Annotated in this window: 50 protein-coding genes, 2 tRNA genes and 2 pseudogenes (1 of these 54 running past the window's edge); 24 read left to right on the top strand and 30 right to left on the bottom strand. The window is 69.6% G+C overall.

What is annotated here, in order from left to right; all coding sequences use genetic code 11:
• The 5 genes from FPZ47_RS03060 to FPZ47_RS03040 form a co-directional block, all read left to right on the top strand.
• Window positions 1-53: transfer RNA gene (locus FPZ47_RS03060), tRNA-Gln, on the top strand; it begins 19 nt to the left of the window's first position.
• Window positions 54-184: 131 nt separating this feature from the next.
• Window positions 185-1,675 (top strand): bifunctional UDP-N-acetylglucosamine diphosphorylase/glucosamine-1-phosphate N-acetyltransferase GlmU, encoded by a 1,491-nt coding sequence (glmU, locus tag FPZ47_RS03055; protein ID WP_144945859.1) that lies wholly within the window; start codon window positions 185-187, stop codon window positions 1,673-1,675.
• Between the two features lie 163 nt (window positions 1,676-1,838).
• Complete coding sequence (locus tag FPZ47_RS03050; RefSeq protein WP_144945862.1) at window positions 1,839-2,819, top strand: ribose-phosphate diphosphokinase; 981 nt, start codon at window positions 1,839-1,841, stop codon at window positions 2,817-2,819.
• Complete coding sequence (gene arsC, locus FPZ47_RS03045; protein WP_144945865.1) at window positions 2,820-3,176, top strand: arsenate reductase (glutaredoxin); 357 nt, start codon at window positions 2,820-2,822, stop codon at window positions 3,174-3,176. It abuts the gene before it with no gap.
• Window positions 3,173-3,823: an LpqN/LpqT family lipoprotein gene (locus tag FPZ47_RS03040; protein WP_144945868.1), complete on the top strand. Its 651-nt coding sequence runs from the start codon at window positions 3,173-3,175 to the stop codon at window positions 3,821-3,823. Before arsC ends, FPZ47_RS03040 begins: the two co-directional genes overlap by 4 nt.
• Window positions 3,824-3,894: 71 nt before the next feature.
• Here FPZ47_RS03040 and FPZ47_RS03035 read toward each other — a convergent pair.
• Window positions 3,895-4,005: pseudogene (locus tag FPZ47_RS03035) on the bottom strand (LuxR C-terminal-related transcriptional regulator); the annotation flags it as partial.
• Window positions 4,006-4,378: 373 nt separating this feature from the next.
• Between FPZ47_RS03035 and FPZ47_RS03025 the strand changes: the two are divergent.
• From FPZ47_RS03025 to pth, 3 genes are all read left to right on the top strand, one after another.
• Window positions 4,379-5,248: an oxidoreductase gene (locus FPZ47_RS03025; protein ID WP_144945871.1), complete on the top strand. Its 870-nt coding sequence runs from the start codon at window positions 4,379-4,381 to the stop codon at window positions 5,246-5,248.
• Window positions 5,249-5,388: 140 nt separating this feature from the next.
• Window positions 5,389-6,027: a 50S ribosomal protein L25/general stress protein Ctc gene (locus FPZ47_RS03020; protein ID WP_144945874.1), complete on the top strand. Its 639-nt coding sequence runs from the start codon at window positions 5,389-5,391 to the stop codon at window positions 6,025-6,027.
• A gap of 12 nt (window positions 6,028-6,039) precedes the next feature.
• Window positions 6,040-6,615, top strand: coding sequence for an aminoacyl-tRNA hydrolase (pth, locus tag FPZ47_RS03015; protein WP_144945877.1), 576 nt, complete (start codon window positions 6,040-6,042; stop codon window positions 6,613-6,615).
• A gap of 73 nt (window positions 6,616-6,688) precedes the next feature.
• On the opposite strand, the gene FPZ47_RS03010 is transcribed toward pth, so the two are convergent.
• The 5 genes from FPZ47_RS03010 to FPZ47_RS02990 form a co-directional block, all read right to left on the bottom strand.
• Window positions 6,689-8,323 carry a fatty acyl-AMP ligase gene (locus FPZ47_RS03010; protein ID WP_144945881.1) on the bottom strand — a complete coding sequence of 545 codons (1,635 nt, stop codon included), beginning with the start codon at window positions 8,321-8,323 and terminating at the stop codon, window positions 6,689-6,691.
• Window positions 8,324-8,600: 277 nt separating this feature from the next.
• Entirely contained in the window at window positions 8,601-9,551 is a 951-nt protein-coding gene (locus tag FPZ47_RS03005) for a 4-(cytidine 5'-diphospho)-2-C-methyl-D-erythritol kinase (RefSeq protein WP_210419822.1), read from the bottom strand.
• Between the two features lie 83 nt (window positions 9,552-9,634).
• Window positions 9,635-10,588 (bottom strand): 16S rRNA (adenine(1518)-N(6)/adenine(1519)-N(6))-dimethyltransferase RsmA, encoded by a 954-nt coding sequence (rsmA, locus tag FPZ47_RS03000; RefSeq protein ID WP_144946020.1) that lies wholly within the window; start codon window positions 10,586-10,588, stop codon window positions 9,635-9,637.
• Complete coding sequence (locus tag FPZ47_RS02995) at window positions 10,561-11,688, bottom strand: resuscitation-promoting factor (RefSeq protein WP_210419821.1); 1,128 nt, start codon at window positions 11,686-11,688, stop codon at window positions 10,561-10,563. Before FPZ47_RS02995 ends, rsmA begins: the two co-directional genes overlap by 28 nt.
• A gap of 164 nt (window positions 11,689-11,852) precedes the next feature.
• Window positions 11,853-12,728: a TatD family hydrolase gene (locus tag FPZ47_RS02990; protein ID WP_144945887.1), complete on the bottom strand. Its 876-nt coding sequence runs from the start codon at window positions 12,726-12,728 to the stop codon at window positions 11,853-11,855.
• 19 nt (window positions 12,729-12,747) lie between these two features.
• Here FPZ47_RS02990 and metG point away from each other — a divergent pair, with 19 nt between their 5' ends.
• On the top strand, window positions 12,748-14,304 hold the full coding sequence (metG, locus tag FPZ47_RS02985; protein ID WP_144945890.1) for a methionine--tRNA ligase: 1,557 nt from the start codon (window positions 12,748-12,750) through the stop codon (window positions 14,302-14,304).
• A 7-nt stretch (window positions 14,305-14,311) separates the two neighbouring features.
• Here the strand turns inward: metG and FPZ47_RS02980 are convergent, their stop codons facing one another.
• From FPZ47_RS02980 to FPZ47_RS30140, 4 genes are all read right to left on the bottom strand, one after another.
• The gene (locus tag FPZ47_RS02980; RefSeq protein ID WP_144945893.1) at window positions 14,312-15,007 is read right to left on the bottom strand and encodes a TetR/AcrR family transcriptional regulator; all 696 of its coding nucleotides are present in this window, start codon (window positions 15,005-15,007) and stop codon (window positions 14,312-14,314) included.
• Between the two features lie 133 nt (window positions 15,008-15,140).
• Window positions 15,141-15,818: a TetR/AcrR family transcriptional regulator gene (locus FPZ47_RS02975; RefSeq protein WP_144945896.1), complete on the bottom strand. Its 678-nt coding sequence runs from the start codon at window positions 15,816-15,818 to the stop codon at window positions 15,141-15,143.
• Between the two features lie 695 nt (window positions 15,819-16,513).
• Window positions 16,514-18,196 (bottom strand): hypothetical protein, encoded by a 1,683-nt coding sequence (locus FPZ47_RS02970; protein WP_425461721.1) that lies wholly within the window; start codon window positions 18,194-18,196, stop codon window positions 16,514-16,516.
• Between the two features lie 8 nt (window positions 18,197-18,204).
• Window positions 18,205-18,327, bottom strand: coding sequence for a hypothetical protein (locus FPZ47_RS30140; RefSeq protein ID WP_281291718.1), 123 nt, complete (start codon window positions 18,325-18,327; stop codon window positions 18,205-18,207).
• A 277-nt stretch (window positions 18,328-18,604) separates the two neighbouring features.
• Between FPZ47_RS30140 and FPZ47_RS02965 the strand changes: the two genes are divergently transcribed.
• Both FPZ47_RS02965 and FPZ47_RS02960 read left to right on the top strand, forming a co-directional pair.
• Entirely contained in the window at window positions 18,605-19,864 is a 1,260-nt protein-coding gene (locus FPZ47_RS02965; protein ID WP_210419820.1) for an aminodeoxychorismate synthase component I, read from the top strand.
• Between the two features lie 122 nt (window positions 19,865-19,986).
• Entirely contained in the window at window positions 19,987-21,075 is a 1,089-nt protein-coding gene (locus tag FPZ47_RS02960) for a hypothetical protein (RefSeq protein ID WP_144945902.1), read from the top strand.
• 7 nt (window positions 21,076-21,082) lie between these two features.
• Here FPZ47_RS02960 and rsmI read toward each other — a convergent pair whose 3' ends face one another.
• Window positions 21,083-21,919: a 16S rRNA (cytidine(1402)-2'-O)-methyltransferase gene (rsmI, locus tag FPZ47_RS02955; RefSeq protein ID WP_144945904.1), complete on the bottom strand. Its 837-nt coding sequence runs from the start codon at window positions 21,917-21,919 to the stop codon at window positions 21,083-21,085.
• Window positions 21,920-21,944: 25 nt separating this feature from the next.
• Here rsmI and FPZ47_RS02950 point away from each other — a divergent pair, with 25 nt between their 5' ends.
• A complete protein-coding gene (locus FPZ47_RS02950) occupies window positions 21,945-23,501 on the top strand; it encodes a dolichyl-phosphate-mannose--protein mannosyltransferase (protein ID WP_144945907.1) in 1,557 nt (518 codons plus the stop codon).
• 101 nt (window positions 23,502-23,602) lie between these two features.
• Here FPZ47_RS02950 and arcA read toward each other — a convergent pair whose 3' ends face one another.
• A complete protein-coding gene (gene arcA, locus FPZ47_RS02945) occupies window positions 23,603-24,814 on the bottom strand; it encodes an arginine deiminase (protein ID WP_144945910.1) in 1,212 nt (403 codons plus the stop codon).
• Between the two features lie 85 nt (window positions 24,815-24,899).
• Between arcA and FPZ47_RS02940 the strand changes: the two genes are divergently transcribed.
• Window positions 24,900-25,517, top strand: coding sequence for an alpha-ketoglutarate-dependent dioxygenase AlkB (locus FPZ47_RS02940; protein ID WP_144945913.1), 618 nt, complete (start codon window positions 24,900-24,902; stop codon window positions 25,515-25,517).
• Between the two features lie 5 nt (window positions 25,518-25,522).
• On the opposite strand, the gene FPZ47_RS02935 is transcribed toward FPZ47_RS02940, so the two are convergent.
• The 3 genes from FPZ47_RS02935 to FPZ47_RS02925 are packed head-to-tail and all read right to left on the bottom strand — an operon-like array spanning window position 25,523 to window position 27,901.
• On the bottom strand, window positions 25,523-26,179 hold the full coding sequence (locus tag FPZ47_RS02935) for a DUF5642 family protein (RefSeq protein WP_144945916.1): 657 nt from the start codon (window positions 26,177-26,179) through the stop codon (window positions 25,523-25,525).
• A gap of 27 nt (window positions 26,180-26,206) precedes the next feature.
• Window positions 26,207-26,902 carry a DUF5642 family protein gene (locus FPZ47_RS02930; protein ID WP_144945919.1) on the bottom strand — a complete coding sequence of 232 codons (696 nt, stop codon included), beginning with the start codon at window positions 26,900-26,902 and terminating at the stop codon, window positions 26,207-26,209.
• A gap of 48 nt (window positions 26,903-26,950) precedes the next feature.
• Entirely contained in the window at window positions 26,951-27,901 is a 951-nt protein-coding gene (locus FPZ47_RS02925) for a GNAT family N-acetyltransferase (protein ID WP_144946026.1), read from the bottom strand.
• A 1,142-nt stretch (window positions 27,902-29,043) separates the two neighbouring features.
• Between FPZ47_RS02925 and FPZ47_RS02920 the strand changes: the two genes are divergently transcribed.
• Complete coding sequence (locus FPZ47_RS02920; RefSeq protein ID WP_144945925.1) at window positions 29,044-29,793, top strand: hypothetical protein; 750 nt, start codon at window positions 29,044-29,046, stop codon at window positions 29,791-29,793.
• 68 nt (window positions 29,794-29,861) lie between these two features.
• Here FPZ47_RS02920 and FPZ47_RS02915 read toward each other — a convergent pair whose 3' ends face one another.
• From FPZ47_RS02915 to FPZ47_RS02905, 3 genes are read right to left on the bottom strand one after another with little or no spacing between them, the layout of a single operon-like run.
• Window positions 29,862-31,805, bottom strand: coding sequence for a putative bifunctional diguanylate cyclase/phosphodiesterase (locus tag FPZ47_RS02915; protein ID WP_144945928.1), 1,944 nt, complete (start codon window positions 31,803-31,805; stop codon window positions 29,862-29,864).
• A gap of 30 nt (window positions 31,806-31,835) precedes the next feature.
• A complete protein-coding gene (locus FPZ47_RS02910) occupies window positions 31,836-33,965 on the bottom strand; it encodes an Rv1355c family protein (RefSeq protein WP_425461723.1) in 2,130 nt (709 codons plus the stop codon).
• Window positions 33,962-35,329: a cytochrome P450 gene (locus tag FPZ47_RS02905; protein ID WP_144945933.1), complete on the bottom strand. Its 1,368-nt coding sequence runs from the start codon at window positions 35,327-35,329 to the stop codon at window positions 33,962-33,964. The genes FPZ47_RS02910 and FPZ47_RS02905 overlap by 4 nt, the downstream gene beginning before the upstream one ends.
• Window positions 35,330-35,757: 428 nt before the next feature.
• Between FPZ47_RS02905 and FPZ47_RS02900 the strand changes: the two genes are divergently transcribed.
• Window positions 35,758-36,534, top strand: a complete 777-nt coding sequence (locus FPZ47_RS02900) for a TetR/AcrR family transcriptional regulator (protein ID WP_246133202.1) — start codon at window positions 35,758-35,760, stop codon at window positions 36,532-36,534.
• Window positions 36,535-36,585: 51 nt separating this feature from the next.
• On the opposite strand, the gene FPZ47_RS02895 is transcribed toward FPZ47_RS02900, so the two are convergent.
• From FPZ47_RS02895 to FPZ47_RS02865, 7 genes are all read right to left on the bottom strand, one after another.
• The gene (locus FPZ47_RS02895; protein WP_168209344.1) at window positions 36,586-36,987 is read right to left on the bottom strand and encodes a PAS domain S-box protein; all 402 of its coding nucleotides are present in this window, start codon (window positions 36,985-36,987) and stop codon (window positions 36,586-36,588) included.
• A 316-nt stretch (window positions 36,988-37,303) separates the two neighbouring features.
• Window positions 37,304-38,392 (bottom strand): phosphotransferase family protein, encoded by a 1,089-nt coding sequence (locus FPZ47_RS02890; protein WP_144945938.1) that lies wholly within the window; start codon window positions 38,390-38,392, stop codon window positions 37,304-37,306.
• Between the two features lie 467 nt (window positions 38,393-38,859).
• Window positions 38,860-38,932 (bottom strand) — tRNA-Ala (locus FPZ47_RS02885).
• A gap of 50 nt (window positions 38,933-38,982) precedes the next feature.
• Window positions 38,983-40,068 carry a divisome protein SepX/GlpR gene (gene sepX, locus FPZ47_RS02880; protein WP_168209342.1) on the bottom strand — a complete coding sequence of 362 codons (1,086 nt, stop codon included), beginning with the start codon at window positions 40,066-40,068 and terminating at the stop codon, window positions 38,983-38,985.
• Between the two features lie 219 nt (window positions 40,069-40,287).
• Window positions 40,288-40,947: a GNAT family N-acetyltransferase gene (locus FPZ47_RS02875; protein WP_144945944.1), complete on the bottom strand. Its 660-nt coding sequence runs from the start codon at window positions 40,945-40,947 to the stop codon at window positions 40,288-40,290.
• Between the two features lie 8 nt (window positions 40,948-40,955).
• Window positions 40,956-42,242 carry a molybdotransferase-like divisome protein Glp gene (glp, locus tag FPZ47_RS02870; protein WP_144945947.1) on the bottom strand — a complete coding sequence of 429 codons (1,287 nt, stop codon included), beginning with the start codon at window positions 42,240-42,242 and terminating at the stop codon, window positions 40,956-40,958.
• Window positions 42,243-42,332: 90 nt separating this feature from the next.
• Window positions 42,333-43,244, bottom strand: a complete 912-nt coding sequence (locus FPZ47_RS02865) for a UTP--glucose-1-phosphate uridylyltransferase (RefSeq protein WP_144945950.1) — start codon at window positions 43,242-43,244, stop codon at window positions 42,333-42,335.
• Window positions 43,245-43,321: 77 nt separating this feature from the next.
• Between FPZ47_RS02865 and FPZ47_RS02860 the strand changes: the two genes are divergently transcribed.
• From FPZ47_RS02860 to mscL, 4 genes are all read left to right on the top strand, one after another.
• Window positions 43,322-43,918, top strand: a complete 597-nt coding sequence (locus FPZ47_RS02860) for a 5-formyltetrahydrofolate cyclo-ligase (RefSeq protein WP_144945953.1) — start codon at window positions 43,322-43,324, stop codon at window positions 43,916-43,918.
• An 88-nt stretch (window positions 43,919-44,006) separates the two neighbouring features.
• The gene (locus FPZ47_RS02855) at window positions 44,007-44,384 is read left to right on the top strand and encodes an FmdB family zinc ribbon protein (protein WP_144945956.1); all 378 of its coding nucleotides are present in this window, start codon (window positions 44,007-44,009) and stop codon (window positions 44,382-44,384) included.
• A 70-nt stretch (window positions 44,385-44,454) separates the two neighbouring features.
• Entirely contained in the window at window positions 44,455-45,132 is a 678-nt protein-coding gene (locus tag FPZ47_RS02850; protein WP_144945959.1) for an SAF domain-containing protein, read from the top strand.
• Between the two features lie 68 nt (window positions 45,133-45,200).
• Window positions 45,201-45,662 (top strand): large-conductance mechanosensitive channel protein MscL, encoded by a 462-nt coding sequence (mscL, locus tag FPZ47_RS02845; protein ID WP_144945962.1) that lies wholly within the window; start codon window positions 45,201-45,203, stop codon window positions 45,660-45,662.
• 20 nt (window positions 45,663-45,682) lie between these two features.
• On the opposite strand, the gene FPZ47_RS02840 is transcribed toward mscL, so the two are convergent.
• The 5 genes from FPZ47_RS02840 to rpmF form a co-directional block, all read right to left on the bottom strand.
• Window positions 45,683-46,237 (bottom strand): MogA/MoaB family molybdenum cofactor biosynthesis protein, encoded by a 555-nt coding sequence (locus FPZ47_RS02840; protein ID WP_144945965.1) that lies wholly within the window; start codon window positions 46,235-46,237, stop codon window positions 45,683-45,685.
• A complete protein-coding gene (locus FPZ47_RS02835) occupies window positions 46,237-47,679 on the bottom strand; it encodes a S1C family serine protease (protein WP_144945967.1) in 1,443 nt (480 codons plus the stop codon). Before FPZ47_RS02835 ends, FPZ47_RS02840 begins: the two co-directional genes overlap by 1 nt.
• A 78-nt stretch (window positions 47,680-47,757) precedes the next feature.
• Window positions 47,758-49,314 carry a HAMP domain-containing sensor histidine kinase gene (locus FPZ47_RS02830; protein ID WP_144945970.1) on the bottom strand — a complete coding sequence of 519 codons (1,557 nt, stop codon included), beginning with the start codon at window positions 49,312-49,314 and terminating at the stop codon, window positions 47,758-47,760.
• Between the two features lie 16 nt (window positions 49,315-49,330).
• Entirely contained in the window at window positions 49,331-50,020 is a 690-nt protein-coding gene (gene mprA / locus FPZ47_RS02825) for a two-component system response regulator MprA (protein ID WP_168209341.1), read from the bottom strand.
• Between the two features lie 63 nt (window positions 50,021-50,083).
• Complete coding sequence (gene rpmF, locus FPZ47_RS02820; RefSeq protein ID WP_144945976.1) at window positions 50,084-50,257, bottom strand: 50S ribosomal protein L32; 174 nt, start codon at window positions 50,255-50,257, stop codon at window positions 50,084-50,086.
• A 265-nt stretch (window positions 50,258-50,522) separates the two neighbouring features.
• Here rpmF and FPZ47_RS02815 point away from each other — a divergent pair, with 265 nt between their 5' ends.
• From FPZ47_RS02815 to FPZ47_RS02795, 5 genes and pseudogenes are all read left to right on the top strand, one after another.
• Window positions 50,523-52,214 carry an acyclic terpene utilization AtuA family protein gene (locus tag FPZ47_RS02815; protein ID WP_144946032.1) on the top strand — a complete coding sequence of 564 codons (1,692 nt, stop codon included), beginning with the start codon at window positions 50,523-50,525 and terminating at the stop codon, window positions 52,212-52,214.
• Complete coding sequence (locus FPZ47_RS02810; RefSeq protein ID WP_144945979.1) at window positions 52,211-53,371, top strand: acyl-CoA dehydrogenase family protein; 1,161 nt, start codon at window positions 52,211-52,213, stop codon at window positions 53,369-53,371. The genes FPZ47_RS02815 and FPZ47_RS02810 overlap by 4 nt, the downstream gene beginning before the upstream one ends.
• 55 nt (window positions 53,372-53,426) lie before the next feature.
• Window positions 53,427-55,016: an acyl-CoA carboxylase subunit beta gene (locus FPZ47_RS02805; RefSeq protein ID WP_144946035.1), complete on the top strand. Its 1,590-nt coding sequence runs from the start codon at window positions 53,427-53,429 to the stop codon at window positions 55,014-55,016.
• A 5-nt stretch (window positions 55,017-55,021) separates the two neighbouring features.
• Complete coding sequence (locus FPZ47_RS02800; protein ID WP_144945982.1) at window positions 55,022-57,022, top strand: acetyl/propionyl/methylcrotonyl-CoA carboxylase subunit alpha; 2,001 nt, start codon at window positions 55,022-55,024, stop codon at window positions 57,020-57,022.
• Window positions 57,019-57,372, top strand: a pseudogene (locus FPZ47_RS02795) (acyl-CoA dehydrogenase family protein); the annotation flags it as partial. The gene FPZ47_RS02800 and the pseudogene FPZ47_RS02795, both read left to right, overlap by 4 nt.
• Window positions 57,373-57,671 lie beyond the last annotated feature (299 nt).

Here is a 57,671-nt window from a genome sequence, read left to right as displayed (position 1 = left end):
CAGCACCTCTGATTTTGGTTCAGATAGTTCAGGTTCGAGTCCTGGCGACGGAGCCCCGAATAGGCCCCGCTCTTTGCTTCGAGCGTGCAGGAAATGCCACGCTTGACGGCGTGTCGGGGTACGGACACGCTCCCCCGCGGGCGGCGAGTACCCCGCTCGTGCGCCGAGGGTTGTAGGAGGGTCGATGTCGTTGCGTGGTGAGACCGCGGTCCTGGTCCTGGCGGCCGGAGCCGGCAGCCGCATGCGGTCGGACACCCCGAAGGTGCTGCACACGATCGCCGGGCGCAGCATGCTGTCGCATTCGCTGCACGCGATCGCCAAGCTGGCGCCGCGGCATCTGGTCGTGGTGCTGGGCCCCGACCACCAGCGCATCGAACCCCAGGTGGCCGCGCTGGCCGACAGCGTCGGGCGCCCGATCGACGTGGCGCTGCAGGACCGGCCGCTGGGCACCGGGCATGCGACGCTGTGCGGCCTGGCCGCGCTGCCCGACGACTACGCCGGCATCGTCGTCGTCACTCCCGGCGACACGCCGCTGCTGGACGCCGACACCCTGGCCGACCTGGTCGCCGCGCACGGCGCGGCCGGGCGCGAGCACGGGGCCGCGGTCACGGTGCTGACCACCACACTGGGCGATCCCAGCGGCTACGGGCGGATCCTGCGCACCCAGGACAACGAGGTGACGGCGATCGTGGAACACGCCGACGCGACCCCCTCGCAGCGGGAGATCCACGAGGTCAACGCGGGCGTCTACGCCTTCGACATCGGGGCGTTGCGCTGGGCGCTGAGCCGGCTGAGCTCCGACAACGCCCAGCAGGAGCTCTACCTCACCGACGCCATCGCCATCCTGCGCCGCGACGGTCGGGCCGTGCATGCCCGGCACGTCGACGACAGCGCGCTGGTGGCCGGGGTGAACAACCGCGTCCAGCTCGCCGAACTGGGCGCCGAGCTCAACCGCCGGATCGTCGCCAGCCACCAGCTGGCCGGCGTGACCATCGTCGATCCCGCCACCACGTGGATCGACGTCGACGTGACGATCGGCCGCGACACCGTCATCCAGCCCGGAACCCAGTTGCTCGGCGGCACCCGGGTGGGCGGTCGCTGCGTGGTCGGCCCGGACACCACGCTGACCGACGTGAGCGTCGGTGACGGCGCGTCGGTGGTGCGCACCCACGGCACGAAGTCCTCGATCGGTGACGGCGCATCGGTCGGGCCCTTCACCTACCTGCGGCCCGGCACCGTGCTGGGCGCGGACGGCAAGCTCGGCGCGTTCGTCGAAACCAAGAACGCCACCATCGGCGCCGGCACCAAGGTCCCGCACCTGACCTACGTCGGCGACGCCGACATCGGCGAGCACAGCAACATCGGCGCGTCCAGCGTGTTCGTCAACTACGACGGCGAGTCCAAACGGCGCACCACGATCGGCTCGCACGTGCGCACCGGTTCGGACACCATGTTCGTGGCCCCGGTGACCGTCGGCGACGGGGCCTACACCGGCGCCGGCACGGTGGTGCGCGAAGACGTCCCGCCCGGGGCGCTGGCGGTCTCGGCGGGACCGCAGCGCAACATCGAAGGCTGGGTACGCCGCAAGCGGCCGGGCAGCGCGGCCGCGCGGGCCGCCACGCAGGCCTCGGAGGCGGCGGCCAAGCCGGACAGTCGGGCCGCCCGGCCTGAATAGACCCAGCCCGAATAGACCCAGCCCGAATAGACCCAGCCCGAATAGACCCAGCCCGAATAGACACGGTGAGTTCGTTTCCTGGCAACCCGTCCGCACGTCGCTACCCGTCGCTACGTACGATGGGGCTTCTTCCAATTCGATCCCGAACGGCGGGGGCAGCACCGTGAGCCACGACTGGACCGATAACCGCAAGAACCTGATGCTCTTTTCCGGCCGTGCGCATCCCGAGCTGGCCGAGCAGGTAGCCAAAGAACTCGACGTCCACGTCACCGCTCAGGTCGCGCGGGAGTTCGCCAACGGCGAGATCTTCGTGCGATTCAACGAGTCGGTGCGCGGCTGCGATGCGTTCGTCCTGCAGTCGTGCCCGATGCCGGTGAACACCTGGCTGATGGAACAGCTGATCATGATCGACGCGCTCAAGCGGGGCAGCGCCAAGCGGATCACCGCGGTCATGCCGTTCTACCCGTACGCCCGGCAGGACAAGAAGCACCGCGGCCGCGAGCCGATCTCGGCGCGGCTGGTCGCCGACCTGCTCAAGACCGCTGGCGCCGACCGGATCGTGACCGTCGACCTGCACACCGACCAGATTCAGGGCTTCTTCGACGGACCCGTCGACCACATGCGCGGCCAGCACCTGCTGACCGCCTACATCAAGGACAACTATCCCGGCGGCGACATGGTGGTGGTCTCCCCCGACTCGGGCCGGGTGCGCATCGCCGAAAAGTGGGCCGACGCGCTGGGCGGGGCTCCGCTCGCGTTCATCCACAAGACCCGCGACCCGCGGGTGCCCAACCAGGTGGTGTCCAACCGCGTGGTCGGCGAGGTGGACGGGCGCACCTGCGTGCTGATCGACGACATGATCGACACCGGCGGCACGGTCGCCGGCGCGGTGAAGCTGCTGCACGACGACGGCGCCACCGACGTGATCATCGCGGCGACCCACGGCGTGCTCTCGGACCCGGCCGCCGCACGGCTGGCCGGGTGCGGCGCCCGGGAGGTGATCGTCACGAACACGCTCCCGATCGATGAGAGCAAGCGTTTCCCGCAGCTGACCGTGCTGTCGATCGCGCCGCTGCTGGCCAGCACCATCCGCGCCGTCTTCGAGAATGGCTCGGTCACGGGGCTTTTCGACGGGGACGCCTAGATGGGTGTCGGGGCGAACAAGACCGTCGTCTACCACAACCCGCGGTGCGGCACGTCCCGCAAGACGGTGGATTTGCTGGCGGACCACGGTGTCGAGCCGACGATAGTCGAGTACCTGAAGAACCCGCCGTCGCGCGACGAGTTGGCGACGATGATCCGCGACGCGGGCATCGACGTGCGCACCGCGGTACGCAGGCGCGAATCGCTGTATGCCGAACTCGGCCTCGCCGACGCGACCGACGACCAGCTGCTCGACGCCATGGCCGAACACCCCATCCTGATCGAGCGACCGTTCGTCGTCACTCCGAAGGGCACGCGGCTGGCCCGGCCGGCCGACGCGGTCCGCGAGATTCTGTGAGAGCACGGGCGATCCGGCTTCTGGCGGTGGTCGCCTTGGCGCCGGCCGCGGCGGCCTGCGCACCGAAGCCCCCCGATTTCCGCTCGATCCTGTCGACGACCCCGACCACCAGTGTGACCACGACGACCGCAAAACCCGTCCCACTGTCGCGGTATCTGCAGAGCATCGGCGTCACCGGAGAGCAGGTGGCACCCGGATCCCTGCCGGACCTGACGGTGACGATCCCCACGCCGCCGGGCTGGTCGTCGTTCACCAGCCCGAACATCACGCCGGAGACGGTGATGCTGTCCAAGGGCGGTAAGTTCCCGACCGCGCGGCTGGTGGTGTTTCGGCTGCGCGGCGATTTCGACGCGGCGCAGGTGATCAAGCACGGCAACGACGACGCGCAGCTTTTTGAGAACTTCAAGCAGCTCGACGCCTCGGGGGCGCCCTACAACGGCTTTCCGTCGTCGATGATCCAGGGCAGCTACGACCTCGACGGCATGCGGTTGCACAGCTTGAACCGCATCGTCATCGCCACCGGCTCCCCGCCCGCCGATCAGCGCTACCTGGTGCAGCTGACGATCACCAGCCTGGCCGACCGGGCGGTCGCGGAGTCGTCCGGCGTCGAGGCGATCATCCACGGGTTCGTCGTCGCGGCGAAGTGATCTTCACCGCGAAACTGCAACTGGCTGCGCGTTCCTCGAGTATCGCCGCCGGTGGTTGCACTCTCGCGGCCTCAGCTGTGGCGGCCGGCTTCCTGGACCAGCTGGACACGCCAGGTCACTCCGAGTTTGGCGTAGACATGGGTGAGATGGGTCTGCACGGTGCGCGGCGAGATGAACATCCGCCGGTTGGCTCGGCGAGCGCGACGGCATCGTGCAGGTCGGTGTCGGCCTGCTGCGGCTCGCCCTGGGCGAGGGCGACGCGGGCGCGCGGTCAGCGCCAGCATCTGGTGACAACCGGGTGCGACAGCGACGGTGTCGTCCGCCCAGCGTCGAGCGGCCACCGGATCGCCACAGCCCAGGGCCGCGTCGGCCATTCGGCACCACGCATCTGGTGAGCAACTCCTTCAACGGATACGTGTGCCGCCACGCCGAGTCGCAGGCCTGCTTGGCCGCGGCGGCGTCGCCCGCCGCCAGCGCGGCCCCGGCTTCCAGTGCTGCCTCGGCCGACTCGCGTGCCCCTGGAGTTCGACCCGCGCACTAGTAGACACTGAGGGCATGACCAACTGGACCGCCGCAGACCTGCCGTCGTTCACCGGCCGCACCGTGATCGTCACCGGCGCCAACAGCGGGCTGGGTGCGGTCACGGCCCGCGAGCTGGCCCGCACCGGCGCCGAGGTCGTCATGGCCGTGCGCAACACCGCCAAGGGCGAGGCCGCCGCACGCCCGATAGTCGGCCGGCTCGAGGTGCGCCCGCTCGACCTGCAGGATCTGTCGTCGGTTCGCCGGTTCGCCGACGGGGTCGACAAAGTCGACGTCCTGATCAACAACGCCGGGATCATGGCCGCACCCTATGCACTGACCGTCGACGGCTTCGAGAGCCAGATCGGCACCAACCACCTCGGCCATTTCGCGCTGACCAACCTGCTGCTGCCCAAGCTCACCGACCGCGTGGTCACCGTCTCCTCGATGGCGCACTGGCCGGGCCGCATCGACCTCGACGACCTCAGCTGGGAGAACCGGCGGTATTCGGCATGGCTGGCCTACAGCCAGTCGAAGCTGGCCAACCTGCTGTTCACCAGCGAATTGCAGCGACGCCTCGGCTCGGCGGGGTCGCCGCTGCGCGCCCTGGCGGCCCACCCCGGCTACTCGCACACCAACCTGCAGGGGGCCACCGGACGTAAGCTGGGCGACGCGCTCATGTCGGCCGCCACGCGGGTGGTGGCCACCGACGCCGACTTCGGCGCCCGGCAGACCCTATACGCGGCGTCTCAGGATCTGCCGGGCGACACGTTCGTCGGCCCCCGGTTCGGCTACCTCGGCCGCACGCAACCGGTCGGGCGCAGCCGCAGGGCGCGCGACGCGGCCACAGCCGCCGCGCTGTGGGACCTGTCCGAGCAGCTCACCGGCGTCAAATTTCCGCTCTGAGTCGCAGATGCGCTACCCTGGCCGGGCGTCACGGCGAGGGTGGCTGGCCGACCAGCCCCGTTATCGACGGAGACCGACTCATCAGTCGCGACCCTGGCCGTGCCCCCCAACCGGGTAACGAGCACACAGGAGCGATCATCATGGCGAAGGCACCGGCCAACAAACTGGCGGTCACGCAGCGGACCGAGACAGGTAAGGGCGCGTCCCGCCGAGCCCGCCGGCAAGGCAGGATCCCGGCCGTTCTCTACGGTCACGGCACCGACCCGCAGCACTTGGAGCTGCCCGGGCACGACTACGCGGCCGTGCTGCGCCACGCGGGCACCAACGCCGTCCTCACCCTCGACATCGAGGGCAAAGAGCAGCTGGCGCTGACCAAGGCGCTCGACGTCCACCCCATCCGCCGCACCATTCAGCACGCGGACCTGGTGGTCGTGCGTCGCGGCGAGAAAGTCGTCGTCGAGGTCAACGTCGAGGTCGAGGGCAATGCCGCGCCCGGCACGCTGGTCCGGCACGAAGCCAACAGCGTCGAGGTCGAGGCCGACGTGTCGTCGATCCCCGAGCAGCTGACCGTGTCCGTCGAGGACGCCGAGCCCGGTACCCAGATCACCGCCGGGCAGATCCCGCTGCCGGCCGGCGTCAACCTGATCTCCGACCCCGAGTTGCTGGTGGCCAACGTGGTGAACGCGCCGACCGCCGAGGAGCTGGAGGGCGAAGGCGGCGGCGAGGTCCCCGAGCCCGAGGTGGCCGCGGCCGAGGTCCCCGAAGAGGCCGGCGAGTAGGCGGCCCGGGACGTGGCCGAACCGCTACTCGTGGTCGGCCTGGGCAACCCCGGAGACAACTACGCGCGCACCCGGCACAACGTCGGGTTCCTGGTTGCCGACCTGCTGGCCGCGCGACTGGGCTCGAAGTTCAAGGCGCACAAGCGTTCCGGCGCGGAAGTGGTCAGCGGCCGGCTGGGCGGGCATTCGGTGTTGCTGGCCAAGCCGCGCTGTTACATGAACGAGTCCGGCCGCCAGGTCGGGCCGTTGGCGAAGTTCTACTCGGTGGCCCCGGCCGACGTCGTCGTCATCCACGACGACCTCGACCTGGACTTCGGCCGCATCCGGCTCAAGATCGGCGGCGGCGAGGGCGGCCACAACGGGCTGCGCTCGGTGGCGGCCGCGCTGGGGAGCAAGGAGTTTCAGCGCGTGCGCGTCGGGATCGGCCGGCCACCCGGGCGCAAAGATCCCGCGGCGTTCGTGCTGGAAAGCTTCACCAGCGCCGAACGCGCCGAGGTCCCCACGATCTGCGAGCAGGCCGCCGACGCGACCGAGCTGCTCGTCGAGCTGGGACTGGAGGCGGCCCAAAACCAGGTCCACGCCTGGTAATTCCCCGGGCGAGCAGACGCAAAAGCACCGCGACACGCCGATCGCGCGGTGATTTTGTGTCTGCTCGGCCGGACTAGGTGACCAGCGTGACCGACGTGGACCGGCGCAGCTTGCCCGACGGGGTCTTCGGGATGGTGCCCGGCCCCAGCACCACGACGTTGCGCGGCCGGACGTCGACCTCGGCCACCACCTCGTGGGCGACCTGGTGCTCGATGCGGCGCACCTCGGCCGGGTCCTGCCACGCGTTGGACTCGACGGCGACGGCGAACGTCTCGCGGGAGTGGCCGGCGTCCAGGCGCACCGCGACGGCGCAGCCGGGCCGCACCCCGTCGACGCGGCAGGCAGCGCGCTCGATGTCGGTGGGGTAAATGTTGCGGCCCGCCATGATGATGACGTCCTTGACGCGGCCGCACACCACGACGTGGCCCTCGTCGGTGAGATAGCCGAGGTCGCCGGTGTCGTACCAGCCTTGTTCGTCCTGGGCCGGGATGAACCCGCCCATGGTCAGGTAGCCGGGCGTCAGCGACGCACCACGCAGCTCGATGACACCGACGCCGCGCGGGGGCAGCACGTTGCCGTCGTCGTCGACGATGCGGGCCTCGAGGTCCTTCAGCAGGGGGCCGAGCGTGGCCAGCCGGCGGGTGTTGCCCTTGCTGGCGGGCACGGCCCGGCGCAGCGCGGCCAGCAGGTCGGCGTCGACCTCGTCGACGACCAGGCCGGCGTTGCACTCCGAGAACGACACGGCCAGAGTCGTCTCGGCCATGCCGTAAGCCGGCAGGATCGCCGAGGACCTCAGGCCGAACGGCCGGCCCGCGTCCAGCAGGTCCTCGACGTCGGCCGGCTCGACCGGCTCGGCACCGGACAGCGCAAAACGCAGGGTCGACAGGTCGAAGTCGCCGGGCCTGGCGTTGCGGCGCAACCGCTTCGCGAGCAGGGCGTAGGCGAAGTTGGGCGCCGCGGTCATGGTGCCCTGGTACTTGTCGATGAGCTTGGCCCACAGCAGCGTGTCGCGCAGGAAGTCCATCGGCGTGACCTTGACCAGTTCCGCGCCGAAGTACATCGGGATCGTCAGGAAGCCGACCATGCCCATGTCGTGGAAGCAGGGCAGCCAGCTGACCATGACGTCCTTGTCGACGTCGTACTGGGCGCCGATGAACATCGCCTCGGCGTTGGAGTAGATGTTGCGGTGGGTGATCTGCACGGCCTTGGGCGACCCGGTCGAACCGGACGTCAGCTGCATCAGCGCCAGGTCGTCCTCGCCGACGTCGACGGGGTCGGCGGGGTCCGACGCCAGCAGGTCGGCGACGGTGAGGACCTGGACACCTCTCTCCTCGAGCACCGGGATGGCCACCAGGAAGGGCTCGGAGACGATGACGGCCTTGGCCTCGATCATGCCGATGACGGTCATCGTGTCCTGGGCCCACACGGCCAGGTCGGTGCGCGGCGTGGGCTGGTGCAGCATGGTCATGCTGGCCCCGCGCATCCACAGGCCCTGCGCCGTGGGGGCGATTTCCACGGGGAAGCCGGCGAGCACACCGACCGCGTCGCCGAGGCCGATGCCGGCCGCGGCCAGGCCGCCCGCGATGCGACGCGCCCGCTCGTGGACCTCACCCCAGGTGTGCCGGACGGGTTCGTAGGGCTCGCCGGTGACCATGCCCGTCGTGGCGGTGCGGGCGTTCCGGTACATCTTCTCGGTAAACCTGCTCACAGAAGCCTCCTCGGTTCCGGCGCCGGACCCACGGCCCGGAATTTCATGTTCCGCCCGCCGGACGCCACGTGGTAACAGGCGCGCGAGCACAGTTGGAAAGCGGATCGGTCTCGAATCGGTGACCGGTCGAGGATCCCACGTGCGATCGCAGCCCGCCCGCCGAAGCGTCGGGCGGGCGACCGGGTGGAGGGGTTCTGCTTACCGCTGTTCGTCACCGCGAATCATCTTAAACTCCTCTTAAGTAACCTCCAAACTCTTGCGGTATTTCGGTTTGATTTCACACCTCGGTGGGCGCCGGCACCACGCGCGCGCCGGGCACCGGGCCGCTGGCGACGCGCACGGTGCGGCAGACGCCCGCCCCCGCCAGCTGGGCGCCGACGTCCACCGCCGAGCCCGCCGAGGCACACAGGAACGCGCACGTCGGGCCGGAGCCGGACACGATGCCCGCCAGGGCGCCGGCCTCCACGCCGGCGCGCAGGGCACGCCGCAGGGCCGGCTGCAGACTCACCGCGGCCGCCTGCATCTCGTTGCCCAGCAGCGGCGCCAGCCCGGCGGGATCGCCCGCGGCCAGCGCGGCCAGCACCGGGCCGGGCTCGGCCAGCCGGGGCGGGTCCCCGACGTCCCTGAGCCGGTCGAGCTCGGCGAACACCGCCGGAGTCGACAGCCCGCCGTCGGCGAACCCCAGCACCCAATGGAAGGTGTTCCGGGACAGCACGGTGGCCAACTCCTCGCCGCGGCCCGTGCCCAGCGCGGTGCCGCCGTGCAGCGCGAACGGCACGTCACTGCCCAGCTGGGCGGCCAGCATGCGCAGGTCGCGGCGGGGCACGCCCAACTCCCACAGCGAGTTCATGGCGACCAGCACCGCCGCCGCGTCCGCGCTGCCGCCGGCCATGCCCCCGGCCACCGGAATGGTCTTGTCGATCAGGATCGAGACGTCCGGGGCCCGGCCCACGTGTTCGGCCATCAGCTCGGCGGCCCGCCAGGCGAGGTTGCGCTCGTCGGCGGGCAGCGTGTCGGCGCCCTCGCCGACGAGCTCGAGCGACAGCACGTCGGCGTTGCGGACCGTCACCTCGTCGACCAGCGAGACCGCCTGGAACACCGTCGTCAGCTCGTGATAGCCGTCCGCACGGCGATCGCCGACGGCCAGGTACGGGTTGACCTTGCCGGGCACCCGCACGGTGACCGAACCGGTCGGCACCCACTGCGCCGCGGTGTTGCCGTCAGACATCGTCGGTCACGTCACCCACCGCAGCAGACTATCGCTGCCACCGCCCAACCACACGCGGCGGCGCCGCCCGGCGACATCGCGGTTCAGCCGGCGGGGGCCGGCCCGGGAACCTGCGGCACCGCGGCCCGCGGACCGCCGCCCGGGGTGCCGCCGGAGCCGCCGGAGCGCTGCAACAGTCGCACGAAATCCTCGACGGACAACGTCTCCCCGCGGCGCGCGGGATCGATGCTCGCGGCCAGCAGGCGGTTCGCCGACTCGTTGCCCGAGCCCGCCCACACGGCGAACGCATTGCGGGACGTCTTGCGCCGCTGGGCGAAGGCGATGTCCACCAGCTCGAAGACCCGCTGCCGCAACGCCGCGTCGGTCGGCCACGGCGGGTCGGGGTACCGATCGATGCGGATCAGTCCGGAGTAGACGCGGGGAATCGGCCAGAACACGGTCGGCGACACCGTGCCGCAGCGGCGTACCCGACCGAAGAAACGAACCTTGACGCTGGGCACGCCGTAGTCCTTGCCGCCCGGTTCGGCGGCCAGCCGTTCGGCCACCTCGGCCTGCACCATCACCGTCAGGACCTGAATGGACGGGAATTCGGCGAGCAGATGCAGCAACGCGGGAACCGCGACGTTGTAGGGCAGATTGGCCACCACCGCGGTGGGCTCGGCGGGCAGCTGGGCCCGGTCGAGGGTCAGGACGTCGCGGTTGACCACAGTGAGCCGGTGAATCTCGCTGTGCGAGTGCTCGGTCACCGTCTGGGGCAGCCGGGCGGCCAGCACGGGGTCGATCTCCACGGCCGTGACGGTGGCGCCGCGGTCGAGCAGGGCCAGCGTGAGCGACCCGAGGCCCGGGCCGATCTCCAGGACATGGTCGGACCGGCCGACTCCGGAGGCCGCGACCACCCGCCGCACCGTGTTGGCGTCGTGAACGAAGTTCTGGCCTAGGGACTTCCGGGGCCGAAACTCGAGTTCTCTGGCCAGCCGTCTGATCTCGGTGCGCCCGAGCAGCCGAATGGTCAGCGCGCACCCGCCCGGCCGCTGCATACCGGCCAAGCGCCCCAGCCCTGACGCTGCCGCGTCACCTCGGCGACGGCGATCTGCTCTTCCCGGGTGGCGAGGTCGGCGCGGGGGGCGAACCGCAGTCCGCCGCTGCGTTCCCAGGTGCCCTGGTCGAACTGCACGCCCCCGTAATACCCGTTGCCGCTGTTGATCGCCCAGTTGCCGCCGGCCTCGCAGCCCGCGATCGCGTCCCAGACGGATCCGTGGCTGACCGGCGGCACCTCGGTGCCGGGCCTGGTGCCCACCCGCACCACGGCCTCCCGCGCCGGCGTTATCACGGTGTTGGCGACGGGCAGCCGGCCCGTCTCGACACCGTTGACCGTGGCCACCGCGAACGTCACGTCCTGCGTGCCCGGGCTGCCCGGGTCCTCGACCACCTCACGGCTCATGTTCATGTCCGGGTCCTCGACGCGACGTGCGGGCGGCAGCAGCGGGATCCGCTCGGTGACCCGTTCGATCCGGTTGCGGGTCACCTCGACCTGCATGCCGTCGACGATCGGCGCGGTCGCGGGCGGCACCACCTGGTCGCTGTCGGCCAGCGGGGTCCCGGCGGCGCGCAACAGCCCGGCGACGTTGGCGGCCGGCAGGTGCACCGTGCGCGTCGTGCCGCCGTCGTTGATCTGGACCGTCTTGGCGCTGACGACCGGCAACGCCATCCCGGCCAGCGGAACCCGGCTGCCGCGCGAGGCCGCAGCCGGCGCGGTGTCGGTCATCGCGAGCTGGGCCAGCGCCTCGTCGACGGTGGAAGCCGTCGTCCAGACCTGTTTGGCGTCGCGGCCGTCCAGCGAGATCTGCAAGGGGCGGCTGCGGCGCAACACGATGTCGGCGGCGTCGTGGACCTGAACGTCCCCGGCGGGATACAGGTCGTCGCGCTCGGCGACCGTGAAGCCGTTCTCCAGGACGATGTCGCGCACGCGCGACTTCATGGTCGTCACCCGCATCGCGATTCCGTCGACGTTCAGCGTCACGGTCTTGCACGCGGAAACCGCGATCCCGCCGGCCACCGCCACGACCAACAGCAGCCCTGCGACCACCAGCCGCAACATCGGCGATTCATTTTGATGAAGTTTTGTCAAAACACTCAACGCGCGTCTACCCCGACCTCAGTAAGCACTTCACGACCTAATTCACCTGAAACCTCACCATGACAAATGGGCTGACAAACGGGCCCGGAGGCCCACCCGTACGATCACAAGACGGTAACGAACCGGCCAATATTGAGCAACTCCCGGGACGCGTGTCCGTTTCGTCAATTTCCGAAACGGGAACCCGCAACGGGCTCCAGCCCGTAGACCCGACGAGCGTTGCTCGTGGTCAGTTGCGCCAACTCCTCGGCCGGACGATGCACCAACTCAGCGATCGCCCGGACAGTATAGGGAAGGCAGTACGGCTCGTTGGGCGACCCCCGGTAGGGGTGCGGCGTCAGGAACGGCGCATCGGTCTCCACCAGCAGCTGCCCGGGCGGGATCAGGGCGACGGCCTCGCGCAGCGCGCGGGCGTTGCGGAAGCTGACCGTCCCGGACAGGCTGAGCAGCCAGCCGGCGTCCGCGCACCGGCGGGCCATCGCGGCATCCGACGAGAAGCAGTGGAAGATCACGGCGTCGGGGGCGCCCTCGGTGGCCAGCACGTCGAGCACCTCGGCGTCCGCGTCCCGGTTGTGGATCATCAGCGGCTTGCCGCACCGCTTGGCCAGGTCGATGTGCCAGGCGAACGCCTCGCGCTGCGCGGCGGGTTCCGCACAGCCGTCCAGGCGCCCGGGCCAGTACAGGTCCATGCCGGTCTCGCCGACGGCCACCACCCGGGGGTGGGCCACCAATTCCTCGATTTCCGCGCGGGCGGCATCGGTGAGCGCACCCGCGCGGGTCGGGTGCAACGCGACCGCGGCGTAGACGCGCGGGTCCCAGTCGGCGGCCCGGGTCACCCAGCGCGCCGACTCCAGGTCGTCGGCGACGGTGACCACCGCGACGACACCGACCGCCGCGGCGCGGTCGACGATCGCCGTCACCTGCCCGGCGTCGCGGGCCCCGCACGCGTCGAGGTGGGTGTGGGCGTCGATCAGGGGCGCCAACGGCGCCGGGGCGGGCGGCGCTTCTCGTTTGGCTGGTCGGTCAGAGCTCACGGCCACACAATAGGGTGGACTCTCGATGAGGCCCTACTACGTCACGACTGCCATCGCGTATCCGAACGCGGTGCCGCACGTCGGTCACGCGTACGAGTACGTCGCCACGGACGCGATCGCCCGGTTCAAGCGGCTCGACGGCTTCGACGTGCGCTTCCTGACCGGAACCGACGAGCACGGCCTGAAGGTCGCGCAGGCCGCCGCGGCCGCGGGCATTCCCACCGCCCAGCTCGCCCGGCGCAACTCGGACGTGTTCCAGCGCGTCCAGGAGGCGCTGAACATCTCCTTCGACCGGTTCATCCGCACCACCGACCCCGACCACTACCGGGCCTCCCAGGAGATCTGGCGGCGCATGTCGGCGGCCGGCGACATCTACCTCGACAACTACTCGGGGTGGTACTCGGTGCGCGACGAACGCTTCTTCTTCGAGGCCGAGACGCAGCTGCTCGAGGACGGGACCCGCGTGGCGACCGAGACCGGCGCCGCGGTGACCTGGACCGAGGAGCAGTCCTACTTCTTCCGGCTGTCGGCGTACGCCGAGCGGCTGCTGGCCCACTACGACGCCAACCCCGGCTTCATCGCACCCGAGGTGCGGCGCAACGAGGTGGTCAGCTTCGTGTCGAGCGGCCTGGCGGACATCTCGATCTCCCGCACCTCCTTCGACTGGGGGGTGCCGGTGCCCGACGACCCGGATCACGTCATGTACGTCTGGGTCGACGCGCTCACCAACTACCTGACCGGCGCGGGCTTTCCCGACACCGAGTCGGAGCTGTACCGCCGTTACTGGCCCGCGGATCTGCACATGATCGGCAAGGACATCATCCGGTTTCACGCCGTCTACTGGCCGGCGTTCCTGATGTCGGCCGGAATCGAGCTTCCCCGAAGGGTTTTCGCGCACGGATTCCTGCATCATCGGGGGGAGAAGATGAGCAAGTCGGTGGGCAACGTCGTCGACCCGGTGGCGCTGGCGGACACGTTCGGAGTGGACCAGGTCCGCTACTTCCTGTTGCGTGAGGTCCCCTTCGGCCAGGACGGCAACTACACCGAAGAGGCCATCGTCACGCGGATCAACACCGACCTGGCCAACGAGCTGGGCAACCTGGCCCAACGCTCGCTGTCGATGGTGGCCAAGAATCTGGGCGGCGTGGTCCCCGAACCCGGTGAGCCGACTGCAGCCGACACCGAGTTGCTGACGACGGCCGACGGCCTGCTGGAGCGGGTGCGCGCCGGTTTCGACTCCCAGGCGATGCATTCGGCCCTGGAGGCGATCTGGCTGATGCTCGGCGAAGCCAACAGGTACTTCTCGGCCCAGCAGCCGTGGGTGCTGCGCAAGAGCGAATCCGAGGCGGACCAGGCCCGCTTTCGCGCCGTCCTGTACACGACGTGTGAGGCGGTCCGCATCGCGGCGTTGCTGGTGCAGCCCGTCATGCCCGAATCGGCAGGCATGCTCCTGGACCTGCTCGGGCAGGCGCAAGACCAGCGGGCGTTCGCCGCCATCGGCACGCGGCTGGTCCCCGGCACGGCGCTGCCGTCGCCGACGGGGGTGTTCCCCCGCTACCAGCCGGTCGCCGAACCCACGTAGGTTGCCCCTAGGTCGCTTCGGCCACCATGACGTCGGCGGCGGAGTCATCCGGCCGGGCGTGACGCAGCGCCTCACGGGCGAGGAATTGGCGGAAGTACGCGAGCGCGCTCTCGTCGACGACGCCGACGAGCAGCAGCTCCCACATCCGGCCGGTGCGTCCGATGAGGTCCTCGTCGACGCCGTCGGCGCGAACCAGGTTGGAGAGCAAGCGCGTTCCGAGCATGGCACCGACGATCGACTCTCCGAGCATTTCCGGGTCGAGGTCCGACCGGAGGTCTCCCTCGGCGGTTGCCCGTTGCGCCTCCGCGGCCATCAGTTCCATCAGACCCGCGCAGAACCGCGCGGCCGTGTCGTTGAATCCGCTCAGGGCGCAGGTCAATTGCTCGGCGGCACGGGCCACCTTGTCCGCCCGCACCAGGTTCGCGATCGTGAAGGTGCCGTGGATCATGTTCTCCAGCGCCGGCGAAGACGCCCCGCACACGTTGCGGAAGGCGCCCAACAGTGTGTCCGATCCCTCTTCGATGATCGCGGACGCCAGCGATTCCTTGGAATCGAAATGGTGGTACAAGGCCCCCTTGGTCATCCCCGTCCGCTCGATGATCGTGCCCCAGGCGGCCGCCGCGTACCCCACGTCACCGAACACGTCAATCGCTGCATCGAGGATCTTCCGCCGGGTGACTTCGGATCGAACTTGACGCGCCATCGCTCCCACACCTCCGAAGTTCCGCGGATCTGCAAAGATTCCGGATCTCGGCGTCTCGTCTCCTGTTGTAAAGGAGCCAATCCTAGCAACTTGCCGTTGCAAAGGCCTCGATCGCATGGACTTGCCGTGTCGTTCAATCCGACTCCACGTTGCCCGGGCGGGTCTGGATGGCGAGCGCCGTACGCCGCCTGACGAATTGGCTGAAGTATTCGGCCCGATCGGGCTGCAGGACTCCGGTGAGCACGAGCGACCAACTCTTCTCCAAGTCGAGCAGGAACCGCTCGGGTTCGTCGAGGTTGCTCGTCTGCCGCAGCCCCATGTGCAGCGCCACAATGAGCCGACCCACATCCCTTGAGCCGCAGCGCTTGTCGACGTCACCGTCGGCGATCGCCTTCTGGACGACCACCGAGAGGGCTTGAACCCAGCCGTCGAACAGTCGCTCCTGCAGCCCCTCGTACCGCCCGACCGACTCGAGCAGGTTCAGCCCCGCCCTGACCCTGTCTACCTGGATGTCCTGGACGGCCAGCCGGTAGGAGAAGTCGATCAGCGTCTCCAGTCCCGAAAGGTTGCGGGAAAGCAGGTCTCCCACGGCAACGGTCCCCGCGGAGATCTGGTCCTCGACGAGGGCGACTGCCAACGCCAGTTTGGAGCGGAAGTGGAAATACATCGCACCCTTGGTCAGTTCGGCCTCGGTCAGGATGTCGTCCAGGCCGACGTCGTGGTAGGCGCGCTGAGCGAACTGATGCGAGGCGGCTCGCAGAAGCTGTTGCCGAGTCGTATCCGCGCGCCCGTGTGACGAGTTGTCGGTCATGGCGCCGGAATGTGACACGACGCCGCGACGCCGGCGAGGCGACCACTGCGCAAACGCTGAGTTTCGGGACGACGTCGGAGGGGGTGGGCGCCAACAGCCTTTACGTACACGATGCCCTCCTCGAACGGCCCGCACTCGTCGCGAGCGCTCACCGGCGTATGCGGACGCCTTCAGGCCGCTTCTGAGGTTGGCAGTGTGCTCTCACCCACGGTGTGTTGACAACAATAACCAAAGTTCCCTTCGAAGATAACCATTAGTAGGTTTTTAGCTCTATAAGATACCCTTTGTATGTATAGAAAACGGCCATGCGTCCGATAGCTTCGGGCGGCGCCGGTGCCCCACCCGCATCCGCGCGGGCCGGGCTCCAGCAGCGAGGAGAAGCCATGTCCTTCCTGAGCGGCCATCATCCGCGGGCAGGGCCGGTCGCCAAGCTGGAAACCCCGGGCCCGGCGGCGAACGGCGGCCACCGGTCCACATCCGCCCACTTCATGAAGACGGGCGGTTCTCCGGCAACTTGCCGACGTGCTGATGCTCGGCAGCGCTTCGCCCACCGGTGCGCAGGCCGCCGGCCCGGACGCACGCCGCCGACGACCGCGGTGTGCAATGCCGGACCCGCTATGCCGAAGCATTCGCCGGCGAGACGGCGGTCGTGAGTCACTTCGGCCCGCACTCGTTGAACGAGCCGGCGGGGGCGCTCACCTGTTGTGGGCCGGCGTCGTGGCGTCGCGCGGGACGTCCAGGGTGGCAATCGGATACATTCCCGACCCGTCCCGGCCGTCCCGGGCCAGCGCCATCGGCGCGTAGTTCACCACGTGCGACGCGCCGGGTTTGTGCTGCTGCCAGTCCACGGAGGCGCGAAGCGTGTAGTGCCCGGGCGCCAGGCCCGTCAGGTCGACGTGAACGGACTCGCTCGACGACGCGGGCACCGCCTCCTCGCGCGATTGGCTGGAGTCGTCGTGGACCAGCGTCTTGAGGTCGACCGTCGCCGGCAGGCTGCGCACCACCGCTCCGGTGAAGTCCACCAGCCGGTAGCCGGGGACCCAGTGCTCGGTCATGGCCGCCGAGCCGTAGTTCGTCCAGACCACCGAGATGCTGGCCACGCTGCCGCGCACGGATTGCGATCCCGGCTGCGCCTCGACCGAATAACGGTAGCCGGCGGCCGAATTGGCTTGTGCCCACAACAGATACAGGCCAAAGTCCATCTCCGTCGTGGAGTCCCGGTCGGGGAAGTCGATGCTGGACGTCATCGACACGTGATATCTGACCACGTCGTGCAGGCCCTTTTCGTAGTAGGACCGCGGGCCGGTTCCGCCGGGCAGCTTGCACCATTGCGTGATCACGGGTGCGGAGAGCAACCGCTGCTTGATCGCCGTGACGACCGCGTCGCCGGACTGGACGTAGTGGGAGTCGCCGGACTCCGCCCACGACGGCAGGGGCGACTGGACTCCCAGGCAGTCCGGGTGGATGCCCACCGGCCCGGACAGCTTCTTGGTGACGTCGTCGGCGAGCAGTTCGCGCACGATCTCGGGGTTCTGCGGGGCGACCACCAGTTGTGTGTGCGGGAACGCGGCCACGTTCGCCTCGACCAGCCGGCGGATGGAGGTGGCGGTGATGGTCTGATCGCGGGACTGGCTGTAATAGCCCAGGGCGACCGCGCTCTCGTCGGGGGCCGGGCCCGGCGCACCCAGCGCGTCGCGCGGATAGTCGATCTGGTTCTCCCCGAAGTCGCCGTATCCGGAGAACTCGAACACGGCGAGCCGCTCGTCGGCGTCGTAACGGCGGCCGAGCGCGGCGAGCAGCTGCCCGAACGCGTCCAGGTAGCCGGGGTCGTTCCAGTTCGGCACCACCTGCGTCACCCCGGGCGCCGAGCCGTTCGGCCGTCCGGGGTAGGCGGTGGCCGCGGGGCGCATCCAGTCCGGGATCGCGATGTTGGTGCTGTCGGGATAGGAGTTCCCGCAACAGGAGCTGAACGCGTACACGCCCAGAGTCAACCGCATGTTGCGGTTCGCCAGCTTGGTCAGCGCGTCGTCGATCGCGCTGAAATCGTACTTGCGGTCGTCGGGAGTGTCCGGCGGCAGCGTCCGCGGATCGGTGGGCTGCAGCTGCCGCCAGGAGACGCGCAGACTGGCGTCGTAGGACGCGGGCCATGCCGGATACCGCTGCTGCGCGGGATTGGCTTGGGGGAAAAGAGGGTTCAACAGATCTTCGTACTGCCCCCGCAGCGGATTCGGGATCTCCTGCACACTGGGCGGCATGGCGGGGCTGACCATGGCCGACAGCGGCCCGGGGTCGGGGTGACCACCACATCCGGCCAGAGCCAGCGCCGTGCCGGCGACAACGGCCAGCGCGCCGTTCCTCAACACCAATCCGGAGCTCAACACCGGGACTAGATCGCGCCCATCGACAGCGCCTCGCGGTCGGCGGCAACCGGGGTCACGACGAAATCCAGGATGCGCGGCACGGGCTCCTCCGATACGAAGCACCTGTCCCGGCCGGGTGCCGGGCGCAATCAGGTCGGTGGTCGTCTGCAAAGTCGGGGACCCGATACGCAAACGCACCGGGCGCGCCCAACTCATTATCTGTCTGGCGGGGTACGTCGGCCCAGGGGCCGGTCGCGGATGGGCGTAGCGCAGCCTAACACGCGCAACCCGCGCAGCTCGGGGGGATATTTCTGCCTCGACGTTGCCCTCGGCCCGACGGCGCCGACCGACACGCCCGCCCCGTCTACCCGCATCTGCGCCGGACGCCCACCACGCGCGAAGCCGCCCCTCTGTCAAGCTGGGGCGGTGCGCATCGACCGGCTCGACGACCTCGGCGCCGCACCAGGGGTGCTGCGCGCGATCGGCGACACCACCGGCCGGCTCGGCCTGCCGCCGCCGGCCGCGCTGACCGGTGACTGGTTCGGCGCTCGGGCGGTGATCGCGCCGAGTTTGTCGGTCCAACCGGTGGACGGCGCCGACGCGTTCGCCGTCCGCCAGGAGGACCTCCCGCCGGAGGTTTCGCAAGCAGTGGGCGGCGGCTGGATCGGGTACCTGTCGTACCCGGACGCCGGTGCCGACGGTCGGGCGAACCGGATCCCCGAGGCCGCCGGCGGCTGGACGGACTGCGTGCTGCGCAACGACTCGGACGGGCAGTGGTGGTACGAGAGCCTCTCGGGTGCGCCGATGCCGGACTGGCTGGCCGCCGCGCTGGCGGCGACACCGGTTCCGGCCCGTGAGTGCCGCATCGACTGGGACGTGGCCGACCGGGAAGCGCACCGCGGCGGGGTGATGGCCTGCCTGGACGCGATCCGCGCCGGTGAGGTCTACCAGGCGTGCGTGTGCACCCAGTTCGCCGGGACGGTCGCCGGGCACCCACTGGACTTCTTCGTCGAGGCCGTCGCGCGCACCGCCCCCGCCCGCGCCGCCTATCTGGCCGGACCGTGGGGCGCGGTGGCGTCGCTGTCCCCGGAGCTGTTCCTGCGCCGACGGGACTCGGTCGTGACGTCCAGCCCGATCAAGGGCACCCTGCCGCTGGACGCCTGGCCGTCGGCGCTGCGCGCCTCGGCCAAGGAGGTGGCCGAGAACATCATGATCGTGGACCTGGTCCGCAACGACCTGGGCCGGGTCGCGGTCGTCGGGACCGTCACCGTGCCCGAGTTGCTGGTGGTGCGGCGGGCGCCGGGCGTGTGGCACCTGGTGTCCACGGTCGCGGCCCGGGTTCCCGCCGGGTTGGCCACCTCGGCGTTGCTCGACGCCGCCTTCCCGCCGGCCTCGGTGACGGGAACCCCGAAGCACCGCGCGCGCCAGCTGATCTCCCGATGGGAACAGAAGCGACGCGGAATATATTGCGGCACGGTCGGTTTGGCCTCCCCGATCGCCGGGTGCGAGCTCAACGTCGCGATCCGCACCGTCGAGTTCGACGCGGTGGGCGGCGCCGTGCTGGGCGTCGGCGGCGGGATCACCGCCGACTCCGATGCCGACGCGGAGTGGCAGGAGTGCCTCTACAAGGCGGCTCCGATCGTCGGGTCGCCGCGCATCCCGGCCGCGGCGCCGGTCGGATGGTAGCTGAACGACCGGGGCACCGGCGGTGAAAATCCGGGTAACCTGCGCGCCGGTGGCCGCGAGCGCCTAAGCTCGATCCATCGACCCGTGCCCAGCGCGAGTCGACTGCTCTGGAGGGGACCGTCATGAGAATCGCTGTCCTTGGTGCTGCCGTCGCCGCGTTCGTGGGCGGGACGCTGGCGGTCACGCCACTGACCACGGTGAGCGCGCCCTTGCCGGCGGGGGAGACATGCGACGGCGCGGGGGGCGCCGGATGCGAGAAGTTGGCTGCGGTCCTCATGCCCGAGGCGCCGAAGCCACTCCCGCAGCGCCCCGAAGCCCCGTCTTTCTCCGAGGCGGGCAACGTGATCGCGCCGCAGCCCGCGCCCGAACCCGGCGTGCCGTCGGCCGCCAGTGAGGTGCCCGCCGGCGGCGCGGGCGGGCTGGTCGGTGGTGGCGGCAGTGCACCGGTCGCCGGCGGGGCCGGCATGCCCGTCGGGGGGCTCGGCGGTGTCCCCGACGCGGAGTTGGGCGGCATTCCCGACCCGAACGCCCTGGCCCCCATGCTGCCCGGCCTGGCCGGGCTCGGCGGCGCGGCCGCCGTCCCCAACAGCGCGGCCGTGGGCTTGTCGGTTATCCAGGGCGTCGTCGGCGTCGGCGGCAGCCTCGTCGGCATCGGCACCGGCCTGGTGGGCACCGTCGAGGCCGCCGTGATCGCAGTCGTGTTCCTGAAGAACGCCGGCCTCCTGCCGAGCAACCTTGGCGTGAGCCTCCCCTCGGTCCCCGGGGTGAGTCTGCCCTCGCTGACCGGTTTCGGGGTGCCGGGCACCGGCACGACCAGCCTGACGACCGCGGCGGCCGCGGTCCCCGCGGTGGCGGCAATCCCGGGCGCGGCGGCGGTGCTTCCGGCGGTGGGCCTGCCCGCAGTCGGTCTGCCCGCCGCACCCGCGCTGCCCGCAGTCGGTCTGCCCGCCGCACCCGCGCTGCCCGCAGTCGGTCTGCCCGCCGCAGCCGCGCTGCCGGCGGCCGCGCTCCCGGCGGCCGGCCTGCCGGCCGCTCCCGCGCTGCCGGCGCTGCCCTCGCTGCCCCAGGTCGGGCTGCCCGCGGCTGCCGCGCTGCCCGCGCTGCCGGCGGTGGGCCTCCCGGCGGCTCCGGCGCTACCGGGACTGCCCGACATCCCGCATCCGCGGTTCTGCACACCGTCGATCGGACCCATCGGGGCGTGCACGCCCTGACACCGGCTCAGCCGTTCCGGGATCGCAGCACCGCGTCGTAAAGCTGGCGTGAGCGCACCCCCGGGTGCGCCTCCGCCACCTCGCTGCAGGCATCCTTGACGCGGACGCCGTCCGCGGCGAGTTCCTCCACCCGGGCCACCAGCGCCGGCAGGTCCGCGCGCGGCGCCGCCCCGGCCAACACGACGGTGACCTCGCCGAGCACGCCGTCGGACGCCCACGCCGCCAACTCCTCGAGCGTTCCGCGCACCACCTCCTCGTGCACCTTCGTCAGCTCCCGGCACACCGCCGCCCGTCGGGCACCGCCGAGTTCGTCGGCCGCGTCGCGCAAACACGCGGCCAGTCGGCGCGGCGACTCGAAGAACACGCACGTGCGCCGCTCGTCGGCCAGCGACGCGAGCCAGGTCCGGCGCGCCGAGCCCTTGCGCGGCGCGAATCCCTCGAAGCAGAACCTGTCCGACGGCAGACCGGAGACCGCCAGCGCGGTGGTCACCGCCGACGGGCCCGGCAGGCACGTCACCGGCAGGCCCGCGTCGACGCACGCACCGACCAGCCGGTACCCCGGATCGCTGATCACCGGCATGCCCGCGTCGCTGACCACCAGCACGGTCGCGCCGGATTTGACCTCGTCGACCAGGGCCGGCACCCGGGTGGCCTCGACCTGGTCGAAAAGGCTGACCACCCGGCCGGCGATGCCGACGCCGAGGGCCTTCGCCAATATCCGTACCCGGCGGGTGTCCTCGGCGGCCACCACGTCGGCGCGGGCCAGGGCGTCGATCAGCCGCGGCGACGCATCCGAGGGCTGCCCCAGCGGGGTCGCGCCGAGCAACAGCCGGCCGTGGGTCATGACCCACAGCCTACGATCGACACCGATGACCGCCCCGCCCCGCGAAACCTCCCTGGCCGCTCGGGAGCGTGTCGTACCCGTCGTCAGCCCGGGATGCCTGATCCCGGTCGCGGATTTCGGACCGACCGACCACGTCCGCGGCTGGGTCACGACGGGCGTCGTCACGCTGCTGGCGACGGTGAGTCGCTTCCTGAACCTGGGCTCGCCGACCGACGCCGGCACGCCCGTCTTCGACGAGAAGCACTACGCGCCCCAGGCCTGGCAGGTGCTGCACAACCACTGGGTGGAGGACAACCCCGGCTTCGGCCTGGTCGTCCATCCCCCCGTCGGCAAGCAGGTGATCGCGCTGGGCGAGGCCATTTTCGGCTACGACGGCGTGGGCTGGCGATTCAGCGGCGCGGTGCTCGGGGTGGCCCTGGTCGCGCTGGTGACGCGCATCGCGCGGCGGATCAACCGCTCGACGCTGGTCGGCGGCATCGCGGGGGTGCTGCTCATCTGCGACGGCGTCAGCTTCGTTGCCGCCCGGACCGCGCTGCTCGACGGGATCCTCACCTTTTTCGTGGTGGCGGCTTTCGGCGCGCTCATCGTCGACCGCGACCAGGTGCGCCAACGGATGCATGTCGCGCTGCTGGAGGGCCGCACCACCGAAACCGAGTGGGGTCCGCGGCTCGGCGTGCGCTGGTGGCGCTTCGGCGCCGGGGTGCTGCTCGGGTTGGCGTGCGGGACGAAGTGGTCCGGTCTGTACTTCGTCGTGTTCTTCGGGGCGATGTCGTTGGCGTTCGACGTGGCCGCGCGGCGTTTGTACCAGGTCCGACGGCCCTGGCTCGGCGCGTTGCGCCGCGACGCGGCGCCCACCGGCTACGCGCTGGGCCTGATCCCGTTCGCCGTCTACCTGGCCGGCTACGCGCCCTGGTTCGCCTCGGAAACCGCGATCGACCGGCACGAGGTGGGCCAGGCGGTCGGGCCCCACTCGATGGTGCCGCTTCCCGACGCCGTGCGTTCGCTGTGGTACTACACCGCCAAGGCATTCCAGTTCCATGCCGGCCTGACGAACGCCGCCGGCAACCACCACCCGTGGGAGTCCAAGCCGTGGAGCTGGCCGATGTCGTTGCGGCCCGTGCTGTACGCCATCGACCAGCAGAACGTGCCCGGCTGCGGCGCGCAGTCGTGCGTCAAGGCCGAGATGCTGGTCGGCACGCCCGCCATGTGGTGGCTGGCGGTGCCGGTGCTGGTCTACGCGACGTGGCGCATGGTCGTGCGCCGGGACTGGCGTTATGCCGTGGTCTGGGTCGGCTACTGCGCGGGGTGGCTGCCGTGGTTTGCCGACATCGACCGGCAGATGTACTTCTTCTATGCGGCGACGATGGCGCCCTTTTTGGTGTTGGCGATCGCATTGATCTGCGGGGACATTCTCCATGCCCCGAAGCAGGGCCGGGAACGTCGCACCCTCGGGCTGATCCTGGTGAGTTGCTACGTGGCCGTGGTGGCGACCAATTTCGCCTGGCTCTTCCCGGTGCTCACCGGGCTGCCCATCTCCCAACAGACGTGGAACATGGAGATCTGGCTGCCCAGCTGGCGCTGAGTTCGCGGGGCGGCGAGACCGCCGTCTGCGCCGAGAGTGCCGTGCGGGCTGCGATCGGGCCCTCGGGCACGACCGTGGCGGCAATCTCGGCGCAGGAATCCCTAGACGGGATCGCGGGCGACGGGACAGGACATGCAGCGGGGGCCGCCGCGGCCGGTGCCCAGTTCGGACCCCGCGATGGTCAGCACCTCGATGCCGGCTTCCTGCAGCCGGGTGTTGGTCTGGACGTTGCGCTCGTAGGCGACGACGACGCCGGGCGCCAGCGCCAGCGTGTTGTTGCCGTCGTCCCACTGTTCGCGTTCGGCGACGACCGGATCCAGGCCGGTGTCGATGACCCGCAGCTTGTCGATGCCCATCGCCTTGGCCGCGGCCTCCAGGAACGGCGCCTCGTCGCTGATGGTCACGCCGTCGAGCGTGCGCTGGATGGTGAACGCCGACAGCGCGTCGACGATGTTGGCGTACATCACCACGGTGTCGGTGTCGACCATCGTGCACACCGTGTCCAGGTGCATCTGGGCGCGCCGCTGCACGATCGGCACGGCCAGCACGGTGGTCGCCAGGTCGTCGTCGAAAAGGCTGCGCGCCAAAGCTTCCGCGCCGGCCGGTGAGGTGCGTTCCCCGACCCCGACCGCGAGCACACCGGGGGCGAGCAACAAGACGTCACCGCCCTCGACGGGCGCGGTGCGCGACTCGTAGGCCCGCCTCACCCCGGTGAAACGCGGGTGATGCGCGTAGATGAGGTCGGTCAAGGACGCCTCGCGCATTCGCGCCTGCAGCGCCAGCGTCGGGATCACCACCCGCGGCCCTATCCAAATCGACGAGTCACGGGTGAACACCAGGTTCGGCAGCGGGTCGATGACGAAGTCAGACCCCCGGTGCATGCGAAGCACCAGCGACACATCGGTGCGCGTGTCCGGCGGCAACTCGCTGAACGTCATGCCGGACATCAGCACGTGCGCCAGCGTGCCCGGTGCGAGGCTGCGCAGGTGGGCCGAAAGTTCTTGCGCCAAAGGAACTCCCAGCCTGCGCGCGTCGACCGCGGCGGCCACGCCCTGCATCCGGGCGGCCCCGCTGTGGTTGAGCGCCTCGGTCAGCAGGTCCGACATCAGCAGGACCTCCACGCCGCGGCTCCGCAGCAACTCGGCGAACTGGTCGTGCTCCTCCTGCGCTCGCGCCACCCACGGCAGCCCGTCGAACAGCAGCTGGTCGACGTTGCGCGGGCTGAGCCTGCCCAGCTCGGCACCCGGGCGGTGCAGGATGGCCACCCGTAAAGTGCCCACCTCGGAATCGGTGCCCAACTCGACAACGCCCACAGACCAACCGTAGCGGCGCCGCGCTCGGACCACACGTTCGCCGCGCCGCCACCGGTTCGAACGTGCGTGCGATAAACTGGGCGCCGTGGGGATCGCGGTCCAGGGCTCGCTTTTCGAGCACACCGAGCGCCGCCACCTCGGCGACGGCGCGTTCATCGAAATCCGCGCGGGCTGGCTCGCGGGTGACTCGCCCGACGAGGCAGGCCTGTTCGACACCCTGCTGGCCACCGTGCCGTGGCGGGCCGAACGCCGCCAGATGTACGACCGGGTGGTCGACGTGCCGCGGCTGGTGAGCTTTCACGACCTGACCCTCGAGGATCCCCCGCATCCCCTGCTGGGGCGGCTGCGGCGGCGGCTCAACGATATCTACGCCGGCGAGCTCGGTGAGCCGTTCACGACGGTGGGGCTGTGCTACTACCGCGACGGCTCCGACAGCGTGGCCTGGCACGGCGACACCATCGGCCGCAGCAGCGCCGAGGACACCATGGTGGCGATCGTCAGCCTCGGCGCCACCCGCACCTTCGCGTTGCGCCGCCGGGGCTCAGGTCCACGGGGCCCGTCGTTGCGGCTGCCGCAGGCGCACGGCGACCTGCTGGTGATGGGCGGAACATGCCAGCGCACCTGGGAACACGCGGTGCCCAAGACGTCGGCGCCCGCGGGTCCGCGGGTCAGCATCCAGTTCCGGCCGCGCGACGTCCGCTGACCGGTTCAACTCCGGACCGCGGCCACCGCCTTGACGAGCAGGTCGCGGGCACGATCGGTATCGACCGGCGCCACCGGCTGGTCGGGGATCACCAGCGGGTTGGCGATGACGATCACCTGGTAGTCGCCGAACTGGGCGGAATAGTCGTAGAGCTCGCCGGTGCGGGCCGCCCCGGCGACCACCGCCTGCAGGACGCGGTGCACGCCGAGCGTGTGCACCCCGGCGATGTGCGGTGCCTCGATCACCTCGATGCCGCCGCGCAGCTGGCCCCCGGAGAACGCCACCCTGGTGCAGTCCTTGCCCGGGTCCGCGAGTGGCACCTCCGCCGAGGTCTCCACGGCGATCACCACGAACCGGTTGCCCTTGCCCTCGGCGGAGACGGCGGCCATATTGCCTTTCAGGTCCGGCGGCATGTCCGGGCCCAACGCCACTTTCGCGCAGTTGGCGGGATCGAAACGCAGACCCTCGGGCAACTTCCGCGCGGCCAGTAGCTGGGGGTCGATCCCCCGCTCGCTGATGTCGGTGACCGCGAAGTCGGGCCCGAAGCTCGACTTCACGGCGGAGACCTTGCTGATGTCCCCCTTCACCGCCGAGGCATCCGTACCCGATGAGCAGCCGGCGAGCACGCACACACACGCGGCCGCGGCCAACAGCTTCAACATCGTGGCCAATCTACCCAAGGCGGATGCTCAGCCGCGCAGCGTGGACACCGTTGTGACGAGCAGGTCGGCGGCGAACTGCGGTGGCAGCGCCGGCAGGGCCGCACCAGGATCGGTGACGAGCGTGGTGAACGCGTAGTAGTCCCCCAGATAGGCGACGAACGTGTATGCGCGCGAATCGATCTGGGTCCCCGACTCGACCGACGACCGGAGGTCGGCCACCATGCCGAGGGTTTGCGCACCGTCGACGTGCGGCGCCGCGATGAGGTGCACGCCGGCCGTGGTGTGAGCCGCGCTCATCGTCCACTGAGCACAGGCCGCGACGAGATTCGCGTCGGGGTCCACCGGCCCGGACAGCGTCACCACGACCGCGTCGACGATGCCGCCCGCACCCGACCCGGAGACGCCCCGGGCGGACTGCTCACGCCCCGCGCCGGGGTCGGCGAGCGCGGCGCAGCGCGCGGGTGAGGCCCTGACCCCGGCCGCGTTCGCCGCCAGGCCCCAGGTCAAGTCGGGTGCGGCCCCCCTGTCGACACCGCTGTGCACCTCATAACCGGGCGGAAAGTCGCCGGCGATCCGCTTGATGTGGGCGGGGTTGACGGCGGCGCCGCGCGGCGCCGGGGCCGACGGCGTGGCCGAGCGGCCCGGCGCCGGCGAAGTAGCGCACGCGGTCGCCAACAGGGTGAGCACGGGAATCGCCGCCCGACCGAGCCAGAACGGCCGCATGCGGTGTTCCTATCACGAAAGTTCGCTTCTTTCGGGCGTTCCGGGCCGCTAGCCGACCGCCTCGATCACCTGGCTGGCAACGCGGTTGATCCGATCGGCCATGTCGCGCTTGAGTCCCGCCTCGCGGCGGCTGGGCACGTCGATCACGGTAGCGATGACTCCGACGTCTTCGCGCTGCCAGACCGCGCCGTAGTGGTCCATGATGGCACGCATCGCGACGTTGCCGGAAAGCATTCGCGCCGAGAACTTTTCGACTCGGTTGAGCCTTGCGGCGATGGACAGCGCGCCGATCAGAAAGGTCCCCACCCCCCGGCCCTGGTAGTCGTCGGCGACGGTGAACGCGATCTCGGCGACCGTCGGGTCGCTCTCGTCGCGCACGAAGCGAGCATCCGCCACGGGGTCGGTCCCGTCGGTCACCACCCAGACGAAGTGGTCGACGTAGTCGACCTCGGACAGGTAGTGCATCAACGCCGGGCTCGGGAGGCGAGCCGTCATGAACCGCCGGTACAGCGTCTCGGCGGAAAAGTGGACATGCCCGTGCACGGTCCGTTCGCTGTCACCGGGCAGAACCGGGCGCATCAGCAGACGAGTGCCGTCGCGCAACCGGATCGGGATGGGCGTGATGAACGCGGCCAGCCGTTGGCGCACCATGCGCAGCAACCGGTCCATGACGCCGGGAATGTGCACCAACCGGGCGAATGCGTCGGCGTCACCGATCCATCCGGCCAGCGGTTCGACGGTGGTGACGGTCGCCGTCCGCGGGATGTCGCGCAGCAGCGCGATCTCCCCGACGATCATGCCCGGGAAGACCCGCTCGAGGATCGGCACGCCGTCGTGTCCGACGCGTTCGACTTCGGCGCTGCCCGACGAGATGAGCAGGAACGAGACCGCCTGCTCACCCTGCCGCATCAGCACCTGACCGGCGGTGGCGCGCAGCGGCTCGACGCCGGCCGCCAACGGCACCAGGTCCGCGACGGCGCATCCCGCGAAGATCTCCATGGTCACGAGCTCTTCGGCCCGCGCACCGGTCAGTTCGGCCACTGCGATGTCCTCGGGGTCGCAGAGTGCGGGCGCGCGACGAGTCCCCGCGCCGCCCGCACTGCTATGAACGTGCCGCTTGTCCTCGTGCCTCCCCGACCCTCACCCGCCCCGGTTCGCGGCGCGATCCCACTCAGGTTATGGCGTCTGCCTCCGATGCGGCAACAACCGGTGGCCGGGCATCCGCGAGCCGGTCCTTGAATTCGAGGACGTGTTCACGAAACTTTGGGCCCGATTTCGTCGCGGTCGACCCTTTGCCTGCCCACCCGCCGGCACATCGCCGCCGCCGGGGTCATTGGTCAATACATCCGCACAAAATGGTTTTGCCAGCCGAATCGGTGGCCGGCGGAACTCAATAACCTGCTTTTCGTGCAGCACCCGCGCACCGTGGGTTTTGCCAGTGGCGACCCGGGATTGACCACCGGGCGCCGCCGCACCAACCCCGACCTGAGCGCGTGCCACTGATTTTCCGCGAGTTTTCCGCGAGAAAATGCTTTCCCGCCGCCCGGACCGTGTGACACGGGGCGATGTGACCCGGGGCGATGTGACACGGAACGATCCGCCGCATGCCCGCCACGGCGCATAGGTAGCCAGGTCAGCCGCCAGCGATACGGCGATGCCGTGTTACCGGACGAGCCCGGCGTTCGAACTCTTTGCCGCTCGGCGATTGCGATGAGCGCCCAAGCATGGGCATTCGCATATCGATAGAAATGCAAGTTTACAATCGCAAAAGATTGCTCGATGCTTACCCGGAGATCGGTCCGGGAAAACGTGAACACTGCGGTCCTGCCACCCGGGGATCGGAGGGTCGACGCCCGTCATGACTGTCAGGTGCATTGACAGGCGACCGGTACCAATTTCCGGCGGTTGCCGCTTTGACAAAGCCGTCCATTGGGCAAAACAGGGCATGGCATTCGCGAGTATTTGTAATATGCTGAGTCCGGCCTTGACGCCGTTCGGATTCTTTTGGTCCGGATTTTCGGCCACTAAGCCGATCGAAGGGATGGCCCGTACGCAACGAAAGCATCGCCCGTGAGTCACGACAATCGATCCGACACCTAGTCGCCGGCACACCGTCGGCACACCAACTCCAAGGAGGCCCAATGACCGTAATCTCGCTGAACGCCCCACACGTCGACGGATTCCACCTCCGGCACAGCCTCAGCTGGCGTGACCCGGACATCGACTGCACGCTGGTGCTTTCGCAGCCGTCGACGGACAGCGACCTCTGGGACGAGTACGCGGACGGTGCCCACCGCAGCTACCGCAAGCACGGCGTCGAGTGCGCCCTGGACGTCGACGCGCTGCTCAGTGGCTCCGACACCGTCATGTACCTGGCGGTGGTCGACTCCGGCGGGCGGATGGTGGCGGGCGTGCGGGCCAAAGGGCCGCTGCAATCGGCCGACGACTCGCACGCGGTGGTCGAATGGGCCGGTCAGCCGGGAGAACAGGCCGTCCGCAACATGATCACCGACCGCGTTCCGTTCGGCGTCCTGGAAATGAAGTCGGCGTGGGTGGCCGACGAACTGAATCACGATCGCTGCCTCACCGCCGCCCTGGCCCGCAGCGGTTTTCATATGATGGCCCTGCTCGATGCGCAGTTCTGCATGGCCACGGCGGCCGCATATGTGCTGAACCGATGGCGCTCCTCCGGTGGGGTGGTCGCGGCAATTCCCGCCACGCCGTATCCCGACGAGCGTTATCAGACCAAGATGATGTGGTGGAATCGTCGCGATTTCGTCAACCATGCGGAACCGGAACAGGTTGCGAAAATCCTCATGGAAACGCAGCAATTGACGCAGTCGTTCTACCGCCAGTCCGGCACCGAAGCGCCTCTCGCCGGCATGGCGTGACCGTCGCGATCCACCGGGGGTTCGCGCCCGCTCGGCCGAGATGAGCCGAGCGGGCGGACCTTGGTGACCTACTGCAGCGACTGGATCCCCATGTGCTTGGGGCGCTGGGCGGGCGACTCGCCGGATCCGTGGTCGTTCGGCGCGGAGAAGTCCTGGGATGCCGGAAGGTTCCCGTTGGAGAAGTTCATCGGTATGAACCGCCTGGCGAACAACGACTCCATCGCCGTGCTGTCCAGGGGGCGGGACAGCAAAAAACCCTGCGCGCGGGTGCATCCGATGGCGAGCAGCGCTTTGGCCGCGCTGACGGTCTCGACGCCCTCGGCCACCACCTCGAGCCCGAACGCGTTCGCCAGTGTCACGATCGACTGCACGATCGCCAGGTCGCGCGGGTTGTGGCCGAGGTCGCGAACGAAACTGCGGTCGATCTTGAGCAGGTCGACCGGGAGGGACTTCAGGTATCCCAGGGCGCTGTAACCCGTGCCGAAGTCGTCGATGGCGATCTGCACCCCGATGTCCTTGAGTCCGGTCAGCGTCTTGCGCGTGGCATCGATGTCGGCCACCACGACGCGTTCGGTGATCTCCAGGCAGACCGCGCCCGGTTCGAGCCCGAAGGCCTCGATGGTCGCGGCAACACGCTCCACGATGCCGTCCGCGACGAGTTGCACCGGAGAGACGTTGACGCGCAACACGGTGCCCCGCCCGACGCCGTGCGCCTGCCAGTCCCCGAACTGCGCGCACGCCAACCGCATGACGCGGCGGCCGAGCTTGCCCGCCAGGTTGACCGATTCGACGACGTCGATGAACGAGTCGGGCATCAGCAGTCCCCGGGTGGGGTGTTGCCAGCGAACCAGCGCCTCGGTGCCCAGGACTTCGCCGGTGCGCATGTCGAACTCCGGAAGATAATGCAGCACCAGGTCGCTGCTTTCGCTGTCGATGGTCTCTTGCAGGCGCAGTTCGATGTCGGTGCGGATGGCTTCCTGGGCGGCCATCTCGGGGCTGAAGGCGGTGACGGTGGCCCCGCCGGACACCTTGGCCGATCGGGTGGCCTGATCGGCCCGGAAGAGCAGCTCCGAGGTGGTGTCGCGCCCGGGTGTGCCCGCGGCGACGCCGATGCTGACCGTGCGGGCCAGCATCTCGCCGTCGATCACGACCTGCGTGTGAACCCGACTTTGCAGCTGCCGGGCGAAGTCCGCGGCAGCGTCGACGGTCATCGGCGCGGCCGGCACGACGACGAACTCGTCGCCGCCGAACCGGGCGATGAGGGCGGGAACGTCGACCGCCTCCCGCAACAGGTCGGCGAAAGCCATGATGAACCGGTTCCCCGGATTCTGGCCGAGATGGTCGTTGACCACCTTCAGCCGGTCCACGTCGAGGAACAGGATCGAGACCGGACCGGGCCTGCCCGCGGCAAGCCGCTTGTCGAGCTGGGAGATCGCCGTCCGGCGGTTCAGCAGGCCGGTCAGGTCGTCGTGTTCGGCCAGGTATCGGACCTGCTCCTCGGCGACAATGCGGGCCTGCAGCTGGGCGAACAGTGCGGCGATCGCCTGCAGCGCGTTCAGCTCTTCCGGCAACCACTCCCGGTCCCCGAACTTGACGAAACCCAGGGTGCCGGTCGTGACATCCCCCGACAACAGCGGCACGCAGGCAAGCGAGGTCGCCGGAATTGCCGTTCCCTCTTCCACCAGCCGCTGATAATCGGCGTTCTCGATCTCGGGACGCAAAACGTCGGGCACCTTGAGGTGTTCGGCCCTCGAGAAGACCGGGTCAGCGTCGGAAAAATAAACTACGCCGATGGGGTCGGGGTCAGGAACGTGGTCGCGCCGTGGCCACTGCGCGATCAACTTGGTTGCGCGAATCGTGTGGTCGTTGTGACGCAGAAAACCGACGTCCACAACAAAGTGGCTGACCAGCTCTTCGAGCACTCGCTCACTGATCGAGGCAGAGTTATCCGCGGTGGCCGCCATCAACTCGGCGGCCGCCGCCGTGACCACCTCATCAAGGGCGCGGGCCATGCTCAATACGGTAACCTGTGTCGGCGCCGGCTAGGGCAACCGCACCCGGCCGAGACTACGACGACTTCGCACCGAAGGCGCGGCGCTGACGGAGAAGCGGAGCACCAGCGCAATGCAGGCGGTGGCCGGTAGGCGAGCAAGTTGGCCGAATTCCGACTGAAGCTTCTCCAGTTCACCAGCAAACGGTCCCGACAACTCTCCGAAATCGTCGACATCGCGCGCGTACAGGAAGACCGGCGAGATGGGCTGAACAGCCAGCCCGCGTAGTTGCGCGGTGATCCACACCGCCTCGACGGCACATCCGCCGCGAGCGTAGTCGGTCAAGGTGTCACCTGACACCGAAATCACCGCCAGCGCCGAACTCGACGACACCCGACGGCGGGTGTCGTCGCCCAGGGCCGTGCCGGCATCCCACTGCGCCAAGGCGGCCATCACGTCTGGACGCTTCAAGATGTCGAGCACAGCGAGATCGCCGGGGTCGAGTTCCAGGCTGCGCACATCGATGCCGGTGTCGGGACACTGGTCGCCGGGCCAGCGCAGCTCGGAAACCATATCCGCATGAAGGCGCGGCGTCAGGTAGCGGATACGGTCAGCGGAGGCCAGAATCGTTGCCGCAGAAGCGATGTCGTCACGCTCGGTCACGAGGTGGAGCCGGGCTCCCTCGCGCTCGGCGACGGTGTGCAGCAGATCGGTTGTATCGGTGGGGATCGGTCGGGGCGTCCCGAGGCGGCGGTTGGTCTCCCTGGCCAGCATCGGCGGGTACAGCTCGGCGAGCTCGGGGTCACCGGCGTCACCCAGCCGCAGCGTCGCCTGCAATGGCACGTCCCCGGACCGCTCCTCCAGGCTCACCGATCCCAGCACATGTTGGCTCGCAGCGGCCACTTTCGCGTTGAAGACGGCCGCTCCGAGCGCGACCGCACTACCGCGGAAGCCGAGGTCCATCGCCGAGGAGTGCTCGGGCGCTATCCGGATGGTGACCACATCGGAGTTGGCCTCGATATGCCAGGCTTGGACGTTGCCGCCCGACGGCGCGCGCATGGCCGCTGCGGCGACGACGCCCGAAACCCCCGGTAGCACGGGGTCTGCATACTCGGGCGGTGATGGAAGTCGGTCGCTTGCCATCTCCGGCTCGTCGAGCCGATCCATCGCCCGGCCGACGTCGATGCGGGTGCGACCCGACCGCAATTCCTCACCCAATCCGATTCTGCGGACGGCCTCGGCAATTGCGCTCGCGCCCAGGATCACATCACCGGCCAATTGTGGCCAGGTCGACACCGAGCGGTCGATCTCGACCGCTGACGCCGCGGTGCGGGGCGACAACCGTTGGGCATCGAGATGACGCAACATGTGCGGAACCTTTTCCCGGCTGCTCATGCCGGGGAGCAACGCAATGTCCAGTTCGCCCAGTAGCCCGTGCAGGATTGGACGCTGCGGATCGAGGTCAAAACGCTCGACGTCCACCAGGCCTCGCTCGCTGGTTGCCATCAGCACCGGGATGCGACGGCGTCGGGCGCTCTCCCGCAGGATGGCCTTGATGTCCAACGAGTCGCATTCCTCGACAACGATGTCGAGGCCTTCGAGGAACTCATCGACAGTCTCGGCGGTGAGCCCGGCGTCCATGACGTGCACCGGCAAGTACGGGTCGAGCTCGGCGATCCTGCGGGCAGCCACCTCCGCCTTGTTCAGCCCGAGGTCCAGCACAGTCGCGGGCACCCGGTTGAGATTGGACAGCTCCATGCGATCGAAGTCCGCCAGCCGCAGCTCGCCGCACAAACCCTGCGCCGCCAGTGTGTGCGCGATGATGTGCCCGACGCTCAACCCGGCGACGCCGATACGCAGTGCACCGAGCCGCGCCTGTTCCTCGGTGGTGATCAAGTTCCTGTTGCGGTCCAGGCGCACCGCTCGAAAACCGCGGGGACCGAGCACCGCGACGACCGCTCGACGCCAGGGGAAATGAGCCCACCGCCAGGGTTCGGCGAGCAACTCTGGATCGGCCGGCGGACGAAGCCTCCGCAGGTTTTCGAGTTGCTCCTCGCGGTGATCGATGAATTCGATGACCGGATCGGCGCGCAGCCGCTCCAGTGGCGCATCATCGGCCGGGTCTGAGGGATCGAGAACTTGAGCGCTGAAGAACGCGATGGCAATCTCCTTAGTACTCAGCCACGGCGACGAACGCGCGCCCAGATCGGCCCGTCGGCGACCATGGTGAACGGCGCAGCCAACGGAAACTCTTCGTCCAACGAACTAATCTCCGCGTGCCGGATGAACGTGGCCAGACCCAGAGTCGACTCCAACATTGCGAAATGATCCCCGATGCACGACCGGGGGCCGCCACCGAATGGCAGGTACTGCCAGCGGTCGCGACTTTTGATGTTGGCCTCACTGAACCGATCGGGGTCGAACTGCAATGGCCGCTCCCACAACGTCGGGTCCCGCTGCACGGCGAGGCGCCCGATGACCAGCGCCGTACCGGCTTCAACTCGGTAGCCGGCGACTTCGACGTCGCGGATCGCCATCCGTGATCCGGTGGGAGTCGGTGGGCACAACCGTAGCGCCTCCCGTAACACCTGCACGGTATAGGGCAGCTGCGAGACATCGTCGGGAGTCAAGGTGCGACGAGGTATCCGGGCGACCTCGGCGGCGACCCGAGCTTGCACTTCGGGGTGGTGTCCGAGTTGCCACAACGCGTACGTCAGGGTTGTCGCGGTGGTGTCGTGGCCGGCGAACAAAAACACGATGAGTTCCTCGGCGATTTCCCTGTCGGACAAGGCTTTGTGCGTAATCGGATCGGTGGCCGCGAGCAATGCCCGCACCAGTGGGGCCTCCTTGGTCGGATCCACACGACACTCCCGCACAATGTCGTTGGTAAGACGGTGCAGGGTCGCACTGGCCGCTCGGGCGCGCCGCCGCGCCGGCGTCGGTAACCAGGCGGGCGCTCGGATCGGCCGCACCGCTCGGTTCGCAACGTAGGTGAGTGCAACTCGCAACGGCTCGTTCACGTCGGCGGCATGCCCGCTCAAATCGCGTCCCAGCACCGATCGCCCCAGCGCTCGAAGCGTCAGCATGCGGCACTCGGCATCGAGGTTCACCGTCGCGTCGTCCTGCCAGGCGACTGCCACCGATTCGGCGGCCTCTGCCATGTGCCCGCCGAATTGGCGGACCTGCTGTTTCGTGAATACCGGCTGCAACGTGCGCCTGCGTGGCAGCCAGGGCTCATACGGTAGATCGAACAGATTGGCGCCGACGACCCGGCGGAACTCGGTGAACACGCGGGTGGTTTTGTCGATCGCGCCGTCTTTATTGCTCAGGATGTCGCGGATAGCCTCCGGCGAGGTGGCGACCACGATCGGCGGCATCAGCCATTTCGGCCCCAGGCGAAAGCGTGTCACCGGGCCGCCCGCGTCGCGCAGCTGATCCATTCCGGTGTGAAAAGACCTCAGTGCCCTGGCCCGCTGGAGATAGGGCAACGGGTTCTTGGGGGGCAGTGGCAGCGACGCAAGATCCCTCGCGGCGGTCTCGACCACACACACCTCCACCAGTAAACCGGTGCGAAAGGTTACTTCGCACCGGCGCCAAGCATATGCACCTGCACCGCCAGGCGGTTTAGGCGGCCGCTTTCCACTGGCCCAATCGCGCCTACTCCGCGGTCAACGCGGTGTGAAGTGGACACGCGGGTTGGTAGAAGTGTGCGTCGCGGGATCACCCGGTTCTCGCGTAGGGGGTCTCGTGCGTGCCATGGATCTTTGACCAGCGCGGGTTCCACCAGCAGCTCGCGTTGGCGCCGCGGTGTTGGCTTCCGTCTCTTTTTTCGGGCCCTAATTGCCATGGATGGCAAATCCCACAGCCCACACGCCGCACGGCCCCGCAGACACGACGTCGTCGCACACGAATCCGCACCCCTGGCACGGTCGGGCCCGTATATGATGTCGCGGGGGCTTTCTCGGTGGCGGAAGTGCCGTCCCGCAAAGCGGCCGCGCCGCTGCGCGGCGAACGCAACCAGACGGGGAGTGGAATGACGGAGGGCAGCGAACGGCGGGCCGGCGCCACCCGCCATCGGCTCATCGCCGCAGCGTCACGCCAGTTTGCTCACCGCGCCTACAGCATGGTCAGCCTCGATGACATCCTCGCGGACGCCGAGCTGACCAAAGGGGCGATGTACTTCCATTTCCCCTCCAAGCAGGCACTGGCCATGGCGATCATCGACGACGTCACCGAGATGAGCGGTGCCGCGGTCGGCGAGTTGCTCGCCCGCAAGATGTCGGGGCTGGAGACGCTGATCGACCTCATCTATCTTCTTGCCGTCCAAGCCACCCAGGACGAGGTGGCCCGCGCGGGCGCGCGACTGCTCGAGACTCTCGACATCTCGACGGACCTGGCCGACGCCCGGTGGCAGTCGTGGGTCGAGTTCGTCACCACCCTGATCGAACGCGCACTCGCCGAAGGCGACGTCACCGACCGTCACGAACCCGAGGACGTCGCCAAAATGCTCGTGGCGCTGTGGTTGGGCGTCCGCAGAATCAGCGACCTCGACCAACCCGAGCGCTACCTGGACAACCTGCGGAAGACATGGACCCTCGCGCTCGCGTGCTTCACCAGCCCGGACCGGAGCGACTACTTCACCCAGTTCATCAACCGGCGCCACGCGCTCGCGGTGAAGAAGGTCTCCGCCGAGCCGCTCGCGTTCGATCTGCACAGCACCGCCGTGGCATCGGCTCACACGCAGTCGTAGCCGACCGCCGGTAACGCGGACCGACTCGGCCCAGGCCGGGACTAGGCCGGGCTAGGCCTCGTCGATCCACAGCCGCTCGGTGAGATTCTCGAACGTCACCAGCACGACCGGATCGTCGTGGCGCATCAGCGCCGACTTGCTCATCCTGGCCCGCACCGTCCACCCCTCGCAGTGCTCCAGCTCGACAACCATGTTCGCCAGTGCGTCGACGCCGGACAAAGCGGTGAGCGCGGCCGGATCCGCGTTGAAAATCTGCGGGAACTCCGCCCCCGCCAGTCTGTCCTGCGGGTAGCCGACCATTTCGGCGAACGCCGTGTTCGCGAACAGGATGTTGCCGTCGCGCGCCATGGCGACCGTGGGAACGGGAATCCGCTCCAAAACCACCACAGCGGGCAAACGCGTCAGGATGTCGGCCGGCGTGTCAGTGGAACTCGAGTTCCGCCGCCGCTCCACCCCCTGGCTTCCGTCCAGGTCAGCGTCTGAGCCCTTGTGCAACCGCGCTTGCGCCATGGACGGCACAGTAGCAATGCATCAAGATCAAAACATGGCAAACGATCGATTCCGCCGACCGCCGTGTCCGCCACCCGCGAATTCCGGCTAAGCAGCGGTTCGGGGTGTCCGGGCCGGGGTCGAGGGCGCTCGCTTCACCTCTCCGATGCAGATTTCCGCCGATCAGGGCGTGCAACTCGGCGATGGCCGTCTGTACGCCGGTGCCGGTGGGCCGATTGCAGGCCGGTGGCCGGTGACCCCGCAGGCGGGTACCTCACGGTCACTCCCCGCCCCGTCGCTTGGGGAAGTAGCCGGCATCGCCCGGGTACCACGCGGCCGCGAAGTCGATCACCGGTGCCACGTTGGTTGCCCACCAGACGTGGTGGTTCGGCTGGGTGGCGCGCTTGCGCCACAAGTCGGCGACGTGGTGCAACCAGGTCAGCAGCACCGCGACGCACTCGTCGACGCCGCCCGCGTCGAGAGGACGATCGTCGGCGTGCGGGCCGGATCGGTCGCGTGCGGCGTGCAGCGCATTGCGTTCCCGGCCCAGCAGCCCGCCGGCCCGCAGCCGCTCGGTGACGACGGTCCCCAGATCCGCGCCCTGCACCTGGCAACTCGCCGTGAGGATCATCAGGTACTCGTCGATCAGCGCCGGCCGGCCGGGCCCTCCCCCGCCCCAGTCGACAATGCCCGTGACCCGGCCTTGCACGCCGTCCACCAGGACGTTGCCGGGGGTGAAGCTGCCATGGGTCCAGCCCACCGGCATACGCCACGCGCGGACGTCGCGCCGCAGCATCCGGGAGAGCCGGTTCACCTGCACGGCCCGAACGGGATCCAGCCGGCGGCACATGTCGGCCAGGCCGGCCAGGGGTCCGACGAGCCATCGCCACAACATGATCGCGTTGTCGACGCCGACGAACGTGGTCGTCCTCCGATGCAGCGGCGCGATCGCACGCAGAGCCGTGGCGGTCAGTTCCTCGACGCGGTCCGGCTGACAGGCCAGCGCCTCGGCCAGGTCGATGCCCGGCCGGAAGGACTCCACGGAGAGGGTCGCTTCGGCGCGCTCGTCGAAGGCCAGGACCCGCGGCAGCAGTTCGCGCCATTCGCCGTCGAGGCCAGGGTGGATGGCGAGCTCGGACAGCACACGTCGCTGGGTGCGCAGTTCGGCGGTTCCCAGCAGGCCCCGGGCCACCTTGAGCACCGCCGAGGGCGATCCCTCCTGGTCGGGACCGAGCAGGAAGATCGTCGTGTCGTCGACGAGCTCCGTCGGCGGGGTGCTCAGTTCGATGTCGACGAGACCGATGGGGAGGTAGTGGGCGCCGCCCGAGCCGTTGGACGGCGTTGTCGACCGCATGCCCTTGGCGCTCATCGGCGACCCACCCGCGTACACATACACGCCGCGCCGAGCCGACGGGCCGCAAAGATCACGGAATCTCTTTCGGCGGCAACGTCATCGCCGATGGTGCCCGGTGGCCTGCGGCGGGAACCAGGAGGCGGGCAACGGGTCGCCGCCGTCTTTCGGGCCGACGTACCGCAGGGGGATTCGGTTGAGTCCGAGAACGCGAGGCTGGTCATGCTTCGGTGCCATCCTGTCAGGAACTGCGCGGTTGACTGCCCGGGCGAAACGCTCCCTGCATGACGTGACGTCCGCAGGTGCGAGCCAATTGACAGCTCAGCGTCCGAGAGGGACACGTCGTCGTAAACCCTGCGGTAGGAGATATGACCAACCATGGCTCGACCCGTTCGATCTGATCAAAAGAGCATAGTCCGGTCACACGCCGGGAGCCGGGGTTGGCTCGGGACTGCTCGAGCCGTCACCGCGAAGGGGACTTCCGGTGGAGCTAAGGGGATTCGAACCCCTGACCTACTCGATGCGAACGAGTCGCGCTACCAACTGCGCCATAGCCCCTGACCGATAGCAGGCTACCAGCCACGGCACCAACCGCCGAACCGCGAGCTCTACTGTCCGACGGCGCGCGGCAATTCCCTGGACCAGCCGTAATTCCGCGCGGGCACCGAGTAGTCCAGATGTTCGAAGATCGGGTCCTCGTCGTCGATCTCGAGCACCACCGCGCCCGGACGCCGCAGCCGGGACGGCACCACGTCGTATTCGCGGTCGTGAGCGTTTTCCACGCCGAGCCGCGAACGCGCCATCCGCTGCATCCGGCGCCGCCGCACCTTCTCCTCGATGCGGGTCTGCCTCCGCAGATATGCCAAGTAGAGCAGCGTCACGGCGGTGGCGCTGCCACAGACCCACCAGGCACCGGGCGTCAGCTCGAACGCCGCGGTGGCCGAACCGACCAGGACCACCGCCATCGCCATCAGCACCCGCTTGCGGAACACGTATTTGCGGGCGCTGACCGCCGCGGCATTCCCGGAGTCGAATCGGCGCCGCCGAGAGCCCGGCGCGACCGACCCGCGCGGGGCTGCGTCCTCCTCGTCCTGGGCGTCGGCCTCCGGTTCGAGGCCGGAGGAATCCTCGACATAGTCGTAGCGGTCGTCGTCGTAGCGGTCGTCGTCGTCGTCGGACGCATCGACAGATGTGTCGGCGCCGACCTCGGTCCCGTCGGCCGCGCGGACCCCGTTCCCGGCGACGGGTGCCGGCTCGGCCGACCCGGCGCTTGCTCCCGCGGGCAGGGCGCCCGAGTCCTCGACGACGTCGACGTCGAGATAGTCGGGTTCGGCGGGTGCGGCGGACCCGGTGGTGGCGACCTTCACGACGGCCCGCCGGGAGCGCTGCAGGTCTTCGGTGTCGACGTCGGTGCGGGCGTCCGGGTTTTGGCGTTGATCCTGCTCAGCGGCGCTGAACTCGCCCTCGGCCGGTTCCTCCTCCGGCTTCCAGTCGGGATCGCTGCGGTGGCCCGCGGCGGGACCGCCACGCTTGAGCAGCCGGGATCCGGCGTCGCCGTTGAGCACTCGCGTCGCCAGGGCCACGTCGCTGGTGCGGCGCACGGCGTCGCGTTTGCTGACCAGCATCGGAACCAGGACGAACAGCCACAGCACCACGAGCGAGATCCACAACAACGACTGCGGAATGCTTGGCATGATGACCTGCTCTCTTCGTTCCCATCCCCGCGAGGCCGATCGGTGGCCGGCGCGGCCGGGTCAAGCGACCAGCACAATTACACACCTGTAATTTCGCTCTCACAAGCACCAAACGTCACTCGTGTCGCGCCAGTCACAGCAAGGATCGGCGGATTGTTTGCGGACGGGCCGCCAAGCGCCGTGGCGGTCAGGCTGCCGGCGATGCGGACCGGTGCCGGGTCACACCCAGCTTGCGCGGCCGGCGCGGACCAGGGCCGAGGCCACCGAGCCGTACACCTCTTCGACGGTGATCGCCATCAACAGGTGGTCCCGCCACGCCTTGTCGACCTCGAGGTACCGCAGCAGCAGGCCCTCTTCCCGGAACCCCGCCTTCGCCAGCACGGCGCGGCTGGCGGCGTTCTCGGGGCGCACCGTGGCCTCCACGCGATGCAACATCACCGGACCGAAGCAGTGGTCGAGTCCCAGCGCCAGCGCCGCCGTGGCCACTCCCCCGCCGGTCACCGACCGGCACACCCAGTAGCCGATCCACGCCGACCGCAGGGCACCGTGCACGACGTTGCCGATGGTCAGCTGGCCGCAGAACCGGCCGTCCAGCTCGATGACGTACGGCAGCATCCGGCCCTTGCGGGCCTCCGAACGCAGACCGGAACACAACGCCGGCCAGGCGGCGACGGAGTGCCGGATCGCCCAATCGCCCTCCGCGCTGGGCTCCCACGGTTCCAGGTGGGCGCGATCGGTCAGCCGCGTCCGGCTCCACTGCGCGCCGTCCCGCATGCGCACCGGGCGCAACCGCACGACGCCGGCGCGGACCCGCAGCGGGCCGACGTCGACGGGCCAGCCCGGGTGCCGCGGGTTGTAGCGCAACAGGTTGACGCGCATCGCACCCCTCAGCCGCGCTGCGCCAGAAAGGCGACGTCGACGAGTTCGCCGGTGCGGATCTGCTCGGCACCGGTGGGAACGACGACCAGGCAGTTCGCTTCGGCGAGCGTGGCCAGCAGGTGCGACGAGGCGCCGGGAGCCCCGCCGAGCGCCTGCACCAGGTACTCGCCGGTGTCCTGGTCGCGCATCAGCTGACCGCGCAGATAGCCCTTGCGCCCGGACACCGAGGTGATCGGCGACAGGGTGCGGGCCCGCACGATCCGGCGCATCGGCTGGCGCTTGCCCAGCGACAGCCGGAGCAGCGGCCGGACCATCACCTCGAAGACCACCAGGGCGCTCACCGGGTTGGCGGGCAGCAGAAACGTCGGAACCCCCTCGCGGCCCAGCTGCCCGAACCCCTGGACCGATCCGGGGTGCATGGCGACCCGGACCACCTCCATCTCGCCGAGTTCGGACAGCACCGACCGCACCGCCTCGGCGGCCGCGCCGCCGACCGCGCCGGCGATCACGACGGCTTCGGAACGGTTGATCTGGCCCTCGACGACGTCGCGCAGCTCCCTGGGATCGGCGCTGACGATGCCGACCCGGTTGACCTCCGCGCCGGCGTCGCGGCCCGCGGCCGCCAGCGCATAGGAGTTGACGTCGTACACCTGCCCGTTTCCCGGGGTGCGCGAGATGTCGACCAGCTCGCCGCCCACCGCCATCACCGACAACCGCGGCCGCGGATGCACCAGCACCCGTTCGCGGCCGACCGCCGCCAGGAGCCCCACCTGGGCGGCGCCGATGATCGTCCCGGCGCGCACCGCGACGTCACCTGGCTGGACGTCGTCCCCGGCGCGGCGGACATAGGCGCCCGACGGCGCCCCGCGCAGGATCCGCACCTTCGACGTTCCGCCATCGGTCCACCGCAACGGCAACACCGCGTCGGCCAGCGTCGGCAGCGGCGCGCCGGTATGCACCCGGACGGCCTGGCGGGGCTGCAGCCGGCTGGGCGTGCGCGCACCGGCCTCGATGGTCCCCATCACCGGCAGGACCAGCCCGTCGCGGCGGTCGGTGTCCTCGGCGGGGTCGTCGGCGGTCCCGTCGTACCCCTCGATCTCGCCGACACCGAGCACGTCCACGCTGCGCACCGCGTAGCCGTCGATCGCGGCCTGATCGAAACCGGGCAGGGACCGCTCGGTCACCACCTCCTCGGCGCACATCAATCCCTGTGCCTCGGCGATCGCCACGCGCATCGGCCGCGGTGCCACCGCGGCGGCCGTGATCCGGGCCTGCTGCTCCTCCACAGAACGCACAAGCGCGCCTTTCTGCCCTCCAGCCCTGACGGGCACGACCTCCGGCGACGCCGAGCCCCGGAGCAGCGGGACCGCGTGATTCTCGCCCGGTTAGCGCTGGGTCAGGCCTAACCGCGCCACCAACCATCGCCGCAGATCCGGGCCGTAGTCGTCGCGATCCAAAGCAAAGTCAACCGCAGCTTTGAGGTAGCCGCCGGGATTTCCCAAGTCGTGTCGAGATCCGCGATGCACGACGACGTGGACCGGGTGGCCCTCCGCAATCAGCAGCGCGAGCGCGTCGGTCAGCTGCACCTCGCCGCCGGCCCCGCGGTCGATACGGCGCAGCGCGTCGAAGATCGCGCGGTCGAGCAGGTAGCGGCCCGCCGCGGCATACATCGACGGGGCGTCCTCGGCCTTGGGCTTTTCGACCATGCCCTTGACCTTCAGCACGTCGGGGTTGTCCGAGCCGGCGGCCGGGTCCACGTCGAAGACCCCGTAGGCGCTGATCTCCTCGGGGGCCACCTCGATCGCGCACAACACGGTGCCGCCGTAGTCGGCGCGCACCTTGGCCATCGTCTCCAGGACGCCGGTCGGCAGCACCAGGTCGTCGGGCAGCAGGACCATCACCGCGTCCTCGTCCGCCGACAGCGTGGGCTCCACACAGCTGATGGCATGGCCCAGGCCGAGCGGCTCGGCCTGCACGACGGACTCGACCTTGATCAGCTGCGGGGCACGACGAACCTTGTCGAGCATCGCTTTCTTCCCGCGCCGTTCGAGCGTGCCCTCCAGCACCAGGTCCTGCACGAAATGCGCGACGACACCGTCCTTGCCTTCCGAGGTGATGATCACCAGACGCTCGGCACCTGCCGCGGCCGCCTCTTCGGCGACCAACTCGATGCCCGGCGTGTCGACGACGGGTAGCAGCTCCTTGGGCACCGTCTTGGTCGCCGGCAGGAAACGCGTACCCAGTCCGGCCGCTGGGACGATCGCCGTGCAAGGCACCGGGATTTCAGCTCGTGACATCGTTCACAACCATAACCCGCACGCGCGACGGGGAGTGGGCGTGGCGGCGGGAAACACCGGGCTGCCAAGGTTGACCCATGGCGAGTGTGGACAAGACGGCGCTGCGCAGGCGGTTGCTGGCTGCGCGGCGTCGCGTTCCCGGCAGAGTTCGTGCCGCCGAGGCCCGCATGCTGTGCGCGGCGCTGGAACCGCTGGTGAGTGCCGGCACCGTCTGCGCCTACGTGCCGGTGGGTGCCGAGCCGGGGTCCATCGCGATGGTGGACATGCTCGCGCGCCGCTCCGGGCGGGTGCTGCTGCCGGTGGCGCGCACCGGAGCCGACGGCAGCGCGATGCCGCTGCGCTGGGGTGAGTACCGGCCCGGCGCGCTGACCGCCGGGCTCTGGGGGCTGCTCGAGCCCGTCGAACCGTGGCTGCCGGCCTCGGCCCTGGCCGAGGCCGGCCTGGTGATCGTCCCGGCGCTGGCGGTCGACCGCCGGGGCGTGCGGCTGGGCCGGGGCGCCGGGTTCTACGACCGCTCGCTGCCCGGCCGCGACCCGCGCGCGCGCCTGATCGCCGTGGTGCGCGACGTCGAACTGGTCGACGAGCTGCCCACGGAGCCGCACGACGTCGCGATGACGGACGCGCTCACGCCGCAGCGCGGGGTGATCGGCCTGGCGGCCGGCGCCGGGGAATGAAGCACGCCGCGTGGCGGTTCTAGCACTTGAAACGCTAGAGTGCCAACAGGCTCCATCTGACCTGTAAGCCCCCGACCCGGAGGTTCACGTGCCGACCTACAGCTACGAGTGCACGGAGTGCGGCGACCGCTTCGACATCGCGCAGACCTTCACCGACGATGCGCTGACCACGTGCGAGAAGTGCTCCGGTCGGCTGCGCAAGCGGTTCAACTCGGTGGGGATCGTGTTCAAGGGCAGCGGCTTCTATCGCACCGACAGCCGCGAATCGGGCAAGTCGAAGAGCAACGGGTCGAGCGGGACCAACGGGTCTTCGGGCACCGGCTCGTCGGAAAGCTCGGGATCGAGCGAGAAGTCCGGGTCCGCCGAGAAGTCCGGGTCCGCCGAGAAGTCCGGGTCCGCCGAGAAGTCGACCGGCACCAGTAGTTCCAGCTCGACCCCTTCCCCGGCGGCGGCGTCGTCCAGCTAGCTCGGCGGCTATCCACAACTGCGCCCGCGGCCGGCGGCCCTGGTGCCGCTCGCGCGCCTACCGTTGCGGCGTGACGGGACCTTCGCTGAACCCCTCGGTATGGCGGCGCCTCGCGGCGTCGCGCCCCGACTGGACCCGCACCGTGGTGGCCCGGCGGGTGGCCGCCGGCGGGCTCGTGGTGCTCGCCGGGATCGCGACGCTGCGGCCCGACCCGGGCGACGATCGCGCTCAGGTGGTGGTCGCCGCGCATGACCTCACCCCCGGCACCGCACTGGCCGCCGACGATCTCCGGCTCGAAACACGTTTGCATGCAACGATTCCCGACGGCTCAGCCGCCGACCTGAATGCCGTGGTCGGTGCGACACTGGCGGGCCCGGCCAGGCGCGGTGAAGTGCTCACCGATGTCCGTTTGCTCGGCAGCCGGCTGGCCGAGGCCGCAATCGGATCGAAGGTCGGCCCCGGCGCCCGCATCGTGCCGCTGCGCCTGGCCGACGGGGCCCTGCTCGACGTGGTCCGCGTGGGCGACGTCGTCGACGTGCTCGCCGCGCCGGCCGCCGATTCGCCGGCGACCGGGCAACCCGTCGGCAAGGTCGTGGCCACCGACGCCGTCGTGGTCCTCGTGTCGGCCGGACGAAAAGCCCAGGCCACCGAGGGCGACCGCGTAGTGTTGGTGGCGCTGCCGGCTCGCGTGGCGAACACGGTGGCGGGTTCGACGCTGGGTCAGGCGGTAACCCTCACCCTGCACTGAGTGCCCTCCCACCGTTCGGCGCGCGTGGCCCGCAGCAAACTCTGTCCAGTCCAGGAAGGACATCGTCAATGTTCACAGGATTCAAGGAGTTTCTCTCCCGGGGCAACATCGTCGACCTGGCCGTCGCGGTGGTCATCGGTACCGCTTTCACCGCATTGGTCACCAAGTTCACCGACAGCATCATCGCGCCGTTGATCAACCGGATCGGCGTCAACCAGCATTCGGACGTGGGCATCCTGCGGATCAGCATCGGGGGCGGTCAGACCATCGACCTGAACATCCTGCTGTCGGCCGCGATCAACTTCGTCCTGATCGCCTTCGTCGTGTACTTCTTCGTCGTCCTGCCCTACAACACGCTGCGCAGGCGCGGCGAGGTCGAGCAGGCCGACGACGCCCAGATCGTCCTGCTCGGCGAAATCCGGGACCTGCTGGCCCAGACCAACGGCGACTCGGCCGGCGGTACCGTCGGCGGCGTCGCGCGGACTCCCACCCCCGGCCACGGGCCGCGCGCGGACGTCGAGCCGCAGTAAACACGTGCGGCCGAGCCGGCTCAGATCTCCAGGCTCGACAACTGCCCGATGATCTGGGCGGCGAGGGGGTTCAGCGTCGCCATCCCGTCGCGCACCGCGTAGCGGGAACCGGCCAGGTTGACCACCAGCGTGCTTCCGGACACCCCCGCCAGACCGCGGGACAATCCGGCGTCGATGATCCCCGCGGACAGGCCCGAGGCCCGGAGCGCCTCGGCGATGCCGAGGATCTCCCGGTCGAGGATCTCCCGGGTGGCCTCCGGGGTGACGTCGCGCGGCGTGACGCCGGTGCCGCCGACCGAGACCACCAGGTCCACCCCGCCGATCACCGCCGTGTTCAGCGCGTTGCGGATCTCGACCTCGTCGGCCGCGACGGCCACGACACCGTCCACGACGAAACCCGCCTCGGTCAGCAACTCGGTAACCAACGGTCCACTGTGGTCCTCGTCCCCATGCGCGGTGCGATCGTCGACCACCACCACCAGAGCCCGGCCCACCACCAACTCCGCACCCGTCTCCATGGGAGCAACCGTATATCCGAGCTCCGACAACGCCGCCGCGGGTTCCTCGACCCTCATCACTGATCCGCCTTGCCGAGCGTGACCTGGACGGTCCGGCTACCGCCACCCGCGGGATCCTCGAAGGTCAGCGAGATCTTGTCGCCGGGCGCCCTGGACCGCACCGCCGCGACCAGAGCGTCGGCGCTGTTGATCGGCCGGTCGTCGACCTTGGTGACGACGACGCCCTTGGGCACACCGGCGCTCGCGGCGGCGCCGCCCTGCACGACTTCCACGATCTTGGCGCCGGGGGAGCCCTTGTCGTTGGTCACCTGCACACCCAGCGACGCGTGCGACGCCTTGCCGCTGCTGATCAGCTCGTCGGCGATGCGCTTGGCCTGGTCGACCGGAATCGCGAAGCCGAGCCCGATCGACCCGCTCTGGGCATCCGGCGAATCGGCGCCGAGGGTGGCGATCGCCGAGTTGACCCCCACCAGCTGGCCGCTCATGTTGACCAGGGCGCCACCGGAGTTACCCGGGTTGATCGCCGCGTCGGTCTGGATCGCGTCCAGCACGGTGTTCTGGTTGCCGGCCTCCCCGGTCGTGGAGACGGGCCGGTTGAGCGCGCTGACGATGCCGGTCGTCACCGTGCCGGACAGGCCCAGCGGCGACCCGATCGCGACCACCGGCTGGCCCACCCGCAGATCCGACGACGAGCCCATCGAGATCGGGGTGAGCCCCGAGACGCCCTGGACACGGATCACGGCGATGTCGCTCGTCGGGTCGGTGCCGACCACCGTGAAGGACGCGGTGCGGCCGTCGGAGAACGTCACCGTCGTCTTCGGCGCCGGGTTGGCGGCCGCGGCGGGCTGTTTGGCCGGGCCCGGGCCCGCGGCGGCGACGACGTGGTTGTTGGTCAGGATGAGCCCGTCGGAGGACAGGATGATGCCGGAGCCCTCCTCCGACTGACGCCCCAGGTCGGTCTCGAGCATGACGACACTGGGCACCACCTTGGCGGCGACCTGTTCGACGCTGCCCGGCGGCATGTTGGCGGCCGGGACGCTGGGGGCGGCCCCGATGACGCGGCCGCCGTGGCCGCCGGTCGAGTGCGCGCCCAGCTCGACGACCGTGGCCGCGGCGCCGCCGATCCCGGCCGACACCACCGCGATGGCCAGCGCGCCGGCGGCCAGCAGGCCCCCGCGGGAGCGCTTCTGGCGTACCGGCGGGGGACCCATCGGCGGCAGCATCCCGGGCATCGGCCCCGCACCGGCAACGCCCGGGATCGGGCCCGCCCCCGTGCCGCCGGGGACGGCGCCCGGGCCACCGCCACCGAACGGGTCGTGGGGCCGGCGGTACTGCACCGTCGGCGACGGCCGGGACTGCGAATATCGCCAGTCGTACTGCTGGTTGTACGGGTGCTGTTGTCCCCGGGCGTAGGCGGAACCTGCAGGCTGGATGGGTGCGGTACGGTAGCCCGGCTGCTGCTGCGGCGGCGGTGGCGAATACCTCGGGTCATTCGTCATGTCGCTAAGTTCGCTCTTCCTCTGAATGTCGGCTGGTGTGGGCACGACTGGACCTGAATTCCAACAGTAACTGCACAACTACCTTGCGCGCGTGGACTGAGAGTCCACTGAGACAACGCTCGGCGATTCCCCAGAGTTCGCCGTGTTTCCCGGCGCGGACGCGCCCGGGCCGGGGTGGGCCTCGGGATCGTTGCCGTGCCCACCGGCGGCGGGCCCCGCGTTGGGTCCAACCGACATCGGCCGGCCGGGAAGCAGCACGTAGATCGCGGTCCCGGGGGGCTGCCCGCCCGGCACGGTGTCTTCGACGCGAAGCAACCCGCCGTGCTTGAGCACCACCTGTTTCACGATCGCCAGCCCCAGCCCCGAACCCGGCATGGCCCGCGCCGTCGTCGACCGATAGAACCGCTCGAACACCAGGCGGCGTTCCTGCGGCGGAATCCCCGGCCCGTAATCCCAGACCACGAGTTCGGCGTGTGCGGCGTCGAGCTGTCTCATCCTGACACCGACGTGCCCGCCCGGCGGGCTCCACTTGGCGGCGTTGTCCATGAGGTTCAAGGCCGCGCGCGACAACCCGGCCGAATCACCGTAGACCTGCCACGGGATGACCTCGACGTCGAACTGGATGTCGTTGCGCCGCCGCTTCACCCGCTCGAGGCTGCGATCCACCACCTCGGACATGTCCACCAGTTCGTGCACCACCTGCCCGGCGTCGTCGCGGGTGAGGTCCACCAAATCGCCGACCAGCGTGGACAATTCCTCGATCTGCGCGAGCACGTCGGCCCGCAGGTCCACCATCTCCTGCTCGGGCAGCCGCGGCACGCCGGGTTCCATCGAGGCCATCAGCAGCTCGACGTTGGTGCGCAGCGACGTCAGCGGCGTGCGCAACTCGTGCCCGGCGTCGGTCACCAACCGGGCCTGCCGCTCCCGCGACTCTGCCAGCGCCCGCAACATCAGGTTGAACGCCTCGGTCAGCCGGGCCAGTTCGTCGCTGCCGAACACCGGGATGGGCCGCAGGTCGTCGGTGCGCGCCACCCGTTCGGCGGCCTCGGTCAGCCGGGCCACCGGGCGCAACCCGGCTTTGGTGACCATGCCGCCGGACACCGCGGCGACCGCGACGCCGATGCCGCCGACGGTCAGCAACACCAGGCGCAGCTGGTTCATCACCGCTTGGGTGGGCTTGAGGCTCTTCGAAATCAGCAGCGAACTGCCGTTGGGCAGGTGGATGGCCAGTATCCGCTGATCGGACGCGGTGCGCCGCGACATGAGCAACTCACCGCGGATGACGGATTTCTCCGGCGCGCCGACCGGCAGCGTCTGACCCGGCAGCTGCGCGGTATAGATGGCGTGGCCCGGGTCCACCAGCATGGCGTTGACGTCGGAATAGGCGTTGCCCTCGATGGCCTTTCCCGGGTCGGCCGCCAGCGACCCGCTGGAGATCAGCATCTGCGCCCGGCTCTGCAACTGGTTGTCGATGTCGTTGTACAGCGCCGCCGATACCACCGCGTAGACGGTGAAGTCCATCAGGATGACGACCATCACACCCGTCGACATCGCCAGCAGCATCACCCGCCAGCGCAGGGACAACGAACTGGTCGCCGGCAGGGGTGCGCGCCGTCGCCGCGCGAACCGGATCATCGTCGGAATTGCCTCGTCACGGCGGCGTCTCCCGTAGCACGTAACCCACTCCGCGCACCGTGTGGATCAGCCGGGCTTCGCCGTCGGCCTCGGTCTTGCGGCGCAGATACCCGACGTAAACCTCCAGCGCGTTGCCCGAGGTGGGAAAGTCGAAGCCCCACACCTCCTCGAGGATGCGGCTGCGGGTGAGCACGCGGCGCGGGTTGGCGATCAACATCTCCAGCAGCGCGAACTCGGTGCGGGTCAGGCTGATCTGCCGCTGCCCGCGGGTCACCTCGCGGGTCACCGGATCCAGCGCCAGGTCGGAGAACCGCAGGGCGACCGACTCGGCGGCGTCGTCCTCGGGCTTGGTGCGGCGCAGCAGCGCGCGCATCCGCGCCAGCAGCTCTTCGAGCGCGAATGGCTTCGGTAGGTAGTCGTCGGCGCCGGCGTCCAGGCCGGCGACGCGCTCGGAGACCGAGTCGCGGGCGGTGAGCACCAGAATCGGCAGGTCGTCGCCGGTGCTGCGGAGCTGGCGACACACCTCCAGGCCGTCCAGCCGCGGCATCATCACATCCAGGACCAGGGCGTCGGGACGCTCGGTCGCGATCTTGTCGAGCGCCTCCACCCCGTCATGGGCGAGATCGACCGAATAGCCGTTGAAGGAAAGTGACCTGCGCAGCGACTCACGCACCGCGCGGTCGTCGTCGACGACCAATATGCGCACGGCCATCAGTGTCGTCCCGGCGCCTGAGAGCGGCCTGAGAGGCGCGCCGGGTGTCCGGCGGGATTAACGCTTGTCGAGATCGATCAGGCCGAGGCGGGCCGCCTTGAGCAGCCTCCGCGGCAATTTGTGCCGCTGACCTGCCACCGTGACGCCGACGAGTTCGGTCCGGGTGGCCTTCCACTGCGCGCGGCGGCTTCGGGTGTTGGCGCGCGACATCCTGCGCTTGGGTACCGCCATGGTCGGGCCTTACTCCTCATTGGGGTCATTGGGGTCAGTGGGGCTTCTGATGGGCATGTCGCGGCATGGCCGGGCGGGCCGAACGAGCGACGATCGCCCTCCAGGATAGTCGGTGGGCTCATGGGCGCCAAAATGGGCCGCGCGCGCCGGTGCGGCAGCCTTGACGGGACACCGGCCGCACCGGCTAACCTACCGGTTGGTTGGTTGTGCTCAGCGGTGAGTCGAGGAACGGAGGGCGCCCATGGCCTCTGCTTCCGGTGCTCCCGTGCGGATCGCGAACTGCTCGGGGTTCTACGGCGACCGCCTGTCGGCGATGCGCGAAATGCTCACCGGCGATCCGGGCGCTCCGGTGGACTTCATCACCGGCGACTACCTGGCCGAACTCACCATGCTCATCCTGGGCCGCGACCGGATGAAGCACCCGGACCGCGGCTACGCCAAAACCTTCCTCACCCAGCTCGAAGACTGCCTGGGGGAGGCCCGCGACCGCGGGGTCCGCATCGTCGCCAACGCCGGCGGCCTGAACCCCGCCGGGCTGGCCGACGCCGTGCGCGCCCTGGCCGCGCGGTTGGGTATCGACGCCCGGGTCGCGCACGTCGAGGGCGACGACCTGGCGCCGCGCGCGGCCGAACTGGGGCTCGGCTCGCCGCTGACGGCCAACGCCTACCTGGGTGCGTGGGGCATCGTCGACTGCCTCAACGCCGGGGCCGACGTCGTCGTCACCGGGCGGGTCACCGACGCCTCGGTGACGGTCGGGGCCGCGGCCGCGCACTTCGGTTGGAGTCGCGGCGATTACGACCGGCTCGCCGGCGCCGTGGTCGCCGGCCACGTCATCGAATGCGGCGTCCAGGCCACCGGCGGCAACTACGCGTTCTTCACCGACGTGCCCGACCTGACCCATGCCGGTTTCCCGCTGGCCGAGGTCAGCGCCGACGGGTCGTCGGTGATCACCAAGCATCCCGGCACTGGCGGGCTGGTCAGCGTCGACACCGTCACCGCGCAGTTGCTCTACGAGATCGGCGGCGCCCGCTACGCCAACCCCGACGTCACCGCCCGCATGGACAGCGTCGAACTGTCCTGTGACGGGCCCGACCGGGTGCGCGTGAGCGGTGTGCGCGGCGAGCCGCCACCACCCACCCTCAAGGTGTCGCTGAACAGCATCGGCGGGTACCGCAACGCGATGACGTTCGTGCTCACCGGCCTGGACGTCGAGGCCAAGGCCGAGTTGGTGCGCCACCAACTGGAGTCCGCGCTCACCGTCAAGCCCGCCGAGCTGGTGTGGACTCTGGCCCGCACCGACCACGCCGACGCCGACACCGAGGAGGCCGCCAGCGCGCTGCTGCACTGCGTGGTGCGCGACCCCGCCCCCGCCAACGTCGGACGCCAGTTCTCCTCGGCCGCGGTCGAATTGGCACTTGCCAGCTATCCGGGCTTCCACGTGACCGCCCCACCGGCCGAGGGCCAGGTGTACGGGGTGTTCACCGCCGGGTACGTCGACGCCGCGAAGGTGCCGCACGTCGCGGTGCACGCCGACGGCACCCGCACCGAAATCGCTTGCGCCACCGAAACTCTCGAGTTGTCACCGGCCGACCCGCCGCCGTTGCCCGAGCCGCTTGGGGCCGGCCCGACGCGCCGTGTGCCGCTGGGCCGCATCGCCGGGGCCCGCAGCGGCGACAAGGGCGGCTCGGCCAATGTCGGGGTCTGGGTACGCACCGACGAGCAGTGGCGGTGGCTGGCACACGCTCTCACCGTCGAGGCGCTCAAGGAGCTGCTGCCCGAGGCGGCGGACTTCGCCGTCACCCGCCACGTGCTGCCCAACCTGCGGGCGGTGAACTTCGTCATCGACGGCATACTCGGTCAGGGCGTCGCCTACCAGGCGCGGTTCGACCCCCAGGCCAAGGGGCTGGGCGAATGGCTGCGCAGCCGTTACGTCGAGGTGCCGGAAGGGCTTTTATGACTCTGTGGAACACCCCGGAGCGCGAGCAGCTACGAAAGACGGTCCGCTCGTTCACCGAACGCGAAATCCTGCCGCACGCCGACGCCTGGGAACGCGCCGGCGAACTGCCGCGCGACCTGCACCGGCGCGCCGGGGCGGCGGGGCTGCTGGGCGCGGGCTTCCCCGAGGCGGTCGGCGGCGGCGGCGGGGACGGCGCCGACGCGGTGATCATCTGCGAGGAGGTGCATCAGTCCGGGGCCCCGGGCGGCGTGTTCGCCTCCCTGTTCACCTGCGGCATCGCGGTGCCCCACATGATCGCCACCGGCGACCCGCGCCTGATCGAGGAGTTCGTCCGGCCCACCCTGGCCGGCGAGAAGATCGGTGCCCTGGCCATCACCGAGCCCGGCGGCGGCTCGGACGTCGGCCACCTGCGGACCACCGCGGTGCTGCGTTCCGGTCCCGAAGGTGACCACTACGTCGTCAACGGCGCCAAAACCTACATCACCTCCGGGGTGCGCGCCGACTACGTCGTCACCGCGGTGCGCACCGGCGGCCCCGGCGCGGCCGGCGTTTCGCTGCTGGTGGTCGAAAAGGGCACCCCGGGGTTCGGCGTGAGCCGCAAGCTGGACAAGATGGGCTGGCGGTCCTCCGACACCGCCGAGCTGTCCTACACCGACGTGCGCGTGCCCGCGGCCAATCTCGTCGGCGCCGCGAACAGTGGCTTCGCCCAGATCGCGCAGGCGTTCGTCGCCGAACGCGTCGGCCTTGCCGCCCAAGCCTATTCGAGCGCGCAGCGCTGCCTGGACCTGACGGTGCAGTGGTGCCGCGACCGCCAGACGTTCGGCCGCCCGCTGATCGCGCGCCAGTCGGTGCAGAACACCCTGGCCGAGATGGCGCGCCGCATCGACGTCGCGCGCGTCTACGCGCACCACGTGGTGGAGCGCCAGCTCGCCGGCGAGACCGATCTGATCGCCCCGGTGTGCTTCGCCAAGAACACCGCCGTGGAGGCCGGCGAATGGGTGGCGCATCAGGCCGTCCAGCTGTTCGGGGGCATGGGATACATGGCCGAGTCCGAAGTCGAACGCCAGTACCGGGACATGCGCATCCTGGGCATCGGCGGCGGCACCACCGAGATCCTCACCGCACTGGCCGCCAAAACCCTGGGATACCAGGCATGATTTCACCGCCTCCGCCTCATCGCTTGGCTCTGCATCGTCGGCGGTGGTCATGACCGTGCTGCAGTCCGCGCTCGATCCACGGTCGCCCGCCTTCAGCGAGGCCGCATCGGCTTTGACCACCAAGCTCGAAGAGATCGACACCGAACTCACCAAAGCGCTTGCCGGCGGTGGTCCCAAGTACGTCCAGCGCCACCACGACCGCGGAAAGCTGACCGCCAGGGAGCGCATCGAGCTCCTCGTCGACCCCGACTCCCCGTTCTTGGAGCTCAGCCCGCTCGCGGCCTGGGGCAGCGCGTTCACGGTCGGCGCCAGCACGGTGACCGGCATCGGTGCGGTGTCGGGCGTGGAATGCCTGATCGTCGCCAACGACCCGACCGTCAAGGGCGGCACCAGCAACCCGTGGACATTGCGGAAGATATTGCGGGCCAACCAGATCGCATTCGAGAACCGGCTGCCGGTGATCTCATTGGTGGAATCCGGTGGGGCCGACCTGCCCACCCAGAAAGAGATCTTCATCCCCGGCGGCCAGATGTTCCGGGACCTGACCCGGCTGTCGGCGGCCGGGATCCCCACCATCGCATTGGTTTTCGGCAACTCCACCGCGGGCGGCGCCTACATCCCGGGGATGTCCGACCACGTGGTCATGATCAAGGAACGTTCCAAGGTGTTCCTGGCGGGCCCGCCGCTGGTCAAGATGGCCACCGGCGAGGAGTCCGACGACGAGTCCCTGGGTGGCGCCGAAATGCACGCCCGAATCTCGGGTCTGGCCGACTACTTCGCCGTCGACGAGCTCGACGCGATCCGCACCGGACGCCGCATCGTGGCGCGGCTGAACTGGCGCAAGCAGGGACCGGTCCCGGGGCCGGTGACCGAGCCGCGGTACGACGCCGAGGAGCTGATCGGCATCGTGCCGCCGGACCTGCGGATCCCGTTCGACCCGCGGGAGGTGATCGCTCGCATCGTCGACGGCTCCGAGTTCGACGAATTCAAGCCGATGTACGGCTCGTCCCTGGTGACCGGCTGGGCGCGGCTGCACGGCTATCCGCTGGGCATCCTGGCCAATGCGCGCGGCGTGCTGTTCAGCGAGGAGTCCCAGAAGGCCACCCAGTTCATCCAGTTGGCCAACCGGTCCGACACTCCTCTGCTGTTCCTGCACAACACGACCGGCTACATGGTCGGCAAGGACTACGAAGAGGGCGGCATGATCAAGCACGGCTCGATGATGATCAACGCCGTATCCAACTCCACCGTCCCGCACATCTCGCTGCTGATCGGGGCCTCCTACGGCGCCGGCCATTACGGCATGTGCGGCCGGGCCTACGACCCCAGGTTCCTGTTCGCCTGGCCCAGCGCCAAGTCCGCCGTCATGGGCGGCGCCCAGCTGGCAGGCGTGTTGTCGATCGTGTCGCGCGCCGCCGCCGAGGCGCGCGGACAGCAGGTCGACGAGGCGGCGGACGCGGCGATGCGGGCCGCCGTCGAAGGCCAGATCGAGGCCGAGTCGCTGCCGCTCGTCCTGTCCGGGATGCTCTACGACGACGGCGTGATCGACCCGCGCGACACCCGCACGGTCCTGGGAATGTGTCTGTCCGCCATCGCCAATGGCCCGATCAAGGGGACGTCGAACTTCGGCGTCTTCCGGATGTGAGCCCCATGGTCACCCGAGTGCTGGTCGCCAACCGCGGCGAGATCGCGCGGCGCGTGTTCGCCACCTGCCGACGGCTCGGCGTGAGCACCGCGGCAATCTACACCGACCCGGACGCCGCGGCGCCGCACGTCGCCGAGGCTGACGCCCGGGTGCGGCTGCCGAAGATCAACGACTATCTCAACCCCGTGGCCATCATTGCCGCCGCCCGCGCGACGGGCGCCGACGCGGTACATCCCGGCTACGGATTCCTCTCGGAAAATGCCGATTTCGCATTCGCCGTGCAGGACGCGGGCCTGATCTGGGTGGGGCCGCCGGTGCACGCGGTGCGGGCGATGGGTTCCAAGATCGAGTCCAAGAAGCTGATGGCGGCCGCGGGGGTGCCGGTCCTCGACGAACTCGACCCGGATTGTGTCACCGAGGCGCAGCTGCCGGTGCTGGTCAAGGCGTCCGCCGGCGGCGGCGGCCGCGGGATGCGGGTGGTGCGCGAATTGGCCGCTCTGCCCGGCGAAGTGGCGGCGGCCCGCCGCGAGGCCCAGTCCGCATTCGGCGATCCGACGGTGTTCTGCGAGCGCTACCTGCCCACCGGGCACCACGTCGAGGTCCAGGTCCTCGCCGACACCCACGGCACCGTCTGGGCCGTCGGGGAACGGGAATGCTCCATCCAGCGCCGCCACCAGAAGATCATCGAGGAGGCGCCCTCCCCTCTGGTGCAGCGCATACCGGGTATGCGGGACAAGCTTTTCGACGCGGCGCGGTTGGCGGCCACCGCCATCGGCTACGCGGGCGCCGGGACCGTCGAGTTCCTCGCCGACGATGCCGGCGAGTTCTACTTCCTGGAGATGAACACCCGGCTGCAGGTCGAGCACCCGGTGACCGAGGAGACCACTGGGCTGGACCTGGTCGAACTGCAGCTCGCCGTCGCCGACGGCGACCGCCTCGGCCCCGAACCCCCTGCCGCGCACGGTCATTCGATCGAGGCCCGGCTCTACGCCGAGGACCCCGCGCAAGGCTGGCAGCCGCAGGCCGGCCCGGTGCACCGCATCGAGCTACCGGCGGTCCGGGCCGAGTTCGCCACGCTGGGCCATCGCACCGGCATCCGACTGGACTCCGGGGTGGTCGACGGTTCCACCGTGTCGATTCACTACGACCCGATGCTGGCCAAGGTCATCTCGTTCGCGCCCACCCGCCGGCAGGCCGCCCTGGTACTCGCCGACGCACTGGCCCGGGCCCGGCTGCACGGCGTGCGCACCAACCGCGAACTGCTGGTCAACGTGCTGCGGCACAACGCTTTCCTCGACGGCGCGACCGATACCGCGTTCTTCGACACCCACGGGCTGGCGGAATTGTCCTCCCCGCTCGCCGACGCCGGCACCGTCGGATTGTCGGCGATCGCCGCCGCGCTGGCCGACGCCGCGCACAACCGTGCGGTGGCCAAGGCCGTTGGGGTGCTCGGCTCTCTGCCCAGCGGCTGGCGCAACCTGGCATCGGGCTACCAGGTCAAAACCTTCCGTGATGCCGAAGGCGGCGAACACCGCATCGAGTACCGTTACACCAGAAGCGGATTGACACTTCCCGCCGACCCGTCGGTCCGGCTCGTCTCGGCCACGGCAGACGAGGTCGTGCTGGCCGACGAGCGCGGGGTCGCCCGCAGCTTCGCGGTGCGGCGCTACGGCTCCGACGCCCACGACGTCTACGTCGATTCGCCCAGCGGGCCCGTGCACCTGGTGGCGCTGCCCCGCTTCCCGGAACCGGGGTCGGCCGTCGAGCAGGGATCGTTGGTCGCACCCATGCCCGGCAACGTCATCCGGCTCGGCGCCGCCGTCGGCGACACCGTCACCTCCGGTCAGCCGCTGATCTGGCTGGAGGCGATGAAGATGGAACACACCCTCACCGCGCCGGCCGACGGCGTCCTCGCCGAACTCAACGTCAGCACCGGTCAGCAAGTCGAAGTAGGCGCCGTCCTGGCACGAGTCGACGCGCCCGAAGCAGAAGGAGATCCACGGTGACCGACACCAGCTTCATCGAGAACGAGGACCGCCGGGCCCTGCGCAAGGCGGTGGCCGAATGGGCGTCCAACTACGGCGCCGACTACTACCTGCAGAAGGCGCGCGCGCACCAGCACACCACCGAGTTGTGGTCCGAGGCAGGAAAACTCGGGTTCCTCGGGGTTAACCTGCCCGAGGAGTACGGCGGTGGCGGCGCCGGCATGTACGAGCTCTCGCTGGTGATGGAGGAGATGGCGGCAGCGGGCAGCGCGCTGCTGCTGATGGTGGTGTCACCCGCCATCAACGGCACCATCATCAGCAAGTTCGGCACCGAAGATCAGACCCTGATTTTTCAGCCGGCTTGTGATGATCTTGTTTTCGGTGATCTGGTTGATGGTGGCTGCGCGCTGATGGGGGTTGGAAGCTGTTGGGTGATGGCATAATTGGGCGTGGGCGGCGGCTGCGGCGGTGTGGTGACCGGTTTTAGGCATGACCGATCGCGGTGTGGCGGTGCAGGGTTGCAGATGCGGTGCGAAGTGACGTTGACGGGCCGGTTGGCGGGCGTCAACCGAAGGCCGGCAGCGCCCGGATGTGTCGTAACGCGGTGGCGAATGCCTCGACGTGGGGGTAGGCGGCGGCAAAACGCAGGTGCAGGCGTCGGCCGTGACGC

The sequence above is a fragment of the Mycobacterium helveticum genome (assembly GCF_007714205.1).
In the GTDB taxonomy this organism is placed as follows: Bacteria; Actinomycetota; Actinomycetes; order Mycobacteriales; family Mycobacteriaceae; genus Mycobacterium; species Mycobacterium helveticum.
Note: the sequence above shows the minus strand (reverse complement) of the source record. Positions and strands in the feature narration are given on the sequence as shown.

Coding starts and splice junctions, on each gene's coding strand:
- glmU (WP_144945859.1), top strand. CDS start 185: ATGTCGTTGCGTGGTGAGACCGCGGTCCTGGTCCTGGCGGCCGGAGCC.
- arsC (WP_144945865.1), top strand. CDS start 2,820: ATGGGTGTCGGGGCGAACAAGACCGTCGTCTACCACAACCCGCGGTGC.
- FPZ47_RS03025 (WP_144945871.1), top strand. CDS start 4,379: ATGACCAACTGGACCGCCGCAGACCTGCCGTCGTTCACCGGCCGCACC.
- FPZ47_RS03020 (WP_144945874.1), top strand. CDS start 5,389: ATGGCGAAGGCACCGGCCAACAAACTGGCGGTCACGCAGCGGACCGAG.
- FPZ47_RS03005 (WP_210419822.1), bottom strand. CDS start 9,551: ATGTCTGACGGCAACACCGCGGCGCAGTGGGTGCCGACCGGTTCGGTC.
- rsmA (WP_144946020.1), bottom strand. CDS start 10,588: ATGCAGCGGCCGGGCGGGTGCGCGCTGACCATTCGGCTGCTCGGGCGC.
- metG (WP_144945890.1), top strand. CDS start 12,748: ATGAGGCCCTACTACGTCACGACTGCCATCGCGTATCCGAACGCGGTG.
- FPZ47_RS02980 (WP_144945893.1), bottom strand. CDS start 15,007: ATGGCGCGTCAAGTTCGATCCGAAGTCACCCGGCGGAAGATCCTCGAT.
- FPZ47_RS02975 (WP_144945896.1), bottom strand. CDS start 15,818: ATGACCGACAACTCGTCACACGGGCGCGCGGATACGACTCGGCAACAG.
- FPZ47_RS02960 (WP_144945902.1), top strand. CDS start 19,987: ATGAGAATCGCTGTCCTTGGTGCTGCCGTCGCCGCGTTCGTGGGCGGG.
- rsmI (WP_144945904.1), bottom strand. CDS start 21,919: ATGACCCACGGCCGGCTGTTGCTCGGCGCGACCCCGCTGGGGCAGCCC.
- FPZ47_RS02950 (WP_144945907.1), top strand. CDS start 21,945: ATGACCGCCCCGCCCCGCGAAACCTCCCTGGCCGCTCGGGAGCGTGTC.
- FPZ47_RS02935 (WP_144945916.1), bottom strand. CDS start 26,179: ATGTTGAAGCTGTTGGCCGCGGCCGCGTGTGTGTGCGTGCTCGCCGGC.
- FPZ47_RS02930 (WP_144945919.1), bottom strand. CDS start 26,902: ATGCGGCCGTTCTGGCTCGGTCGGGCGGCGATTCCCGTGCTCACCCTG.
- FPZ47_RS02925 (WP_144946026.1), bottom strand. CDS start 27,901: ATGGAGATCTTCGCGGGATGCGCCGTCGCGGACCTGGTGCCGTTGGCG.
- FPZ47_RS02920 (WP_144945925.1), top strand. CDS start 29,044: ATGACCGTAATCTCGCTGAACGCCCCACACGTCGACGGATTCCACCTC.
- FPZ47_RS02915 (WP_144945928.1), bottom strand. CDS start 31,805: ATGGCCCGCGCCCTTGATGAGGTGGTCACGGCGGCGGCCGCCGAGTTG.
- FPZ47_RS02890 (WP_144945938.1), bottom strand. CDS start 38,392: ATGAGCGCCAAGGGCATGCGGTCGACAACGCCGTCCAACGGCTCGGGC.
- sepX (WP_168209342.1), bottom strand. CDS start 40,068: ATGCCAAGCATTCCGCAGTCGTTGTTGTGGATCTCGCTCGTGGTGCTG.
- FPZ47_RS02875 (WP_144945944.1), bottom strand. CDS start 40,947: ATGCGCGTCAACCTGTTGCGCTACAACCCGCGGCACCCGGGCTGGCCC.
- FPZ47_RS02865 (WP_144945950.1), bottom strand. CDS start 43,244: ATGTCACGAGCTGAAATCCCGGTGCCTTGCACGGCGATCGTCCCAGCG.
- FPZ47_RS02860 (WP_144945953.1), top strand. CDS start 43,322: ATGGCGAGTGTGGACAAGACGGCGCTGCGCAGGCGGTTGCTGGCTGCG.
- mscL (WP_144945962.1), top strand. CDS start 45,201: ATGTTCACAGGATTCAAGGAGTTTCTCTCCCGGGGCAACATCGTCGAC.
- FPZ47_RS02840 (WP_144945965.1), bottom strand. CDS start 46,237: ATGAGGGTCGAGGAACCCGCGGCGGCGTTGTCGGAGCTCGGATATACG.
- FPZ47_RS02835 (WP_144945967.1), bottom strand. CDS start 47,679: ATGACGAATGACCCGAGGTATTCGCCACCGCCGCCGCAGCAGCAGCCG.
- FPZ47_RS02830 (WP_144945970.1), bottom strand. CDS start 49,314: ATGATCCGGTTCGCGCGGCGACGGCGCGCACCCCTGCCGGCGACCAGT.
- rpmF (WP_144945976.1), bottom strand. CDS start 50,257: ATGGCGGTACCCAAGCGCAGGATGTCGCGCGCCAACACCCGAAGCCGC.
- FPZ47_RS02810 (WP_144945979.1), top strand. CDS start 52,211: ATGACTCTGTGGAACACCCCGGAGCGCGAGCAGCTACGAAAGACGGTC.
- FPZ47_RS02800 (WP_144945982.1), top strand. CDS start 55,022: ATGGTCACCCGAGTGCTGGTCGCCAACCGCGGCGAGATCGCGCGGCGC.